The 55,790-nt window shown below is 66.0% G+C and carries 55 protein-coding genes; 25 read left to right on the plus strand and 30 right to left on the minus strand.

Annotation, left to right across the window (positions count from 1 at the left end; translation table 11 throughout):
- Positions 1–211: transposase (locus tag MUN85_RS07310; protein ID WP_250506081.1), on the plus strand; the 211-nt coding region annotated here is incomplete at its 5' end.
- 302 nt (positions 212–513) lie between these two features.
- Here MUN85_RS07310 and MUN85_RS07315 read toward each other — a convergent pair.
- The 3 genes from MUN85_RS07315 to MUN85_RS07325 all read right to left on the minus strand — a co-directional run bounded on the left by MUN85_RS07315 (position 514) and on the right by MUN85_RS07325 (position 2,941).
- On the minus strand, positions 514–1,371 hold the full coding sequence (locus MUN85_RS07315) for a trimeric intracellular cation channel family protein (protein ID WP_250506082.1): 858 nt from the start codon (positions 1,369–1,371) through the stop codon (positions 514–516).
- Positions 1,372–1,375: 4 nt separating this feature from the next.
- The gene (locus tag MUN85_RS07320) at positions 1,376–2,437 is read right to left on the minus strand and encodes a VIT1/CCC1 transporter family protein (protein ID WP_250506083.1); all 1,062 of its coding nucleotides are present in this window, start codon (positions 2,435–2,437) and stop codon (positions 1,376–1,378) included.
- Between the two features lie 177 nt (positions 2,438–2,614).
- Positions 2,615–2,941, minus strand: a complete 327-nt coding sequence (locus tag MUN85_RS07325) for a hypothetical protein (RefSeq protein WP_092566179.1) — start codon at positions 2,939–2,941, stop codon at positions 2,615–2,617.
- 127 nt (positions 2,942–3,068) lie between these two features.
- Here MUN85_RS07325 and MUN85_RS07330 point away from each other — a divergent pair, with 127 nt between their 5' ends.
- Positions 3,069–3,629: an LURP-one-related/scramblase family protein gene (locus tag MUN85_RS07330; RefSeq protein ID WP_250506084.1), complete on the plus strand. Its 561-nt coding sequence runs from the start codon at positions 3,069–3,071 to the stop codon at positions 3,627–3,629.
- Between the two features lie 39 nt (positions 3,630–3,668).
- Here the strand turns inward: MUN85_RS07330 and MUN85_RS07335 are convergent, their stop codons facing one another.
- From MUN85_RS07335 to MUN85_RS07350, 4 genes are all read right to left on the minus strand, one after another.
- Complete coding sequence (locus MUN85_RS07335; RefSeq protein WP_250506085.1) at positions 3,669–4,475, minus strand: HAD-IIB family hydrolase; 807 nt, start codon at positions 4,473–4,475, stop codon at positions 3,669–3,671.
- A gap of 66 nt (positions 4,476–4,541) precedes the next feature.
- Positions 4,542–5,663 carry a hypothetical protein gene (locus MUN85_RS07340; protein WP_250506086.1) on the minus strand — a complete coding sequence of 374 codons (1,122 nt, stop codon included), beginning with the start codon at positions 5,661–5,663 and terminating at the stop codon, positions 4,542–4,544.
- A 97-nt stretch (positions 5,664–5,760) separates the two neighbouring features.
- Positions 5,761–7,083 carry a GNAT family N-acetyltransferase gene (locus MUN85_RS07345; protein ID WP_250506087.1) on the minus strand — a complete coding sequence of 441 codons (1,323 nt, stop codon included), beginning with the start codon at positions 7,081–7,083 and terminating at the stop codon, positions 5,761–5,763.
- Between the two features lie 105 nt (positions 7,084–7,188).
- A complete protein-coding gene (locus MUN85_RS07350; protein WP_250506088.1) occupies positions 7,189–8,181 on the minus strand; it encodes a bile acid:sodium symporter family protein in 993 nt (330 codons plus the stop codon).
- A gap of 115 nt (positions 8,182–8,296) precedes the next feature.
- Between MUN85_RS07350 and hrpA the strand changes: the two genes are divergently transcribed.
- A complete protein-coding gene (hrpA, locus tag MUN85_RS07355; protein WP_250506089.1) occupies positions 8,297–12,445 on the plus strand; it encodes an ATP-dependent RNA helicase HrpA in 4,149 nt (1,382 codons plus the stop codon).
- 83 nt (positions 12,446–12,528) lie between these two features.
- Here the strand turns inward: hrpA and MUN85_RS07360 are convergent, their stop codons facing one another.
- Together MUN85_RS07360 and MUN85_RS07365 are read right to left on the minus strand one after the other, a co-directional pair.
- A complete protein-coding gene (locus MUN85_RS07360; RefSeq protein ID WP_250506090.1) occupies positions 12,529–12,816 on the minus strand; it encodes a hypothetical protein in 288 nt (95 codons plus the stop codon).
- A gap of 102 nt (positions 12,817–12,918) precedes the next feature.
- Positions 12,919–13,065, minus strand: a complete 147-nt coding sequence (locus MUN85_RS07365) for a hypothetical protein (protein ID WP_169829078.1) — start codon at positions 13,063–13,065, stop codon at positions 12,919–12,921.
- A gap of 131 nt (positions 13,066–13,196) precedes the next feature.
- On the opposite strand from MUN85_RS07365, the gene MUN85_RS07370 reads away from it, so the two are divergent.
- The 5 genes from MUN85_RS07370 to MUN85_RS07390 all read left to right on the plus strand — a co-directional run bounded on the left by MUN85_RS07370 (position 13,197) and on the right by MUN85_RS07390 (position 17,996).
- Positions 13,197–13,643 (plus strand): SprT-like domain-containing protein, encoded by a 447-nt coding sequence (locus MUN85_RS07370; protein ID WP_250506091.1) that lies wholly within the window; start codon positions 13,197–13,199, stop codon positions 13,641–13,643.
- Positions 13,644–13,704: 61 nt separating this feature from the next.
- Complete coding sequence (locus MUN85_RS07375; protein WP_250506092.1) at positions 13,705–14,625, plus strand: carbohydrate ABC transporter permease; 921 nt, start codon at positions 13,705–13,707, stop codon at positions 14,623–14,625.
- Positions 14,626–14,630: 5 nt separating this feature from the next.
- Positions 14,631–15,470 (plus strand): carbohydrate ABC transporter permease, encoded by an 840-nt coding sequence (locus MUN85_RS07380; protein ID WP_250506093.1) that lies wholly within the window; start codon positions 14,631–14,633, stop codon positions 15,468–15,470.
- Between the two features lie 95 nt (positions 15,471–15,565).
- On the plus strand, positions 15,566–16,915 hold the full coding sequence (locus tag MUN85_RS07385) for an ABC transporter substrate-binding protein (protein ID WP_250506094.1): 1,350 nt from the start codon (positions 15,566–15,568) through the stop codon (positions 16,913–16,915).
- Between the two features lie 85 nt (positions 16,916–17,000).
- On the plus strand, positions 17,001–17,996 hold the full coding sequence (locus MUN85_RS07390; RefSeq protein ID WP_250506095.1) for a GRP family sugar transporter: 996 nt from the start codon (positions 17,001–17,003) through the stop codon (positions 17,994–17,996).
- Positions 17,997–18,004: 8 nt separating this feature from the next.
- Here MUN85_RS07390 and MUN85_RS07395 read toward each other — a convergent pair whose 3' ends face one another.
- Complete coding sequence (locus MUN85_RS07395) at positions 18,005–18,340, minus strand: DUF6457 domain-containing protein (RefSeq protein WP_222842480.1); 336 nt, start codon at positions 18,338–18,340, stop codon at positions 18,005–18,007.
- A gap of 46 nt (positions 18,341–18,386) precedes the next feature.
- Here MUN85_RS07395 and MUN85_RS07400 point away from each other — a divergent pair, with 46 nt between their 5' ends.
- The 3 genes from MUN85_RS07400 to MUN85_RS07410 are packed head-to-tail and all read left to right on the plus strand — an operon-like array spanning position 18,387 to position 20,513.
- A complete protein-coding gene (locus MUN85_RS07400; protein ID WP_250506096.1) occupies positions 18,387–18,929 on the plus strand; it encodes a MogA/MoaB family molybdenum cofactor biosynthesis protein in 543 nt (180 codons plus the stop codon).
- Complete coding sequence (locus MUN85_RS07405; RefSeq protein WP_250506097.1) at positions 18,922–19,575, plus strand: TorD/DmsD family molecular chaperone; 654 nt, start codon at positions 18,922–18,924, stop codon at positions 19,573–19,575. The genes MUN85_RS07400 and MUN85_RS07405 overlap by 8 nt, the downstream gene beginning before the upstream one ends.
- On the plus strand, positions 19,572–20,513 hold the full coding sequence (locus tag MUN85_RS07410) for a 4Fe-4S dicluster domain-containing protein (protein WP_250506098.1): 942 nt from the start codon (positions 19,572–19,574) through the stop codon (positions 20,511–20,513). Before MUN85_RS07405 ends, MUN85_RS07410 begins: the two co-directional genes overlap by 4 nt.
- Positions 20,514–20,532: 19 nt before the next feature.
- Here the strand turns inward: MUN85_RS07410 and mobA are convergent, their stop codons facing one another.
- From mobA to MUN85_RS07430, 4 genes are read right to left on the minus strand one after another with little or no spacing between them, the layout of a single operon-like run.
- A complete protein-coding gene (gene mobA / locus MUN85_RS07415; protein ID WP_250506102.1) occupies positions 20,533–21,135 on the minus strand; it encodes a molybdenum cofactor guanylyltransferase in 603 nt (200 codons plus the stop codon).
- Positions 21,136–21,141: 6 nt separating this feature from the next.
- A complete protein-coding gene (gene moaC / locus MUN85_RS07420; RefSeq protein ID WP_250506107.1) occupies positions 21,142–21,621 on the minus strand; it encodes a cyclic pyranopterin monophosphate synthase MoaC in 480 nt (159 codons plus the stop codon).
- Positions 21,618–22,877 (minus strand): molybdopterin molybdotransferase MoeA, encoded by a 1,260-nt coding sequence (locus MUN85_RS07425; RefSeq protein ID WP_250506109.1) that lies wholly within the window; start codon positions 22,875–22,877, stop codon positions 21,618–21,620. The genes moaC and MUN85_RS07425 overlap by 4 nt, the downstream gene beginning before the upstream one ends.
- Positions 22,864–23,739 carry a HesA/MoeB/ThiF family protein gene (locus MUN85_RS07430; RefSeq protein ID WP_092565788.1) on the minus strand — a complete coding sequence of 292 codons (876 nt, stop codon included), beginning with the start codon at positions 23,737–23,739 and terminating at the stop codon, positions 22,864–22,866. Before MUN85_RS07430 ends, MUN85_RS07425 begins: the two co-directional genes overlap by 14 nt.
- Before the next feature lie 31 nt (positions 23,740–23,770).
- Here MUN85_RS07430 and MUN85_RS07435 point away from each other — a divergent pair, with 31 nt between their 5' ends.
- Genes MUN85_RS07435 through MUN85_RS07445 form a run of 3 tightly spaced genes read left to right on the plus strand, consistent with a single transcriptional unit; the run spans position 23,771 to position 25,809 of the window.
- Positions 23,771–24,196, plus strand: coding sequence for a molybdenum cofactor biosynthesis protein MoaE (locus MUN85_RS07435; protein WP_250506116.1), 426 nt, complete (start codon positions 23,771–23,773; stop codon positions 24,194–24,196).
- Between the two features lie 16 nt (positions 24,197–24,212).
- Positions 24,213–25,121, plus strand: coding sequence for a HipA domain-containing protein (locus MUN85_RS07440; protein WP_143027419.1), 909 nt, complete (start codon positions 24,213–24,215; stop codon positions 25,119–25,121).
- A complete protein-coding gene (locus MUN85_RS07445; protein ID WP_250506117.1) occupies positions 25,105–25,809 on the plus strand; it encodes an HIRAN domain-containing protein in 705 nt (234 codons plus the stop codon). The genes MUN85_RS07440 and MUN85_RS07445 overlap by 17 nt, the downstream gene beginning before the upstream one ends.
- On the opposite strand, the gene MUN85_RS07450 is transcribed toward MUN85_RS07445, so the two are convergent.
- Both MUN85_RS07450 and moaA read right to left on the minus strand, forming a co-directional pair.
- Entirely contained in the window at positions 25,806–26,057 is a 252-nt protein-coding gene (locus tag MUN85_RS07450; protein WP_092565780.1) for a MoaD/ThiS family protein, read from the minus strand. The two genes, MUN85_RS07445 and MUN85_RS07450, sit on opposite strands and share 4 nt — an antisense overlap.
- Before the next feature lie 9 nt (positions 26,058–26,066).
- Positions 26,067–27,155, minus strand: coding sequence for a GTP 3',8-cyclase MoaA (gene moaA, locus MUN85_RS07455; RefSeq protein WP_250506123.1), 1,089 nt, complete (start codon positions 27,153–27,155; stop codon positions 26,067–26,069).
- Positions 27,156–27,255: 100 nt separating this feature from the next.
- On the opposite strand from moaA, the gene MUN85_RS07460 reads away from it, so the two are divergent.
- The gene (locus tag MUN85_RS07460) at positions 27,256–28,128 is read left to right on the plus strand and encodes a cytochrome c biogenesis CcdA family protein (RefSeq protein WP_250506125.1); all 873 of its coding nucleotides are present in this window, start codon (positions 27,256–27,258) and stop codon (positions 28,126–28,128) included.
- Between the two features lie 10 nt (positions 28,129–28,138).
- Here the strand turns inward: MUN85_RS07460 and MUN85_RS07465 are convergent, their stop codons facing one another.
- Both MUN85_RS07465 and MUN85_RS07470 read right to left on the minus strand, forming a co-directional pair.
- On the minus strand, positions 28,139–28,375 hold the full coding sequence (locus MUN85_RS07465) for a hypothetical protein (protein ID WP_250506126.1): 237 nt from the start codon (positions 28,373–28,375) through the stop codon (positions 28,139–28,141).
- Positions 28,362–28,997, minus strand: a complete 636-nt coding sequence (locus MUN85_RS07470; protein ID WP_250506127.1) for a CYTH domain-containing protein — start codon at positions 28,995–28,997, stop codon at positions 28,362–28,364. Before MUN85_RS07470 ends, MUN85_RS07465 begins: the two co-directional genes overlap by 14 nt.
- A 71-nt stretch (positions 28,998–29,068) precedes the next feature.
- Here MUN85_RS07470 and ilvA point away from each other — a divergent pair, with 71 nt between their 5' ends.
- Together ilvA and MUN85_RS07480 are read left to right on the plus strand one after the other, a co-directional pair.
- Positions 29,069–30,334 (plus strand): threonine ammonia-lyase IlvA, encoded by a 1,266-nt coding sequence (gene ilvA, locus MUN85_RS07475; protein ID WP_250506128.1) that lies wholly within the window; start codon positions 29,069–29,071, stop codon positions 30,332–30,334.
- 30 nt (positions 30,335–30,364) lie between these two features.
- Positions 30,365–30,865: a GNAT family N-acetyltransferase gene (locus tag MUN85_RS07480; RefSeq protein ID WP_348647965.1), complete on the plus strand. Its 501-nt coding sequence runs from the start codon at positions 30,365–30,367 to the stop codon at positions 30,863–30,865.
- Here the strand turns inward: MUN85_RS07480 and MUN85_RS07485 are convergent.
- From MUN85_RS07485 to MUN85_RS07505, 5 genes are all read right to left on the minus strand, one after another.
- Entirely contained in the window at positions 30,862–34,308 is a 3,447-nt protein-coding gene (locus MUN85_RS07485; protein WP_250506130.1) for a DEAD/DEAH box helicase, read from the minus strand. The two genes, MUN85_RS07480 and MUN85_RS07485, sit on opposite strands and share 4 nt — an antisense overlap.
- Before the next feature lie 87 nt (positions 34,309–34,395).
- On the minus strand, positions 34,396–35,037 hold the full coding sequence (locus MUN85_RS07490) for a DUF4199 domain-containing protein (protein WP_250506131.1): 642 nt from the start codon (positions 35,035–35,037) through the stop codon (positions 34,396–34,398).
- A 3-nt stretch (positions 35,038–35,040) separates the two neighbouring features.
- Positions 35,041–35,364, minus strand: a complete 324-nt coding sequence (locus tag MUN85_RS07495) for a hypothetical protein (RefSeq protein WP_250506132.1) — start codon at positions 35,362–35,364, stop codon at positions 35,041–35,043.
- The gene (locus tag MUN85_RS07500; RefSeq protein ID WP_250506133.1) at positions 35,361–37,013 is read right to left on the minus strand and encodes a radical SAM protein; all 1,653 of its coding nucleotides are present in this window, start codon (positions 37,011–37,013) and stop codon (positions 35,361–35,363) included. The genes MUN85_RS07495 and MUN85_RS07500 overlap by 4 nt, the downstream gene beginning before the upstream one ends.
- Positions 37,014–37,022: 9 nt before the next feature.
- Positions 37,023–37,880, minus strand: coding sequence for a prolipoprotein diacylglyceryl transferase (locus MUN85_RS07505; protein WP_250506134.1), 858 nt, complete (start codon positions 37,878–37,880; stop codon positions 37,023–37,025).
- Between the two features lie 303 nt (positions 37,881–38,183).
- Here MUN85_RS07505 and MUN85_RS07510 point away from each other — a divergent pair, with 303 nt between their 5' ends.
- From MUN85_RS07510 to MUN85_RS07520, 3 genes are all read left to right on the plus strand, one after another.
- Entirely contained in the window at positions 38,184–40,907 is a 2,724-nt protein-coding gene (locus tag MUN85_RS07510; RefSeq protein ID WP_250506135.1) for a prealbumin-like fold domain-containing protein, read from the plus strand.
- Positions 40,908–41,011: 104 nt separating this feature from the next.
- Positions 41,012–41,338, plus strand: coding sequence for a hypothetical protein (locus MUN85_RS07515; protein ID WP_250506136.1), 327 nt, complete (start codon positions 41,012–41,014; stop codon positions 41,336–41,338).
- Positions 41,325–41,492, plus strand: a complete 168-nt coding sequence (locus MUN85_RS07520) for a hypothetical protein (protein ID WP_250506137.1) — start codon at positions 41,325–41,327, stop codon at positions 41,490–41,492. Before MUN85_RS07515 ends, MUN85_RS07520 begins: the two co-directional genes overlap by 14 nt.
- On the opposite strand, the gene MUN85_RS07525 is transcribed toward MUN85_RS07520, so the two are convergent.
- Positions 41,489–43,606: an alpha/beta hydrolase family protein gene (locus tag MUN85_RS07525; protein ID WP_250506138.1), complete on the minus strand. Its 2,118-nt coding sequence runs from the start codon at positions 43,604–43,606 to the stop codon at positions 41,489–41,491. The two genes, MUN85_RS07520 and MUN85_RS07525, sit on opposite strands and share 4 nt — an antisense overlap.
- 174 nt (positions 43,607–43,780) lie before the next feature.
- Between MUN85_RS07525 and MUN85_RS07530 the strand changes: the two genes are divergently transcribed.
- A complete protein-coding gene (locus tag MUN85_RS07530) occupies positions 43,781–44,560 on the plus strand; it encodes a polysaccharide deacetylase family protein (protein ID WP_250506139.1) in 780 nt (259 codons plus the stop codon).
- Here the strand turns inward: MUN85_RS07530 and MUN85_RS07535 are convergent.
- The 3 genes from MUN85_RS07535 to MUN85_RS07545 form a co-directional block, all read right to left on the minus strand.
- Positions 44,535–45,701, minus strand: a complete 1,167-nt coding sequence (locus MUN85_RS07535; RefSeq protein ID WP_250506140.1) for a Fic family protein — start codon at positions 45,699–45,701, stop codon at positions 44,535–44,537. The two genes, MUN85_RS07530 and MUN85_RS07535, sit on opposite strands and share 26 nt — an antisense overlap.
- A 274-nt stretch (positions 45,702–45,975) precedes the next feature.
- Entirely contained in the window at positions 45,976–46,644 is a 669-nt protein-coding gene (locus MUN85_RS07540) for a response regulator transcription factor (RefSeq protein WP_250506141.1), read from the minus strand.
- Positions 46,641–47,504 (minus strand): sensor histidine kinase, encoded by an 864-nt coding sequence (locus MUN85_RS07545; RefSeq protein ID WP_250506142.1) that lies wholly within the window; start codon positions 47,502–47,504, stop codon positions 46,641–46,643. Before MUN85_RS07545 ends, MUN85_RS07540 begins: the two co-directional genes overlap by 4 nt.
- 97 nt (positions 47,505–47,601) lie before the next feature.
- Between MUN85_RS07545 and MUN85_RS07550 the strand changes: the two genes are divergently transcribed.
- The 3 genes from MUN85_RS07550 to MUN85_RS07560 all read left to right on the plus strand — a co-directional run bounded on the left by MUN85_RS07550 (position 47,602) and on the right by MUN85_RS07560 (position 50,783).
- Complete coding sequence (locus tag MUN85_RS07550) at positions 47,602–48,294, plus strand: ABC transporter ATP-binding protein (RefSeq protein WP_250506143.1); 693 nt, start codon at positions 47,602–47,604, stop codon at positions 48,292–48,294.
- Positions 48,291–49,682, plus strand: coding sequence for an ABC transporter permease family protein (locus tag MUN85_RS07555; RefSeq protein ID WP_250506144.1), 1,392 nt, complete (start codon positions 48,291–48,293; stop codon positions 49,680–49,682). Before MUN85_RS07550 ends, MUN85_RS07555 begins: the two co-directional genes overlap by 4 nt.
- An 81-nt stretch (positions 49,683–49,763) precedes the next feature.
- Positions 49,764–50,783 (plus strand): glycosyltransferase family protein, encoded by a 1,020-nt coding sequence (locus tag MUN85_RS07560; RefSeq protein ID WP_250506145.1) that lies wholly within the window; start codon positions 49,764–49,766, stop codon positions 50,781–50,783.
- Between the two features lie 54 nt (positions 50,784–50,837).
- On the opposite strand, the gene MUN85_RS07565 is transcribed toward MUN85_RS07560, so the two are convergent.
- Positions 50,838–53,060, minus strand: a complete 2,223-nt coding sequence (locus MUN85_RS07565) for an NADP-dependent isocitrate dehydrogenase (RefSeq protein ID WP_250506146.1) — start codon at positions 53,058–53,060, stop codon at positions 50,838–50,840.
- 77 nt (positions 53,061–53,137) lie between these two features.
- The gene (locus tag MUN85_RS07570; RefSeq protein ID WP_250506147.1) at positions 53,138–53,731 is read right to left on the minus strand and encodes a helix-turn-helix domain-containing protein; all 594 of its coding nucleotides are present in this window, start codon (positions 53,729–53,731) and stop codon (positions 53,138–53,140) included.
- 90 nt (positions 53,732–53,821) lie between these two features.
- Between MUN85_RS07570 and MUN85_RS07575 the strand changes: the two genes are divergently transcribed.
- Positions 53,822–55,084 (plus strand): MFS transporter, encoded by a 1,263-nt coding sequence (locus tag MUN85_RS07575; protein ID WP_250506148.1) that lies wholly within the window; start codon positions 53,822–53,824, stop codon positions 55,082–55,084.
- On the opposite strand, the gene udk is transcribed toward MUN85_RS07575, so the two are convergent.
- On the minus strand, positions 55,081–55,692 hold the full coding sequence (gene udk, locus MUN85_RS07580) for a uridine kinase (protein WP_250506149.1): 612 nt from the start codon (positions 55,690–55,692) through the stop codon (positions 55,081–55,083). The two genes, MUN85_RS07575 and udk, sit on opposite strands and share 4 nt — an antisense overlap.
- Between the last annotated feature and the right edge of the window lie 98 nt (positions 55,693–55,790).

Here is a 55,790-nt window from a genome sequence, read left to right on the forward strand (position 1 = left end):
GATCGAGTCGATCAACGCGAGATACCGCAGGGCGGTCCGGGCTCGCGGGCACTTCCCGAACGAGGCCGCGGCGATCAAGTGCCTGTATCTGGTGACGCGTTCGCTTGACCCCAGCGGCGGAGGCCGGGCACGCTGGGTGATGAGGTGGAAGCCTGCGCTGAACGCGTTCGCGATCACCTTCGCCGGACGGTTCGAGAGAACCACCCACTAATGAAAACCGCCGGACCCCACACACCGTTCATCGGACAGACCCCAGGCGCGCGTACGCGGGTGCAGGGTACTCGCGTGGGTGCGCATGAGCGTGCGGGAGTACACGCGCGGGGGCGCGTGAGTGTGCGCAGGTGACCGTGAGCGCGCGTGGGTACGTGTGCGGGTGCGCGGGTGGGTGCCAGGTGGGCAGGTCTACGGCAGCAACCTTGAGTAAGTGTGTGGGGGCGCGGGTGAGCGAATGATTATCGGCTGGAGCGATGATCCGCCGCGATTATCCGCTGGAGCGCTTATTGGTTAGAGCGATTAGCGCTCGTCGTCGTGCGACTCGTGGCGCTCGGCCTCAGGTCCCCCGCCCTCGCGTCGCTCATAGCGGTCATGTTCGGGGCGCTCATCGCGTCGGCGCCTGCTACCCGCGCCAGGTTCGCCACGGCGGAAACGATTGGCGCTGTTCTTGCCGCGTCGAACCCGCGTCGGTGAGACCAGGCGTCGGAAATCTGAGGAGGACAGCGTGATGGTCCAGTCGTTGTGCTCGGGTAGCTTCCAGCGCCGCCAGCGGGCCAAGACGCACAGTGTGAAGCCCACGATCATCGCGATGAGCATCGCGAGGTTGACGGTGAAGAACGGCTCGAGCGCGACCATCGTGCCGGCGCCGGCAATGGCGGCCGTCGCATACAGCGTCGTGCCGCCAAAGATCGCGGGGATCTTGCCGACGGCGATGTCGCGGATCATGCCGCCGCCGACCGCCGTCGTCGTGCCCAAAATGATGGCGGCGAGCCAGCCGAGGCCCACGCCGAGGGTCTTTGCGGCACCGGTCGCGGCCCAGCAGCCAAGGACGAGGGCGTCGGCGAGGATGAAGCCGCGGTTCCACCATTTGCGGTCGAATTTGGCGACGAATGCGACGGCTGCGCCCGCGAGGGCGGTCAGCGGGTAGGTCGGGTCGGTGAGGAAGACCGGTGGGCCGGCTTGCAGCATGATGTCGCGCAGCATGCCACCGCCGAGGGCGCTCATGACGGCGAGGAAGGCGAAGCCGACGGCGTCGAATTGTTTGCGGCGGGCGATCAGGCCGCCGAGGATGCCGTTGACGAAGACGCCCGTGAGGTCGAGGGCGCGGAAGAGATCGGGCAGCCCGATGCCGATGCCGCCGGCCAGGTCGATGTCCACGGCGCTAGCTCATGCTCGTGCCGAAGAGGCGGCCCAGGACGATCGTGGCGGCGGCCGCTCCGTAGCCGATAGCGAGCTGGCGGAGCGCGCGCTTGAGCGGGGAGGAGCCGGACAGCACGCCGACGACGCCGCCGGTGACCATGAGAACGATGCCGACGAGGACGGCGGCCAGTGCCATGGCCGGCACGCCGGATAGGCCAAAGAGCCACGGCAGGATGGGGATGATCGCGCCTGAGGCGAAGAACAGGAAGGAGCTGCCGGCGGCCATCCAGGGCGAGCCGACGCCATCAAGGGATGGGGCCTCGGAGGCTTCTAGCGCCGCGGAGTGGGTGGCGAGGACGTCGCTGGCACGGGCCGCGGCGGCCTCGGCGTCCATGCCGCGGGCACGGTAGACGAGCGCGAGTTCGTTGGCGTCGACGTCGAGCGCGGCGACCGCGTCGGCGGAGCGCGGATCCGGGGCCGAGGCGGACAGCAGCTCGACCTGCGATTTCACGGAGACGTATTCGCCGGCGGCCATCGATAGGGCGCCCGCGAGCAGGCCCGCGACGCCGGTGAGCAGGACGGTGGAATCGGCAACGCCGGCCGCGCCAATGCCGAGGACGAGCGCGAGGTTGGAGACTAGTCCGTCGTTCGCGCCGAAGACGGCCGCCCTGAAGGAGCCAGACATCGCCGCGCGACCGCGGGCCGCGAGCGCCCGGATGACCTCGGAGTGGATGCGCTCGTCGGCGGCCATTTGGTCGGTGGCGTCGACGTCGGCCTCGTAGGTGGAGCGTTCCTCGCTGCGCTGCACGAGGGCGAGGACGAAGACGAAGCCGAAGACGCGCGCCAAAAACCCGAGGATTGCTACCTGCAGCGGCATCCGCGTCGGCCCGGCATGCTCGCCGAGGAGGTTTTCCCAGTGGGCCTCGTGGCGGCGTTCGGCGTCGGCGAGTTCGGTGAGGATTTGGCGTTCGGCGCCGGTGGCGCGCGCTGCCAGGTTGCGGTAGATCCGGGCTTCGGCGCGTTCCTCGGCGAGGGCGCGGCGCCACCGGCGGATCTGACCGGGTGAGGGGGCTAGCGTTGTCACGCCCTTAAGGGTAGTCGCGTGTGCGAACAAGCGGCAGGTGTGGTCGGCGTGAGGGCGGGCACGCAAAAGCCCGACCGAGCGGGTGCGGGAGCTCGGTCGGGCGGGAAGCCGCGCTGGTTGGGTGGTGTGTTGGTGCGCGGCTGCGTCGGCGAACCGACGCGATTGGTCTGCGAGTCGTTACTTGACGTCGGGGCCGGGCTCGGCCGGATCCATCGGCTTGTCGCCGCCGGAAACGTAATGATCGAGCTTGGCTTCGCTACCGCTGGACTTGGCCGAGTGGATCTTGTCCTTGACGAGGTCCGCGACCTTGTCGGTCAGGTTGGAGGCCTGGTTACGTGCGGCGGAGCCGACGGTGTCTTCCACCTTCGACACGCCCGTCTGCACGGCGTCGGACTGCCAGAGGTCCTGGCTCATCGACTTCAGCTTCTCGTACTGATCGCGGCCGGCGCGGCTGCCGAGAATGAACCCGACAATACCGCCGAGAATGAAGGACTTCTTGCCCATGTCTGACTCCTTTGGTCGGCGTATCTAGTTGAAATCCTACGGCGAGTCCGACCGGAGTGCACGCCGGGCGTGAAGATCCGCCACCGGGTGGAGGCGCGGCGCTTGGCCAGGCGCTTAGCTTGGCGGTATGGGAATTCTTGCCGAAGATCAGATCGTGATGCGCCAGGTGCGCACGTTCATCGACGACGACTACACGATTACGACGCCCGACGGCCGCGATGTTGGCCAGGTCGCGACACTCGGCGGGCTCGGTACCCGCTTCCTGCTCGGTAACCGGAGCCTGCAAGCCACCGACATGGACGGCACGCTCGTCGTGCGCGCCGATGACCCCGTCGGGATCGGACGTGACCGTTTCACACTCACGACGCCCGCCGGTCACCTCGCCGACATCCTGAAGAAGATCCGCTTCATGACGCGCAATCTGGCGATCACGCTCGCCGATGGTCGGGAACTCATGTGCCGCGGGTCCGTGTTCGACTTCGACTTTTCCATCACCGATGCGGCGGGCGGCGTAACCTATGCGAGTGTGAGCCGGAACCTTGGCAATGTCGCTTCGTTCCTGCTCGCTAAGGAGAATTTCCTCGTGAGTTTCGATCCGGCCGCGGATCGCGACGTGCGCGCTGCGGTGATTGGCACGCTGCTCGCGGTCGACATGATCCGTAAGAAGGAGCGGCGCGCCGCTAGTTAGTGGGTGCCACTTGGTGGGTGCAGCTTGGTGGCTGCGGCGTCAGTCGAACCAGGAAAGGATCGTGCGGCCGACGGCGTCGTCGCCGTTGGTGCCGATGCGGCGGGCGTCGACGTCGTCGAGATCCGGATGCGCATTGCCCATGACGTGCGCGTGTCCCGCCCACTGGAGCATCGCGCGATCGTTGGGCATGTCGCCGAAGGCCGCGACGTCTGCCGCGCCGATGCCGAGTGAGGTGGCGAATCGCTCAAGCGCGTGTGCCTTGGTCACGCCGGGAGCGGAGAGTTCGAGCAGCCCGTAGTCGTCGCTCATGGAAAACGTGACGGTGAGGCGATCGCCGACGGCTGGGCGGGCGCGGCGCGCCATCTCGATCGCGCCCATATCTGTGTGGCGCGCCAGGAGCTTGATGAACGGCTCGCCGGCGATGAGGTGGTCGAGCTGCCCCGCGAACATTCGCCCGCGCAGTGAGGCGGGCGCTTCGGTGGCAAAGCCCTCTTCGTAGCCGAAGGCGAAATGCTGCTGGACGGCGAATTTCACGCCGGGCAGAACCTCCCGCAGATCGCTCGCCACGCTGTGCGCGACGTCGGCTTCCAGCGGATAATCTTCGATAATCTCGCGTGTTTTGGCGTGAATGAGCACGGCTCCATTGGCGGCGATGACGCGGTCATCGGCGTCCTGCACGTCGTCGATAACACCGAGCCAGGTCGGCGGGCGGCCCGTGGCAAAGACGACCGGAATGCCCTCCGCGTGAGCGCGCGCGACGGCGGCGCGGTTGGTCTCGCTGATAGAAGTATCGGGCGACAAGAAGGTGCCGTCGAGGTCGGTGGCGATCAGTCGTGGCAGGCTCATATGGCCTCATCATAGGCCGCGGGCGGCGCGGTGGCGCCTCATGCAGCAAGCGGAGCGAGCCGGGGGCTAACGGGTGAGGGTGACGACCAGGCCCCGGTGGTTGGAGCGCGGAATGTTGAAGTAGGCGATGTGCTCGGGCTTCCAGGCGCCCTGTGCGGGCGCGGGTCCGAGCAGCACGTGGCTGCGGGAGGCGCCAAGCCAGCCGGGCGCGCCCGCCGGCCAGGTACCGAATCCGCCGTAGCCGAGCTCGGTTGCGACGTCGGTGCAGCCGGAGCGGGCGAGCGGGCCCGCGTTCATGGAGGCGCGCAGGTCGCCAGCGATGACGAGGTTGTCGTGCTCGCAGGCCCCGGCCAGGCCCGAGATGTCGAGCTGGTAGGGGCGCATGTCGGCGCGGTCGCGCGGTGCAACGGCCGCCGCGTAGATCGTCGTGTCTGCACCGTCGGTCAGGACGAGCGAGCCGCCCTGCGTAATCCGGGTGCGGTTCGTTGCTGTATCGAGGGAGCGAACGGGGGCGGGGGCGAGCGTCGTCGTATCGGCGCTCGTGAGGACCACCAGCGAGGCGGTCGACTCATTGACGGTGAAGGTTCCGGCCTCGCGCGCTGCGAGGCGGTCCGCGAGCGCCTGGCCGTAGCCTGGGCCGGCTTCGGCGATGACGATGACGTCGGGCTGCGCGCGCACGAGATCGCGCACGAGGGCGTCGTGTACCTCGGTGTCATCGGCGACGTTGAGCTGCGCGATCGTGAGCTCGCTGAGCGGGCCCGCGGGGGCCTTCTCCTCCTCGGGGGCGGCATCGCCGTCGGGCGGCGTCGTGGGTTGCGGCGAGACCTCCTCGGCGGCGACGCGGGGCGGGGAGGCGAGTCCGGCATCGAAGCCCCGGTACAGGTGCACCCCGCCAGCGAGGAGACAGGCGAGGCCCGCGACGAGGGCTGCGGCCGTGCCGCCGGCCCGGAGCCGCCAGATGCCGCCGAACAGGAATACCAGGCCGACGAGCGCGAGTCCGCCGCCGAGCAGCACGGGGAAGTCGATGACCTGGGCGTAGGGAAACGCCGTCGACGTTCCGGTCTCAGCCAGCGGCGGCGTCAGTGCGTCGGGCGCGATCGTGGTGAGCGCGCCGTAGGCGATCGCAGCGCCGAAGAGCCATGCGATGACCGCGAGGACAGTTCTGAGGGGAGACCGGCGTTCGGGCATGTGATTAGCGTAACGAACTCGGGCGCAGCTGGCGGCTCACTCGACGTCGGTCGGCCTCAGCGTCACTGGGGCCCGGAGCCGCTAGGCCTCAGATCCTCTAGTCCTCGCGGGCCGCGTTCGCTCGCTTCGGATGCCAGGCGTCGTCGTAGTAAAAACTCCGCCAGCAGGCCTCGGCGCCAACAACCTCGAAGCCCAGCTGCTCGTTGATCGCCCACATGTGCGCGTTCTCGTCTGCGTTCCACGTGATGATCCGAGTGGCAGGCGGACGACGCACGTCCGCCTTGCCGGCTTCGGCGAGGCGCTCGTCGTTGGCGGAAAGCACGCGCAGCAGGTTCTCGGCTTTGATGGCAAGACCGAGGCGGCGCCCGCGATGGTCGCGGCTCACCCACGTATCTTCCTGCGACGGTCCGGCTGACGTGTCGCGCCAGTAGATCGTCGTATAGGCAACGGGGCGGCCGGTGCCGCGCTCGCAAGCGACCGTACGGTGGATGCGGACCCCGCGGTTCTCGATCTGCTCATCCTGCTCGCGCACCTTCTGAGCCGTAAACGGGGTCGGCTCATCGCCCTCGCCGTGCGGGATGTCAGCGGTGAATTCGGTGTACATCTGGGCAGCGTCCGAGAGCATGTCGGCAGGGTATCCGCCCGCGAAGTACAGCAGTTCATAGTCCTGCTCGTAGTCCGGGGCGGCGATGGCGGCCAGTTCGTGCGCGCGGGCGCGCACCCGCGCGAGGGTCTCGGGGTCGGCCAGGTTCTCGAGCGCGGAAAACCGCTCGATCATCTCCAGGCCGAAACCTGACTTCAGCACGAACGGGCTGGCATCGGCGCTCGCATCGATCGCACCTGTGCCGACGTGGGGTCGCAACACTCCCAGATTCTCGCCCTCGCCGCCCGCGTCCGGAGTCGCCATCGGCGTCGCGAAGGTCCACGCCTCGATCTCGGTGCGCCCGGCCGCCAGGGCCTCATCGCGCCCGAACGCCACCAGCGCGCTACCAAGGCCCGCTCCCCGAAAGGCCGGGTCGATATAGACATCGAGCCACGCCTTGTGCAGATTGCTATCCAGCTGCCATTCCACGCTGCAGCGCCCGAGGATGCGCGCTGGGTCCAGCTCGTCGAAGACTGCCGCATCCTCGCGCGCGATGGTGATCGGACCACAGCTCGCGAGATCATGCACCGAACTCACCGTGGGTGGCGCAACGAGGAGATAGATCGCCTCGTGGGACGTGGAGCTCAGGTGGGCGTGATTCGCGTGGAACGACGCGGCATCGGCAGACATGAGGTCCGCGTTACCGAAGGCTTCGATCACCGAGGCGCGTTGCAACTCGTAGTATCGCTGCCACGCGGGCGAGACGGCGCTCTCGGCGCTGATGGCCTCGCCCTGCGGCACGCGCACGGCTAGAAGCTGAGTTCGTGGTGCAGTCATATGGCCAGGCTAGGACCGGCCAGTCGGCGCTGTCGTCTTTTTTTTGCCGACGCGCAGCCGTGCGATGCCTGCGGGTCGTGGGTGGGTCAGCGCGCAGTGGTCGGGTCAGCGCGTTACCGGTTCGGCTTCGTCCGCGATGGGCCGGCGCCGGAAGAACGCCGCGAGCAGCGCACCGGACAGGTTGTGCCAGACGGAGAAAATCGCGGCCGGCAGTGCGGCAAGCGGGGAGACGAAGGTCGCGGCGAGGGTCGCGGCCAGCCCGGAGTTCTGCATCCCGACCTCCACGGCCGTCGCACGGCAGGCCGCCTCGCGCTGCCCCGTCACCTTGGCCAGCCCGTATCCGAGGCCGTAACCGATGGCGTTATGAATAACGACGGCGAGCATGATGATCGCGGCGGCCGAGGCGATCTTGTCAGCCGAGCCCGCAACAACGGCCATGACGACGCCGGTAATGCCCGCCACCGACAGCCACGGCAGCGCCGGCAGCACCTTCGCCACGAGGCCCGGCAGCAGGAAGCGCAGCAGCAGGCCCGCGAGCACGGGAATGAGCACGACCTTGACGATCGACAGTGCCATCGCGCCCCCGTCGACGTCCATCCGCTGGCCGGCGAGCCACAGCGCAAGCAGCGGGGTGAGAATCGGGGCGAGCAGCGTCGAGATCGACGTCATCGTCACCGACAGTGCGACGTCGCCCTTGGCGAGGTAGGTCACGACGTTGGAGGAGGTCCCACCGGGCGCGCAGCCGACGAGGATAACGCCGACGGCGAGTTCGGGCGGCAGGCCGAGCACCGTCGCGACCCCCCATCCCGCCAGCGGCATGATGACGTATTGCGCGATGACGCCGATGAGGATCGGTAGCGGGCGCTTGGCGACGAGCAGGAAGTCCGGTGGCGTGAGCGTCAGGCCCATCGCGAACATGATGACGCCCAGCATGATCGTGACCCACGGCCCGAGGGTCGGCGCGATGGAGCCGGGCGCGAGGTAGGCGATGACGGCGCCGGCGATCACGAGGATCGGGAAGACCGTCACGGCGATGGTGGCGTTGCGTTCGTTGGCGTCGGTCCGAGCCGACGTGCGAGGGGAGGTGTCGGTGCTCATGGCTGGAGTCTTGCCCCGACAATCGCGCGGCGCCGCGCGCTTCCGCAGTGTGAGACCTCGATAACGATTGAGTGCCGACGCAATTGAATTTGACCCGCGTGGCACACTTGGAGCCATGCCGAAGACCCCGCCCGACAACCGTGCCCGCACGCCGTCGCGGCGTGGTTCTAGGCGCACCCCCGCCCGCTCGCAGCGCTCCGGGCCGCGGGCATTTACGGCGGGGGAGCTTGCGGCGCGGCGCGCGTCGGTGCCCGCGATCAGCTATCCGGCCGAGCTGCCCGTCTCGGCGCGGCGTGAGGATATTGCCGCGGCGATCCGTGATCACCAGGTCGTCATCGTCGCGGGCGAGACCGGTTCCGGCAAGACGACGCAGCTGCCGAAAATCTGCCTCGAGCTCGGGCGCGGCATCACCGGGCTCATCGGCCACACCCAGCCGCGTCGCATCGCCGCGCGCTCCGTCGCCGAACGCATCGCAAGCGAGCTCGGCGTCGAACTCGGCACCACCGTCGGCTACCAGGTGCGCTTCACCGAGCAGGTTTCCCCCGAGACGCTGCTCAAACTCATGACCGACGGCATCATGCTCGCCGAGATCCAGTCCGATCCGGACCTGCGCCGCTACGACACGATCATCATCGACGAGGCCCACGAACGCAGCCTCAACATCGACTTCCTGCTCGGCTACCTCACGCGCCTGCTGCCGCGCCGCCCGGATTTGAAGGTCATTATTACCTCGGCGACGATCGACTCCGAGCGCTTCGCCGAGCATTTTGCGGCCGCTGACGGCACGCCCGCGCCGATCATCGAGGTCTCGGGGCGCACCTATCCCGTCGAGATCCGCTACCGTCCGCTGGTGCGGGAGACGGAGGAGAGCGTCGATCAGGTGACGGGAATCTGCGAGGCCGCCACCGAGCTCATGGCGGAGGGGCCGGGCGATATCCTCGTCTTCCTCGCGGGTGAGGCCGACATTCGCGACGCCGACGCCGCTCTGCGCGATCTGCTGAAGGATCGTTACCTGCCCGCGGGCCAGGGGTCGCTGCGCGGCCGACGTCCCGACGCGGTCGAGGTGCTGCCGCTGTTTGCGCGGCTGTCCAGCGCCGAGCAGCATCGCATTTTCGCACCGCACGATACCCGCCGGATCGTGCTCGCGACGAACGTCGCGGAAACCTCGCTCACCGTGCCGGGTATCCGCTACGTCATCGATCCGGGTAACGCGCGTATCTCGCGATTTTCCACCCGCACCAAGGTGCAGCGCCTGCCGATCGAGCCCGTGAGCCAGGCCAGCGCCAACCAGCGTTCGGGCCGGTGCGGGCGCGTCGCCGATGGCATCGCGATCCGACTGTATTCCGAGGAGGACTTCGATTCGCGCGAGGAGTTCACCGAGCCCGAGATCCTGCGCACCTCGCTCGCCTCCGTCATCTTGCAGATGGCCTCCCTAGGCCTGGGCCGCGTCGCCGATTTCCCGTTCGTCGATCCCCCCGAGGCCAAGGCCGTGCGCGACGGCGTCCAACTTCTTACCGAGATCGGGGCGCTCGCCGATGGGCCGCCCGGCTCGCCCGCGCGCCTGACCGCGATCGGCAAGCAGCTCGCCCGGCTGCCGATCGACCCGCGCCTGGGGCGCATGGTGCTGCAAGCAAAGAAACTCGGCTGCGCCTCCGAGATCGTCGTCATCGTCGCGGCGCTGTCCTGCCAGGATGTGCGCGAGCGCCCGGCCGACAAGCGCGACGCCGCCGATCCGCTGCACGCGCGCTTTACCGATCCCACCTCGGACTTCCTCGCCTACTTAAACCTCTGGCGCTACCTGCGCACCCAGCAGCAGCTGCTGTCCTCCTCCGCCTTCCGGCGGCTGTGCCGCGCCGAGTTCCTCAACTACCTGCGCTTTCGCGAATGGCAGGATGTTGTCCGCCAGCTCCAGCAGCTCGCCCGCCCGCTCGGCCTGACGCTGCACCAGCTCGCGCTGCCCCGCTCGCGCGACATCATCGACGCAGGGGGCGACGTCGCCGCCGCGGCCGCCCACGTCACGGCGGCCAACCACACCGCCGGGGCCGATGAGATCCACCGCTCGCTGCTGACCGGGCTGCTGTCCAACGTCGGGACGTACAGCGAGCAAAAGCGCGATTATCTCGGCGCGCGCGGCACCCAGTTCACGATCTGGCCGGGCTCGGGCCTGGCGCGCAAACGCTACGACTGGGTGATGGCCGCCGAACTCGTGGAGACGAGCCGGCTGTTTGCCCGCACCGTGGCAAAAATCGAGGAAACGTGGATCGAGGACGCGGGCGAGCACCTCATCAAACGCCAATTCTCCGAGCCGTTCTGGTCGGCCAAGCGCGGCGCGGCCATGGTGCACGAGAAAGTCACGCTCTACGGGCTGGCCGTCGTTGCCGATCGCGTCGTCCCGCTCTCGCGCGTCGGGACGGCCGCCTCGCGTGAGATTGCGCGCGAAATGTTCATCCGCAAGGCGCTCGTTGAAGGCGAATGGCGCACCTTCCACCGCTTCGTCAAACATAACGACGACGCCCTCGCCGCCGCCCGTAAGCTCGCCGAGCGCACGCGCCGCCTCGATCTGCTCGCCGATGAGGAGGCCCGCGAGCAGTTCTTCGACGAGCGCATCCCGAGCGATATCGTCTCCTCGCGGCATTTCGATTCGTGGTTCAAGCGCGCCCGCCGTAAGGACCCGGACCTCCTGAACTACACCGAGGAACTGCTGCTGCCCCACGCCGATGAGATCGACGAGGCAGACTTCCCGACGGAGGTCACGCAGGGCGATATCACGCTGCCGCTCAGCTACGAATTCCGCCCGGGCAGCCGGGTCGACGGCATCACCGTCACGATCCCGGCGGCCGTGCTGGGCCAGCTGAAGCCGAACCCATTCACCTGGGTCGTGCCGGGCTACTGGGACGAACTCGTCGTCGCCGCGATCCGCGCGCTGCCCAAGCCGATCCGCAAACACCTCGTGCCCGCGCCCGAAACCGCTCGCCGGCTGCGCGCCTGGCTCCCGGAATTCGCTGCCGTCGCGAGCGGCACCACGCCCGAGGGCGAGGACACCCCGAGCTTCTTCGAGGTGTTCGCCGAGCTCGCCGCGCGTGATGCCGGCATCGAGGTCACCCCCGAGGATGTCGACGCCGAACGGCTGCCGAGCCACCTGCGCGTGGTCTTCCGCGTCATCTCCGAGCGCGGTGCCGTGCTGGAGGAGGGCACGAACCTTGTGAACCTGCAGCGCCGCCTCGCCCCGGCCTCGCGCGACGCGGTCGCCTCCGCCGTGCGAGCCGCCTTCGCCGAGCAGCCTGCCGCGCAGGCCCCCGCGGCATCTAACGCAAGCGCCGCACCAGCCACCCCCGGCCAGTGCGCCATCGACGAGCTCGTTGGCCTCACGCAGTGGCCGGCGGACTACCCCACGCTGCCCGCACACGTGGAGACGACCACGGCCCACGGGATGCGAGTGCGCGGCTATCCCGCCCTCGTCGCGGCCGGGCCAATCAAGGGCGAAGCGCCCTACAGCGCGAACCTGCGCATCCTCGCTGACGCGGGCGAGCAGGCGGCCCGCCACGCCGCGGGCATCGCGCGCCTCGTCGCCCTGAACTCGGCGCTGCCGCTCGGGCGCGTCACCTCCCGCTGGACAGGCGCCGAGGCCCTCGCCCTGGCCGCCTCCCCCTACGCCAGCACGGAGGCGCTCGTCGCCGACGCCCAGCTAGCCGCCGCCAGCCACCTCATCGAAACCGCCCCGGACGGCGTGCCCCGCTCCCCCATGACGCGCTCGGACTACGAGGCCCTCCTCGCCCACGTCAAGGCGCGTATCGAGGATGAGCTCTACCGCGTGCTCGGCGGCGTCGTCGAGGTGCTCAACGCTCAGCGCGATGTGCTGGCAGCCGTCAAAGCAGCGAACTCGCTCGCGCTACTGCACACCGTCCAGGACGTGCGCGAGCAGGTTGCCGATCTCGTCTACCCCGGCTTCATTTCCGCCACGGGCGCCGATCGCATCCGTGACATCGCCCGCTACCTCAACGGCGCCGCCGCGCGCCTTAAGCGAGCCGAGTCCAACGTCCACGGCGATCAGGCCGCTGCCTGGCAAGTCACCCAAATCGTCGACGAGTACGACGAAGCTGTGCGCACCGCCGAAGGCCTGCCAATCGATCTGCAGCGCGAACGCACCCTGAGCGAAGTCCGCTGGATGATCGAAGAGCTGCGGATTTCACTTTTCGCCCAACAACTCGGCACCCGCGGCAAAGTCAGCGCCCAGCGCATCAGAAAAAAGCTCGCAGCGCTCTAAGCGCCTTCGGCCGGAGCAGCCTGCATTGCTGCCGGCCTCGTTGCCGCCAGAGTGCCTCCGAATTCCGCTAGCTAATCGCAGAACTACGAATCTCGCTGATCACCCGACGGCCACACATGGGGTTTCAGCGCCCTAATGACGAGAGACGCGGCGATCAGAACGACACCATTAACGGTGGTGAGAACGGGGCCAAGGATCGAATAGATCGACGACAAAGCCGAGGCCCCCATGGGATTATTCCCCTGAGCGTAGGCTGCGAGCATGCTGTCGACGTTGGCACCAAAAACACTGAGCAACCATCCCAACACAATGATGGCAATCCCAGTGATACGTAAAGCGACTTCGATGCGATCAGTACGTGCAGTATCCATGCACCCATCTTTCCAGGGGGGGGAGCGATTTACCACTGGAGGCCCCGACGATGATCGTCGAGGCCTCCAGGGGACAGGGGTTTGAGAGTGCTGCGGGGGCAGCTACCAAACTCTGCGGGTGGAGCCGCCAATCGGCACCAGGTTCAGGATCAGTCCCACCACCAGGAGGATGAGGCCGATCGTGACGAGGATAGACATGCCCTTCAGGAGCAGGCCGAGGATGAGAAGGATAAGACCAAGGGTGACCATATCGATTCCTTTCTTGAGTACTTCCAATCATCAGACACCATGCGCCGCGCCGCACGTCGAAAGATGACATGAGTACGACAGCGCTGTGGATAACCTGCAGGGCTAGGGCGTCGAGGGGTTAGCGTAGCGGCGTGGACCTGAATGAACTTCGCGACTTTGCCCTCACCCTCATGCGCGAGCATGACTTGCAGGGCTGGACCTTCAGCTACGACCGCGCCACCCGGCGAGCCGGGCTGTGCAATTACACGCACCACAAGATCACGGTCTCGCGCCACCTCATGCGGCTGTATTCGGAGGCCGAAGCGAAGGACACGGTCATTCACGAGGTCGCACACGCGATCGCGGGACCCTTGGCCGGCCACGGCCCAATCTGGAAACACGTGGCGCGCTCGCTCGGCGGCAGCGCCTCGGTCAGCGTGGGTCGGGACGCACCGCGCGTCCCGCCGAAGTACCGCGGCGTGTGCGCATGCGGGCGCGAATTCCACCGGATGCGGCTGCCGCGCGAGGGGCTGTTGTGCAAGGCCTGCGCGCTGGCAGGAATGCCTGGTGAGATCATGTGGTTTAAGCGCGCGGGCTAGCGTCGTGCCGTGTGCAGCGTCTCACTATCGGCGGTATTGTGTGGACAGCTAAGGAGTGTCCATGAGTTCAGCTGCGATCGAGGCGAAAGACCGGCCCGGCTATCGCAAGGCCCGGCGTCGTGAAACCGCGTCGGCCTATGCCCTGCTGATCCCGTCATTTATCGGGGTCGGCATTTTTCTCGTCGTGCCCGTCATCCTCATCATCATCCTGTCGCTGTTCAATTGGAACCTCATCTCCCCTCCGGTTTTTGTAGGGCTCGATCACTACGCGTCCCTGTTTTCTGACACCAAGCTCATCAACTCGATCTGGGTGACGCTCACCTTCGTGTTGATGTCGATTCCTACCTCGATCATCCTGGGGCTGCTGCTGGCCGTCGCGATCAACCGTAAGCTGCCGGGCACCGGCTGGTTGCGCGTGATTTTCGTGCTGCCGTGGGTATGTGCCCCGCTGGCGCTCGGCGTCGTGTGGCGATGGATTTTCGATCCGAGCACAGGGGCGCTCAATACGATCCTGGGCCGCCGCATCGAATGGATGAGTAATCCCGACCTCGCGCTGCCCGCGGTGGCGTTCGTATCCGTGTGGTCCACCGTCGGCTATATCTCGCTGTTCTTCCTCGCGGGATTGCAGCAGATCCCGAGCGGCGTCTACGAGGCCGCGAAGCTCGATGGGGCGGGCCCGGCCCGCACGCTGTGGTCGATCACGCTGCCGCTGCTCATGCCGACGACGTTCTTCGTCACCATCACCTCCGTCATTTCCTCCTTCCAGGTCTTCGACCTCGTCTACGGGCTCACGGGCTCGGCGACGGGCTACCCGTCGGGCTCGACCGACGTGATTGCGGCGCGCATCTATCAGGACGCGTTCGTCTCGAACAATATTGGGCACGCCTCGGCGATGGCATTTTGCCTCTTCGTCGTCCTCGTCATCGTCACCCTCATTCAGCAGCGCTGGTTCTCCGGCCGGATCACCTACGACATGACGTGATCGCGATGCATTCCAAATCCCGCGCGACGTGGCTCGCGAACCTGCTGACCTACCTCATGCTCATCGGCTCCGCGCTCATGGTCATTGGCCCGTTCGTTCTGTCCGTCATGACGGCGGTCAAGACGCCGCGGCAGTTCGCCACCCAGCCACCGCTGACTCCCCCCGATCCGATCACCTTTGAGAATTTCACGCAGCTGTTTTCCGGCTCGCACAACTTCGTCGTACCGATCGCGGTCACTGCCCAGGTCGTCGCCGTCATGGTCATCGGGCAGATGTTTTCCTCGATCCTCGCGGCCTATGCGTTCGCGACGCTGAAATTCCCCGGCCGCGATGCGCTGTTTTGGGTCTATCTGGCAACGCTCATGGTGCCCGCCGTCGTCACCATCATTCCGCTGTACGTCATGGTGACGCAGGCCGGCATGAAGAACACGTTCTGGGGCCTCGTCGTGCCCTTCATGTTCGGCTCGCCGTATGCGATCTTCTTGCTGCGGGAGAATTTCCGCTCGATGCCGACCGAGATTATGGACGCGGCCCGCATCGATGGCGCCGGAATCCTGCGCCGGCTATGGCACATCATGCTGCCGATGAACAAGCCGATCCTTGCCACGCTGCTCCTCATTACCGTCGTCAGCCACTGGAATAACTTCATGTGGCCCAAGGTCATCGCACCCAAGCGCGAATGGAATGTCCTGACGGTCGCGACGGCGAGCCTGCAGACCCAGTACTCATCGAACTGGACGCTCGTCATGGCCGCGACGACGGTGGCACTCGCCCCGCTCATCATCCTTTTCCTTATCTTCCAGCGGCATATCACGCGCTCGATCGGCCTTTCCGGGCTGCGCTAGCGCAATTGTTGTCAAACCGTTGCCGTTCCGAGGCGCATTTATGGCGCATTGTGGGAGAAGATCGAATAAGGACTGTCCCGACGGAAGGTTGATAGATGCGTACCTCTCGAGTTTTTGCGGCAAGTATCGCCGCCTTGGCACTAGGGATCACGGCGTGCTCGCCGGGATCGGGTGGTTCTGGCGGCTCGACCGCATCCAGCACCGAGAAGGAAGGCTCCACCGGCGCCACGACCGTCACCTTCCGGCTGTGGGACGAGAACGCCGCGAAGGCCTATAAGGAATCCTTCGACGCCTTCACCTCGCACAACCCCGATATCAAGGTCAACGTTGAGGTCGTGCCGTGGGGCCAGTACTGGGAGCAGTTGCCGCTCGACATCCAGTCCGGCGACATGGCCGATATCTTCTGGACGAACTCTTCGAGCTTTGGGCTGCTCGCCGATAACGGCAACCTGCTCGACATCGGCGAGGTCGTCGGCAATGATCACGACGCGTGGATCGAATCGACGGCGACGCTCTACGAGCGCGACGGCAAGCTGTGGGGCGTGCCCCAGATCTGGGACTCCATCGCGCTGTTCTACAACAAGTCGCTCGTCGAGGAAGCCGGCGTCGATCCGGCGAACCTCACCTGGGCGCCCGATGGCGGCGAGGGCGACACGCTGCTCGATGCCGCGAAGAAGCTGACGAAGGACGGCGCTGGCAAGCATGCCGGCGAGGACGGCTTCAACGCCGATTCGCGCGTCCAGTTCGGCTTCAACTCGCAGGCCGACCTGCAGGCGATCTACCGCAACTTCCTTGGTGAGGCCGGCGCGCAGTTCCAGGTGGAAGACGGCGATGACTTCGCCTTCGATTCCCCCCAGGGCGTGGCGGCTTTCCAGTACCTCGTGGACCTCGTCAACAAGCACCACGTGGCACCGAGCGCGGCGGACACCAACCAGAACGGTGACCTGGCTCGCGACCTGTTCGTCCAGGGCAAGCTCGCACTCTTCCAGTCCGGGCCCTACTCGCTGCCGGCGATCAGCGAGAACGCCGACTTCGAATGGGGCATTGCTCCGATGGTCGCTGGCCCCGAGGGCCGCAAGTCTGTCGTGCACTCCGTGGCGGCGCTTGGCAATGCGGCGACGAAGAACAAGGACGCGACCGTCAAGGTGCTGAAGTGGCTGGCCTCCAAGGATGGCCAGCTCGCGCTCGCTTCCTCCGGCGCGGCCATTCCGGCCGTCGTCGATGCGCAGAGCGAGTACGAGAACTTCTGGAAGGAAAAGAACGTCGACATCTCTGAGTTCCAGAAGGCCGCCGAGGGCGACACGCTGCCGGCGCCCGTCGGGGCGAAGGTCAATGCCGGAATGACGGCGTTTGGCGACACGATCAAGGAGATGTTCCTCGGCACGATTCCCGTTGCCGATGCGCTGAAGAAGGCGCAGGAGGAAGGCAACGCGGCGATGAAGTAGCGCTCCGCGCGACCGCTTCCGGCGGCGCTGGCCCGGCCACTGGCGCGGGGTTCGCGCCGCCGTTGTTGCTCCCTACAATGGGGGCGTGACATTCGTCCTCGCGCTACTTCCTTCCCTGATCTGGGGCATTACGAATCTGCTGACGCCGTGGGTTGGCGGCAATCTGCGCCAACAGCTCATGGGGATGTCGACGGGGGCGCTCGCCCTATCGGCCGTCGTCTTCGCCGTGCTTCGGCCCGAGATCTCGCTGCCGGATGCGGCGCTCGCCTATGCCTCGGGCCTGCTGATTTCGGCCGGGCTGTACTACATCCTGTGGGCGTTCAAAGCGATCGGGGTCTCGCGGGCATTGCCGCTGACGACGGGGATCCAGCTCGTGGGCCTCGCGCTGTTTGGCGTCATTGGCTATGGCGAATGGGCGACCACCCTCGCGAAGGTCTTTGGCGGCCTTGCGCTCATCGTCATCACGGCGGGTACGGCCGCGATCAGTTGGGAAGACCGCCGCAGCGAGCGCGTGGGGGACGCCGCCGACTACCCCGTCATCCCGCTGCGCTACGGCCTGCCGGCAGTGCTGCTCGCGAGCGCCTGCTTCATTACGTATCCGGCGATGCTGCGGGTCGGCGAGGTGTCGGGCTTTGGGACAATCGCGCCGCAGGCGCTCGGAATGTTCACGGGCTGCGCCCTTTTCACCGCGGCGCGGGTGGGCGATGCACCAGTTCGGCTGCTGCTGCCCGGATCGCGCTTCGCGCACGCGGTGGCGCTCGGTGGGGATCACCTATATCCGCTCGGCGCACGCCCCCGACCCTGGCGCACCGACCTGGCGAGCCGAAAGTTCGCCGCCTTTGTGGGGCTCGGGGCGCTGTGGCTTTCGGCTGTCGCCCAGCTCGTGTGGAACAACGAAAACATCGGCGTCGCGACGGCCTTCCCGCTCTCCCAGCTCGGCGTCGTGATCTCCACCCTTGGCGCCCTGTACTGGCTGAAGGAGCCGAAGACCGGCCGCGAGCGCCGCGCGATCTTCGCCGGCGCGATCGCGCTCGGGATTGGGGCCGTGCTCATCGGCGTCGCGAAGGGCTTCGACCTCTAGCGCGGGGCTCAGGCGTCATGCTCCTGGGCGGAGACGAGTGCGGTCACGGCGTCGATGTCGTCGCGGATGAGCGCGGCGAGTGCCAGGTTCGGATCGGCGGCGCCACCCTCTCCTGTCGCGTCAGCTTCCGCGCGGCCGTAGCGGATCCCGGCATCGAGGCCGACGAGCAGGGCCGTCATGGGGGCACCCGGGCGCGAGGGTCCGTGGGCGACGATGCGAATGAGATCGAGCATCTGCGGCGTGACGTGGTCAAGGACGGCGCGGTCCAGGTCGAGGGTCGTGCACACGTCGTCGAGCCACGCGTGCATGACGGCCATCTTTTCTTCTTCGCTCATTTTCGCCATGCGCCCACAATATCGCCGTTTTGGCGATCCAGCGTAGTGTGGCGGTATGACCGAAACGCACGTGCCAGAGAAGTTGAAAGCGCCCGTTCTTGGCGCCGTCATCACCGTCTCCGACCGCTGTTCGCGCGGTGAAGCCGAGGACCGCTCCGGCCCGCTCGCTCTCGCCCGCCTCGCCGAGTTTGGCGTCGAGGTGGCGCATCCCGTCGTCGTTCCCGACGACATTGACTACATCCGCTCCGCGCTGCAAGAGGCGCTGGATGCGGGAGCCCGCGTCATCGTCACGACGGGTGGCACGGGTATCACGCCGCGCGATAACACCCCAGAGGCGACCGAGCCCTTCATTGCGCTGAGCCTCGATGGCCTCGCCCAACAGATCCGGCTCGCGGGGTTAGCCGCGACGCCGCTCGCGACGCTTTCCCGCGGGTTCGTCGGCGTGAGCGCACGCGGGGATCGCGGCGCGCTCATCGTGAACGCGCCCGGCTCCACCGGCGGCGTGGAAGACGCACTGGCGATTATCGGCCCGCTCATTGGCCACATTCTGGGGCAGCTTTCGGGTCGCACGCACGAGGTGGAGAGCGCCAATGAGTGAGGCATCGAAACGGGACTTCGAGGCGATCGATGCCGCCGATATTACCGACCGCGCCATCGCGTGGACGGTCATCTCCGCAGCGTTTGCCACCACCTTGAACCAGCAGACGCTCAGCGCCCTGCGCGATCCCCATCAGCTCGCCGAATGGCCGCTGAAAGGCCCGCACTTCGAGGCCGCCTGCCACGAGCTCGGGATGAGCGCGGCGCTCGCCGCCACGGACGAAACCGAATCCGAGCTGCGCCTCGCCCACCAACACATGATGAGCGGACCGGGCCCGGTCGACCCGTCGCCGTGGGAGTCGGTCCATCGCTCGCGCGAGGGGCTCGTCTTCGACGAGGAGACGAGTCAGGTACGGGCCGCCTACCGCGAGTTCGGCCTGCAATCCAAGCTGCTCATGAAGGTTCCCGAGGACCACGTCGCGATCGAAGCGGAATTCCTCGCCTACCTCCTGTCCGAGGCGCTCGATCGCATCGATCGCGGTGAGAGTGCGCAGCGCTTCTTGGCGGCTTACGACGCCTTTTTGACAGAGCACGCCGGCCAGTGGCTCCCGCGATATTTCACGCGGTTTAGCGAGACCGCCACGACGCACTACCACCGCGGCATCGCTGGCCTCGGAGCGCAGACGATCGCCGCCGCCGCACTATGAGCGGGCCGTTGGCCTCGCTGGCGCGCTGGGCGGGCGAACTCGCCGAGATCACGCACGTCTGGTTCGTCGACGAATCGGCGCTGCAGACACCGCCAACGCGCGCGGAGCAGCCGCGTGCTGACGTGATCGTCGTGGCAATTCCCGGCGGGCCGGATGAGATCGATGAGCGCACCTGGCTCGAACTACTGGCGACGCCGCACCTTCGGATCGTCCTCACCCACGACGTCGAGCTCCCTTCGCTCATCGCTGAGATTTGCTCGGCGTGGGAGCCCGCAACGGCGCCGCAGGTTGTTGCGCCCGATGAGCCTGGGCGTTCGCTGCGTTCGCGGCTGCGCTCGCGCGGGAGCGTTGAGGTGCTCGATGCACGCGCGATGCCGCGCTCGCGGCGTTCTCTGCTGCGAGTCGCAGCCACCGATGAGACCCCGCACGCCCGCAGCACGGCCGAGCTCGTGGAGCAGATCTGGCAGCTGCGGAGCCGCGAGGGGGATGTGCCCTCCCCCGCGCTGGACCTGGCCGCCACCGGCTGCATCGCCTGCGGCACCTGCGTGAAGGCCTGCCCGACCCAGGTCCTCGCTCTTCAACCTCCGCGGGCGCCCGCGCACCCGCGCGCGCACGAGGAAGCTGCTCGCCTCGACCTCACCTACGACGCGCGCGGCTGCATCGGTTGCGGCACGTGTATCTCGCTGTGCCCCGTCGCAGCGCTCTCAAGCACCGGCACCCTCGCGTGGAATGCGATCTTTACTCGCGAGCACCACGCCACTTCCGAGGAGGGCTCGGAGAGCGAGGTCAAGGTCCTCGAAGAATTGACGCTGAGCCGGTGTGCTCGCTGCGGCGCCACGTTTGCCGGCGCCGGTGAATTCTGCCCGGCCTGCCAGGCCCGCATGAATAACCCCTTTGGGTGCTCGCTGCCGCCCGCCTCCTGGCTCGATCGCGGTTAGGCCCGATCTATTCACAGGGCTAATTGGGGCGCAGGTCCTCGGGGGTGTCGATATCGCGCGTGAGCTCGGCGGGTAGGTCGACGACGGCGATATCCAGCGCGGAAATAAACTTCCATACCGGTGCACCCGCAAGCTCGCTCGGCTCCCACTCCTCGATGCGGCGCCACAGCGCCGCGATGCGGTAGACGCCGAGGAGGTACTGCTCGCGCCCGGCGGTATCGCGCCCGATCGCGCAGTCGTGCCTGCTCGGCTCACTCGTGAGTGCGGAGCGGAGGATAGGCAGCGCTCGACCGGCGGCCGGCGCGTCGCACGTCAGGATCGCGACGAGGTCATCATCCAGCGTCGCGGGCACCGCCGTCGCGAGCTGAGCGAGTCCCGCAGCAATGCCCGCGACCGGCCCACCAAAGGGCGGCTCCTCCAGGGTGCGCGCGACGCCGTCCGGCACCGCGACGGTCTCGGGCGCGACGACGACGATTCGGCCGGTGACGGCCTCGCCGAGCGAGTCGAGGACGTGGTCGAGTAGGCGTCGCCCGCGGTAGTTGACGTCGGGTTTGGACACGCCCCCGAGCCGGCGGGCAGTGCCGCCGCCGAGAATGATGGCGTGCAGCCGCGCCCTAGACACTGGCGATCACTCGCTTTCGCCGGGGCGCACCCAATCGCCCGAGCGACCGCCGGATTTGCGCGTCACGCGGCAGTTGGTGATCGCGGCGGAGCGGTCAACGCCCTTGACCATGTCGACGATCGCGAGCGCCGCCACCGTCACTGCCGTGAGAGCCTCCATCTCCACGCCCGTGCGGTCGGCCGTGCGCACCGTCGCGGTCACGAGGACGCGATCCTCGGCGAGTTCGACGCCGACCTCGCAGCCGTGCACCCCAATCGTGTGGGCGAGCGGCAGCAGCTCGGGCACCCGCTTGGCGGCAGCGATCCCGGCGATCCGGGCGACGGCGAGGACGTCGCCCTTGGGCACGCGCCCCTCGCGCAACGCAGCTAGCACCTCGGGCGAGGCGGTCACCTCTCCCACGGCGCTCGCTTCGCGAACCGTCGGCTGCTTGGCGGTGACGTCGACCATGTAGGCCGCGCCCACGTCGTTCAGATGCGTGAATTTCATAGCTCGATGACCTCCAACACGTCCCACGGCCCGACGTCGTCCGTCTCCTCCGGCACGATCGCCAGCGCGTTGGCCTTGTGCAGCGAGGCGACGAGGTGCGAGCCGGAGCCGAGGCGATGCGTGGGGATGATCGTTGGAAGGTCGCCGGGGCGCTCGGCCTCACTGAGCCGCACGGGCGCGAGCTGGCGCCGGCCGGGCGGGGACTTCCAGCCGAGGCTCGTCGTTGCCATCCGCCGCGGATGAATCGCGACGGCGTCCGCCATCGGCTGGCCCGCGAGCAGCGCGAGGACGGGACGGGCGAACATGTGGAAGGAGACGAACACCGAGACGGGGTTGCCGGGCAGGCACAGCATCGGCACGCTGCGGCCGCCCTCGGCCTCGATGAGGCCGTGCCCCTGCGGCTTGCCGGGCTGCATCGCAACCTTGGAGAACGTGATTCCCGCGCCGGAGGTGGCTTCCTTCACGACGTCATAGGCGCCGGCCGAGACGCCGCCCGTCGTGATGACGAGGTCCGCGCCCGCCGCGGCCTGGCGCAGCGCCGCGAGGAGTTCGGCCGGGGTGTCCCCGGTGCGGGCGACCTCGGCAATCTCGCAGTCCGCTTCGCGCAGCAGGCCCTGTACGAGCGTCGTGTTCGAGTCCGGGATGTGCCCGGGCGCCGGCTCCTCGCCAGGTTCGGCGAGTTCCTCGCCCGTCGCGAGGACGGCCACGCGCGGCCGCCGGTAGACCTCGAGTTCGCCGTATCCGACGGAGACGAGTGAGGACAGCGCGGCCGCCGAGAGCTTTGTCCCGGCCGCAACGATCTGGGCGCCGAGCGCCACGTCGTCGCCCGCGTTGCGCACGTGGCGGCGGGCGGCAACGGGCTCGTAGACCTCGATCTCGGCCGGCAGCTCGTGCGGGCCGGCGGGAATGTTTGTAAGTTCGACGGGTACGACGGCGTCCGCCCCATCGGGCAGCATCGCGCCCGTCATGATGCGCTGCGCCGTGCCGGGCGTGACCCGCTCGCGCGGCGCCGCGCCCGCGGGAATGTCGGCGGTTACGGCCAGGCGCACCGGCTGGTCCGCGCTCGCCTGTGCGACGTCGGCGGCGATGACGGCGAAACCGTCCATCGCGGAGTTAGTAAACGGCGGCACCGCGAGCTTCGCGGCGCAATCGTGCGCGAGCACGAGCCCGTGGCACTGCGCGATCGGCAACGTCACTGTGGCCAGCGGCCGCGCCCCCGCCAGCACCTGGCTGAGGTGGTCCTCAATCGTGATCATGTCGGCCTTCTCCTAGATCGTCATCGGGCATCGCGGGCTGGTCGTCCGCCAAAATCTGTGCGGCCCGCGCCCGCTCCGCGCTCTCGCGGCGCACCGCGGCCACGTACTCCACCGTATTCCACCTCGCGGCGGCGACGTCGGCGATGAGGATTCGGCCGAGCAGCGGCTCGCCGAAGCCCGCGATGAGCTTGATCGCCTCGGTTGCCATGGCGCTGCCGGCCTGGCCGCACGCGGCCCCCAGCACGCCGACCTCGGCCGAGGACGGCGTCGAGCCCGCGGGCGGCGCCGCCGGATACAGGTCGCGCAGGCTACAGGCGGGAACGCCCGCGGGCGGCGCGGACCAAAACGCCCCCACCTGGAACGTCGTCGCCACAATGGTGCCCCACACGAGTGGCACCCCCGCCGCCGCGCACGCATCGGCCACCAAAAACTTGGTGTCGAAGGTATCGGAGCATTCCAGCACGAGGTCGTGGTCCGCCACCTCAGCCGCCACATCGGCCGCGGTGACAAATCCTCGCTCGCGCACCTCAACGTCGGCGTTGAGCCCGCGAATCCGCGCGGCCGCCGACGCCGTCTTGGCCGTCCCTACCCCCGCGCGCGAGTGCACGATTTGGCGCTGCAGGTTCGTTGCCTCCACGGCGTCCGCGTCGGCGATCGTGATGTGCCCGATGCCCGCCGCCGCGAGGTAGAGCAGCACCGGCGAGCCGAGCCCACCCGCCCCGACGACGAGCACGCGCGCCGCGAGCAGCCGCTCCTGGCCCTCCTCCCCCAGCCCCGGCACGAGCCGCGTGCGCAGGTATCGCTCGCTCTGATCGCGCGTGAGGGGGACGCGCGGGCGTTTCAGCGGTACGGTGATGTTCATTCGTTCCCTTCAACTCCCGGAGCTCCATCGTATGTCCGCTCGCGTCGTTTCCGCTGTCGTGACCGAGTCGGCGATCGACGTCGCCGCGCTCGAAGCCGCCACCACCCGCCCCGCAGCCGGCGCCATCGTCACCTTCCGCGGCGCCGTTCGAAATCACGACGATGGCCGCGCGGTCGACGCCATCGAGTATTCCGCCCACCCGAGCGCTAGTCAGATCATCCGCGACGTCGCCTGCGATATGTCCGACGCCTTTGACGTCCACGCGCTTTCCGTCGTCCACCGCATCGGCGCGCTCACCGTCGGCGATGACGCGCTCGTCGCGGTCGTTGCCGCATCTCACCGCAAGGAAGCCTTCGCCTGCCTCACTGCTCTCGTCGACGAGGTCAAGGCGCGCCTGCCGATATGGAAACTCCAGAAGTTCTCCGACGGCACCGACGAGTGGTCGAACTGCCCCTAGGTACCCGCGATTCACGATGTCCATCTTCAAATGTCCAGTTTGTGACGGAGCATCGTGGGCCCCCATCATCGTAGACTCCCCCGAGGATGCCACCGAAGAGTCCCTCGGTTCAAAGGAAAAGTTCTGGCTAGAGAACAAACAGCTGCTCTTTAAATTCGCCAGAGACGATCCCCCTGGCGACGTACGTGGTGAAGATTGGGCTGAGTGTGTCGTTCACGCAGTTGCACGCGCCCTAGCGATTCCGTCTGCATGTGTTGCCCTCGGCCGGTGCCGCAATCAGCGGGGCGTTGTGGTCAAAACGGTGCTTGGGCCGGCCGAAACTCTGAAGCACGGCAACGAGATCATGGAAGAGTTCCTTAAAGACTTCGATGCGAACCTTGAGCGCGCTAACCCGCAGTACACCGTTGACAACGTCGCCGCAGCGCTTCACTCCTACGATGCGAGCCCGACCTTACCCGAATGGAACGCTCTAGATCAGTTCATGGCTTACCTAGTTCTCGATGCGCTCGTCGCAGGAACCGACAGACATCTTCAAAACTGGGGCATCATTGTGCGTACGGAGGGTACACCGACGATGGCGCCGACCTTCGACCATGGAAATGCCCTGGGTTTCTCGGAGCCTCCTCACCGGATTGCGCAGCTGCTCTCAGATTCGAGAGTGGCTTCCTCCTGGGTTAAAAAGGGCGGAAATCGCTACTTCAATGGGAAGCCCCGCCTCGTTGATCTTGCGAGGGAAGCGTACTTTCACGCTTCTGGCCTTGCCCAAGACGCGATCGTCGATCGGTTAAAAGCCATGGACTTGCACTCCATCGCAAACACGATGTCCGGGGTCCCTGCCGATGTAATGTCAGATGAACAGCGTATGTTTGCCAGAGTCGTGTTGGAGCTGAACCAGAGGAGGTTGTTGGATGCACTCAGCACCTAGGATTGATGAGCGGCCAGAAGTCTCCACCGAAGCGACCTCACTGCGGCTCATTTGGAAACATCCAGAAACCCGTCGCTACCACGAGATCGGCAAGTTCAGTGCCCTCGTTGATGGAAGCTACGTGTTCGAATACAACAAGGACGTCGCCGAGGTACCCGATTTTACTGAATTCGGTCCATTTCCAAATCGTGAACAGCCGTATGTTTCCAAACGTTTGCCGGCGTTTTTTGCGAACCGAGTGATGTCCCAGCGGCGTCCTTCCTTCGATGAATACATCGGATGGCTTGGATTGAACAAGGATGCCGCCCCAGTCGAGATACTCGCGCGCACCGGAGGCGGTCGCGCGACCGACACTTTCCATCTCGTCGAAGATTACGACCGCTCAGCCGACATGGTCGAGTTCCGGTTTTTTGTCTCAGGTATCCGCCACCGCTCCTCACTTGAGATCTCATCTCTTAATGTCGGCGCTCCCCTTGAGATTCAAGAAGAGCCCGACAACGTCGTCAATCCCCGAGCGCTCCTGCTGACCTCTGATGGCAGTGCCTTGGGGTGGATTCCTGATTGGCTAGTTAACGATGTCCACGAGCTGCGCGACAGCGGAGAGGTGAAAATCTCCGTCGATCGCATCAACGAAGACGCCCCTGCCCGCCTCCAGTTGATGTGCAAACTTAAGTGGACTCGCCGCTAGCCGCCCGCGAACGGCGGCAGCACATCGATCGCCTGAGCCGTGCCAACAAGGACCGCGCGATCGGTCGTCACGACGCCGTCGACGACGAAGGACGAGACCGCTAATACCTTGGCGAGCCGGTCATTTCCCAATCCGAGGCGCGCGGCGAGATCGGCGAGCGATTCGCCCTCGGTCACGGCGATGACGGCCTCGTGGGTGCCGGCGGCTTGCGCCGCGCCCGCGAAATAGCGGATACGCAGGTCCCTCATGTACTCCTCCTAGCCGCCAATGGCGGACATGGTGCGGCCCGGCTGGATGAAGCGCGGGTCGTCGATATCGTGGCCGGCCTTCTTGCCTGCCATCGCGCCCGCCCAAATCTCGGCGAGCTCAAGGTCGGTTGCGCCCTCGCGCATCGGCGTGCGCAGGTCGGTTTCGGTGCGCGAGAACAAGCAGGTGCGCATCTGGCCGTCGGCGGTGAGCCGGGTGCGGTCGCACGCACCGCAAAACGGCTGCGAGACCGAGGCGATGACGCCGACGGTGCCCGCAGGATGGTCCGCGCCCGCCGCGACCTGCCAGACCGCTGCCGGCGCGCTGCCCTGCGGCGCGGGCTCTTGGGACAGCTCGAAGCGCTGCGATAGCCGCCGCAGAATCTCGGCGGCGTCGACCATCTGCGTGCGATCCCACGTGTGCGGCGGACCGAGCGGCATCTGCTCGATGAAGCGCAGGTGATAGCCGTTGACGAGGCAAAAGTGCAGCAGCGGTGCCGCGTCGTCCTCGTTCACACCGCGCATCAAGACGGTGTTGACCTTGATCGGGGTGAGCCCCGCGGCCCGCGCCCCCTTAAGGCCCTTGATCACGTCGTGGAAGCGGTCGCGGCGTGCGAGCTTGGCGTAGCGCTGCGGATCGAGCGTATCGAGCGAAACATTGGCGCGCGTCAGCCCCGCGGCCTTCAGCGACGCCGCCCGCTTATCGAGCCCCAGCCCGTTGGTCGTGATCGATAGCTCGGGCGCCCTACCGTGGCGGGTCGTCAGCACCGCCGCCCGCTCGATGATCGTCTCCAGGCCGCGCCGCAGCAGCGGCTCGCCGCCGGTAAATCGCACCTCGTCGATGCCGAGAATCTCGACGGCGATGCGGATGAGCCGTGAGACTTCCGCATCGGTGAGCGTCACATCGGTCGGCAACCAGTCCAGCCCCTCGGCCGGCATGCAGTACGTGCACCGCAGGTTGCACCGGTCCGTCAGCGAGACGCGCAAATCGCGCGCGATCCGGCCGTAGGCATCGCGCAGGATGGGACGGCCGTCCGCGCCGCGCGGCACAGCAGTGGTCGCCGCGGCTCCGGCCGATTTTTCCCGACGAGTTCTGGACATATCGTCCACCCTATGACGAGCGAGGCGAGTTGGCGAAAAGGCATCACTGTCAGCTAACGCACGTCGACGCAGAAAAACTCGCGCGGTATCGTGGCCCGCGATGACTGATATTGGACTCGCCGGTGCCATCGTTGGCGGCATCGCTACGCTGCTCAGCCCCTGCGCCGCCATGTTGCTGCCCGGATTCTTCGCCTACGCCTTTGCCTCGCGCACCAACCTGCTGGCAAAGACGGGCGTGTTCTATCTGGGCCTACTCACGACCCTCGTACCGCTCGGCGCCGTCGCCGGGGGCCTCGGCCGTCTCCTCGTGACCTACCGCCACTTACTCATCATCGGCAGCGCCGTCCTCGTCATCGCGCTCGGAATCCTCATGGCGCTCGGCGTCACCTTCCGCCTGCCCGGCGCCGCCATGGCCGACCGCGCCGGCACGTCCGAGTCCGCCCGCGCCGACCGCAATCCCGCCGGCTGGATCGCCGTCTACGTCATGGGCGCGACCTACGGCGTGGCCGGCGGCTGCTCCGGGCCGATTCTCGGCTCCGTGCTAGCCCTCGCGGGCCTTGGCGGATCGGCCGCCTACGGCGCCCTCGTGCTCGCCGTCTACGCCCTCGGCATGCTCGTGCCGCTCGTCATCCTCGCCGCCCTGTGGGACCGCTTCAAGATCGGTGAACGCGGCTGGCTGCGCCCCCGCCCCCTTCACCTCGGCCCCATCAAGACGACTATCGCCTCCTTCGTCGGCGGGCTACTGTTCATCGCGATCGGCGTCCTGCTGCTGGTAACGAACGGCACCCAGAACCTCGGCGGCCTGCTCTCGCCCGATCAGCAGGTCGGCATCGAATCCTCCGTCACCAACGCGACGCGCGGCATTCCCGACGTCTTCGTCCTGCTCGGCATTGCGATCCTGCTCGTGATTGGCGCGCTCATCTGGGCGGTCAAACGCGAGAAGTCGCGCGCGTCATCCGAGCACGTCGGATAAGTTATTCGCCCTATCCGCGGCGGCGGCGCTCGTCGTCAATACGGTCCATCTCCGGCGGGACGCTTGCACGTCGTTCCATCACCTTGATCGCGATGAACAGCGCCACCCACGCGATGCCCGCGACGGCGGCCCACCAAAACAGGCCCTTGTACCAAAAGGAGGCTACGGCAAGCACGAGGAAGGCGACGGCCGTCGCGAGCTGGGCAACAGCAATCGAGACGAGCGCCGGATTGCTATCGGGATTCATGTTGGTTGTCTCCAAAGCTCGTGGCGAACGTACCGCCGGTTCGCGCAAGTTCCTCGTGAAAAGCATAGGCCCAGGCGCGGTAGGGGTTGACTGAGAGCCGGTCGTTGGAAAAGCGCGCGTCCTCGGTGAGCTCATGCGTGCAAAAACTCGGGATGACGAGATCGACGACGGGGCCGCCACGCTCGACCTCGGCAATGATGAGCGGCGCGTTCGCGCCCGTGAACTGGTCGATCACCCAGCCGTCCTCCCCGAGCCAGGCGCTGTAGCGCAGTTTGGCGACTTTCGCGCCGCCGCGGCGCACCATTTCCAGGCCGACGCTGACGTCGAGTTCCCGCTCCGCCTCATAGCGGGTGCCGCCGACGTAGGGGCCCTTGGCCGTCAGGCCGCAGAAGTCGACGTCGTCCGCAATCATCTCGAGCACGGCATCGGCACCGTCGGCGGGCGTCGGCAGCCGGGAGGGGTTGGTGGCCTGGGCACGCACGCGCACGGCGTAGCCGTCGGAGGCCAAGAGATAGGACTGCACCATGACGCTCGGGCGCTGGGAGGAGGTGATGGCTTCGGGAAGCTCGGCGACAAAGAACCGTCGTTCGAACTCAAAATCGCCGAAGTTTTCGTGGTCCATCCCACTAGCGTAGCCGTCCCAATGGCGGAACGGGCTGCTCGCGCGCGGGCGCGAGTGTCACAATAGCGCTCATGCATGCCGATCTTTCGCCCGCTGCCATCTCCGCTGCTGCCGAGCGGCTCGGCACGACGATTCGGCGCACCCCGCTGGAGATGTCGCTGCGGCTCTCGGGCGATCTGCACACGCCCGTCTACCTCAAGCGCGAAGACCTACAGATGGGCCGCTCCTATAAAGTGCGCGGCGCCTACACGCTGATCTCCTCGCTCAACGATGCGGACCGCGCCCACGGGGTGGCGTGCGCATCGGCGGGCAATCACGCGCAGGGCGTGGCGTTCGCGTGCCGGCAGCTACGCATCAAGGGCCACGTCTTCCTTCCGACGACGACGCCGCGCCAAAAGCGCGATCGTATCCAGGACATTGGCGGGCCGTGGGTGGAGCAGGTCATCACGGGAGTGACGTTCGACCAGTCCTCGGAGGCCGCGCAGCGGTACGCCGCTGAGTCCGGCGCGATCTACGTGCCGCCCTTTGACGATCCGGGAACGATCGCTGGCCAGGGCACCGTCGCGAAGGAACTGCTGGAGCAGGCGGGCGAGAAGGTCGGAACGATCATCGTGCCGATCGGCGGCGGCGGCCTGATTTCCGGCATCGCGCTGTGGGCAAAACACGTCGACCCCTCGATTCGCGTCATCGGGGTCGAGCCCGCCGGCGCCGCCTCCATGCAGGCAGCGCTGCGCTCTGGCGGGCCCGTCGCGCTCGAGCAGGTCGACCCGTTCGTCGACGGCACCGCGGTGGGCAAGGTCGGCCAGTACACCTTCGAGGTCGTGCGTGAGCTCGTCGACGACATCGTCTCCGTGCCCGCGGGCGCCGTCTGCACCGAAATGCTCGACCTGTACCAAACCGAGGGCATCATCGCCGAGCCCGCCGGCGCGCTCGCCTCGGCCGCGGCGCGGCGCTACATCCCGGGACTCGGGCGTACCTCCAAGGCAACCGACGCGATCGTCTGCATCGTCTCCGGCGGCAATAACGACGTCTCCCGCTATGCCGACGTCCTGGAGCGTTCGCTCATCCACGAGGGCGTGCGCCACTACTTCCTCGTCACCTTCCCCCAGCAGCCCGGCGCCCTGCGGCATTTCCTCGACGATACGCTCGGCCCCGACGATGACATCGTGCTGTTTGAATACACGAAGAAGACGAATCGTGAGACGGGGCCCGCGCTCGTCGGCATCGATCTCGCCGGACCCGAGGCGCTACCCGCATTACTCGACCGAATGGCGGCCTCTCCCCTTGCGATTGAGAAGATCTCACCCGACTCGCCGGTTTTCGGTTTCGTCCTGTAGTAGCGTGCCCTTGTGAGATCTGAGTTACAGGTGCGCCCGATGACCGTTGCGGACGCGGCGGCCGTCGCCCGCATTCACGTCGCGTCCTGGCAGCATGCCTACCGAGGTCTCATCCCCTCCCGAGTGCTCGATTCGCTCTCCATCGCGGACCGCACCGCCAAGTTCACCCGCAGCATCCGCAAGGGCGGCCCGGTGCGCTATTTCGTCGCCGAAGACGGCGGCACCATCATTGGGTTTGCGGCCGTCGGGCCATGCCGCGACGAGGATTCCTCAACGGACGACTCGGAGCTCGCGGCGCTCTACGTCCACCCGCTGCACCTGCGGGCCGGCGCGGGCCGCGTGCTGCTGGCCAAGGCGAAGGAGGCCGCCAAACAGATGGGCTGCAAGCGCATGATCCTGTGGGTGCTGAAGGACAATGCGAGCGCGCGGGCGTTCTACAAGCGCTGCGGGATGAAGCAGGAAGCGACCCGGGGGACCCAGACCATCGCAGGCACCGACTACGTCAAGATGAAGTACTCCGCGCGGCTCTAATCGGCGAGGAGACCGCGGACGTCCTCGGGGGTGAGGCTGCCGGCGCCGAAGTCCGAGCCGTCGCCGATCACGTCGTCAAAGAGGCGGCGCTTGCGCTCCTGTAGGGCGAGGACTTTTTCCTCGATCGTGTCCGCCGCGACGAGGCGGTAGACGTTGACCGGGCGGGTTTGGCCGATGCGGTGGGTGCGGTCGACGGCCTGTTCTTCCACGGCGGGGTTCCACCAGGGGTCCATGAGGAAGACGTAATCGGCCTCGGTGAGGTTGAGCCCGAAGCCACCGGCCTTCAGCGAGATGAGGAAGACGGGAATGTCGCCGGTGCGGAAGCGCTCGATGACGTCGGCGCGGCGCCGGGTGGCGCCGTCGAGGTAGCAGTACTCGATTCCGGCGGCCTCGAGTTCCTGGCGGACGAGCGCGAGGTAGGTCGTGAATTGGGAGAAGACGAGCGCGCGGTGGCCCTCGGCGGAGATTTCTAGCAGGTTGCGAATCAGGGTGGCGGTTTTGGCCGATGCTGCCGAGGGGTGCTCGCTCGTGGCGAGGGCCGGTGGGCGCTGCGGGCCGCCGTCCTCGGGCTCGGCGTCGCGGGGGCCGAGGCGCACGTCGAGGGCGAGGCGACGCAAAATGGTGAGCGAACGCAAGATGGCGACGCGGTTCTTGTCCGCGTCTTCGAGCAGGCCGAGGACGCGCTGACGTTCGATCTGCAGCTGCTCGTCGTAGCGGCGGCGGTGCGCGCTCGTGAGTTCGATGGCGAGGATCTGGTCCTGCTTCTCGGGTAGTTCGGAGGCGACGTCGCGCTTCGTGCGGCGCAGCAGGAAGGGCGCGATGAGGCGGCGCAGCTGCGCGCGGCGATCGCTTGGGTCGGGCTCCGTGGCGGCGGCGGAGCTCGCTTCGGCGGCGGCGGTTGCGTCGGCGTTTTCGATTGGTTTTTTAAAGCGGCGCTGAAACTGCTTGAGCGTGCCGAGCAGGCCGGGCGCGGTGAGCGCAAACATCGCCCACAGATCGGTGAGCGAGTTTTCTAGCGGCGTGCCGGTGACGGCGATGACGACGTCGGAGGGGATATCGCGCAGCGCGCGGAACGTCTTCGAGCTCGGGTTTTTGACGAACTGGGCTTCGTCGATGATGAGTGCGGAAAAGCCCAGCGCGGCGAGCTCGTCGGCATCGATGCGGGCGATCGCGTAGCTCGTGACGAGGATATCGGCGCCGGCCGCGAGATCGGCGAGGTCGTGGCCCGCGGCGGCGGCCGAGCGCGTGATCGGCACGACGGAGAGGTCCGGCGTGAAGCGCGCGGCCTGTTCAACCCAGCCGCCGACGACGGAGGTGGGGGCGACGACGAGGGCGGGGCGCGGCAGGCGCCGGTCGGCCTTGGCGATCGCGATCGTGGTGAGGAGTTGGAGCGTTTTGCCGAGGCCCATGTCATCGGCGAGGACGCCGCCGAGGCCGGAGGTCCACAGGTGGTTCGCCCAGGCGACGCCGCGCTGCTGGTAGTCCCGCAGCTCGGCGTTAACGGTTGCGGGAACGGCGGCGGCCTCGGGGGCGTCGCCCAAGGCGAGGGCGGTCAGCGAGCGGAGGCGATCGACCCAGTCGCGGGTCTTGGCGTCGCCGATATCGCCGATCGCGTCCAGGGCTTCGGCCGCCGCCACGTCGTAGCTGGAGACGGAAAGCTCGCCGCGGCCGGTTTCGGTGCGAGTGTGCAGCGAACGGGCGGATTCGATGAGCGTGCGCAGTGGGTCGAGGCTCGGGTGGGCGAGGTCGATCCAGCGGCCGGAGGCGAGGTGGAGCTTTTCCGCGCCGGCCGCGAGCGCCGAGAACAGCGCTTCGAAGGGGACGCGCTCGCCGGCGACGGTGACGTCCACGTCCAGATCGAGCCAGCCGGAGGCGCCAGTGGGTGCGGCGGCGCCAGCGGTCGGAGCGGGTGCGGTGGCGGCGCTGATGGCGACGTGCGGGGTAGAGGCCTGCTCGTCGGGCACGGCGATCGCGATCTCGCCGAGGTCGATATCGCGCTGGTCGCCCAGCCAAGCGAGGAGCTCACCGGCGGCGAGGCGGACGTCGTCGACGCCAACAATGCGCCGGTGCCAGGTGCCGTCCTCGGTGCGGTCCTCGGCGGTGGGCAGGAGGCGGCCGAGGGCGGCGGGTGCGGCCGCGCGCAGGGCGCGCAGGAGGTGGCCGCCGAGCTCGGCGGTGACGTCGTCATCGCGGAAAAAGGCAGAAAGTGGCGCCGCGGGGGCGTCGATATCAAGCTCGCGTGCGCTGTGATCGACGAGGGCGAAGGTGAGCGCGACGGTGGGTCGCGCGCCCGCGATTGACTGGGCGGAGGCCGCAAGGCGGGGACGCGTTGCTTCCGGCAGCGCGGCGGAATCATCGGAGGAGACGACGTCGACGTGCAGCGCCAGGCGCGGCAGTTCCCGCGCGAAGAACGCCGTCTTGCCGGCGAGCGGAATGCGGCGGCGGCCGGCGGCGGCGAGGCGAGTGACGTCCTCGATGCTCGGGCGCGGCAGCCTCACGAGTTTGGCGCCGCCCTGGCCGACGACGAGGGCACCGTGCATCGGCGAGCCAAGCGGCAGCAGTCTGCCGGCCGGGGGTGGCAGGCTCGCGGCGCCCGTCGGCGGCTGCAACAGGACGCTGACGTCGAGGCCGTCCTCGCGCTCTCGAATGTCGACGGCGGGCGCGTAGGCGTCATCGAGCAGGGCGATGGTCTTCGTGCCGAGGCCGAAACCGGGCACGAAGACGACGCCCGCGTCCCGCGCGGCTGCGAGCGCCGGCCAGATGCGTGGCCCGAGGGTATCGAGTTGGACGCGGCGCGAGCCGTAGGCGTAGACCTGCCGGCGCGCGAGGAGGAAGACCTGGTAGAGGTCGAAGATCGCGTCCGATTGGTCCGTCGTCGCCCACCGCACGCCCGCCGGATCGGTGAACGCCTCCCAGCTATTGCCGGAGGCGATCCACTTGTTTTCGCCCGTGCGGCGCACCGGTCGGACCTCGACGTGGTCATCGGGCGTGAGGGAGAATTCCAGGCCCACCCGGGAGGACGGTGCATCCGCCGGCCGAGCGCTTACCGGCTCGGGTTCGCGCGCGGGCTCAGTCGCGCGCGAGGAGCCCTGCTGTGTGTCGGAGGACTGCGCCGCGGCCGGCGAGTCGTCCTCGGCCGCCGCGATAATCGCCGCCAGGGCGTGGACGCATGGCTCGTCGGCGCGGTTGGCGCCATCGCAACTGCAGTGTGAGGAGAGCGTCTGGCCGTCGTAGCTGACGCGAATGTTCTCCACCCCGCGGCTGGTCAGCGGACGGATCGTCGCGATGATCGTTTCGCCTTGCTCCGAGACGACGAGCATCCGCACGCGGTCCTCGGTTGCCAGGACGCGCGCACGCTCGAGCAGGTCCTCGTCGGCGATCAGATGATAGGAATCGGCCGCGAAGTCACGTGCCCAGCTGGCGCGGGCGGCCCCGATTCTCATCCCTTAAGGATAAGCCGACGAGGATCGACCTTGCGTTCCTCATCTCAGGTGGGGGCGTCGGAAATCTCACGTGTGTCGCAGGCGCCCTCATCCCCCGCTAACGCTGAAACCTGCGATGAACGCGATACACACGCCCGCAAGAATGATCGGCGACAGGGCGAAGACGATAAGCCAGCCGAGTGCGAAGCGCCGCCAGCCATTGACGAACAATAACGCGATCGGGGGCGCGAGGACGGCCAAGAAGAAGGTGAGAGACCCGGGGTTCTGACCGGAAAAGAACACGTAGACCATGAGGGTGGTCCAGATCAAACCGGCGAGGATTCCCCAGCCGGGGCCATGGCTGACGCGCTGGAGGAAGGTGCGCTTTTCAGGTTCGCCGTACGGCCGGTTCGGATCGTAGCCGGGTGCGACGCCGGTGTGCTGGAAGGGGTTAGTGCCGCCGGGGACCGGGGCGCCCGGCACGGCCGGCTGGTCGGGCCGATTCGGCTGGTTAGGCGGGGTCGGCTGATTGGGTGAATATGGCTGGTTCGAGGTCTCCTCCGGCACAATCGGCGAGAACGGTTCACCCGGTTGCTTCGAACCCAAGGGGTCGCCAGTCCCCGGGCGGTAGCGGTCATCGCTGCTGGCGCCTTGCCCGCCCTGCGGGGTTGGGCTGCCGAACTGGGAGAAGTCAGGCTGGCGGTGTTGCTCGTCGTCGCCAGAGGGGCTGCGCCACGGGTTATCAGTCATGATCTAGCTCCGAAATAAGTCGAGCAGGGTGGTGTCGGTGAAGAAAAGCACGATGCCGACGATGGCAGCGATGGCGAGGGCGGCCAGGTAGCCGATGACGAGGCGGGTGTCTCGCAGGTAGCACTTGGAGCGCAGTAGGCCCGCGCGGCGGGCACGGATATAGGCGGCAAGACCGAAGGCGGCGAAGACGAGCAGGGCGAAGGGGCCCGCGAGCCAACCGAGCAGCGCGACCGTGGCGTAGATGCATAGCCGTAGCGGGTCGAAGGGTTCGTCCTTGCGCATCGCGGCGATTTCTTCGTGCCACGGCGGGGTGGTGTTCGCTGTCATGAATCCTCCCGGAACCTCGGGGCGCCGAGCGCGACGGGCACGCGCTCGCTGGACGCCGCCGTCGCGCGCGCGTTCGTCGCCGTGGAGAGCCGTGAATCGGAGAGCGGGCCCCACGCCTGGACGGCGCAAAACGGCGCGCATTGGTGGGCGTCGGCCGGAGATTTGGTACCGACGTGGACGCAACACTGGGTGAGGCGTTCTTCGAGCATCGTGGAGATGTCCATGAAGGGTTTGACGGTAATGCGCACGACGCGGTCGGTGAGCAGGGCGCGCATGCGTTCGCGGCCGCCGGGCAGGCGTCCCGCGGCGAGGGTGGCCAGGGTAGAGATGCCGAGGTCGCACGCGGTGCAAACATCGCGCCACGCGCTCGTGAGGTTGGGGTGCGTCAGGGAGTTTTGCTCGGAGAGCAGATCGAGCAGCGAGTTTTTCACCGTTTCGCGCAGTTGCTTCGGGATCTCGGCGTCGGCGATGCGGTTGGCGAGGAGTTCGGGCTCGAGATCGAGCCAGGCTTTGAGCTGATCGTGGCCCATGATCTCGGTGAGGGAGCGCCACACGCCGGCATCGTCTTTCAGGAGGTAGCCGACCGATGCGCAGTGGGGGTGGGAGCACGGCAGCGCGGTCAGATCGCGCCAGGTCACCCGACCCCCGGTTTGTGGGCCGAGGCGGGCGAGCACGCCGGTGTGGGTGAGGCGGTTCATCGGATCGATGCCCGCCGAACGGCCCGAACCGAAAACGGGTTGGATCGCCACTCCCCCGATGTAGGGGGTATCGAGGGCGCGATTGACGACGTGTCCGATCTCGTCGTCATTGATGCCGAGCGCTGCCGTCATCGTGAGGGTCACGAAGATGCCGGCGCCGGTGAGGCGCTCGATTGCTCGGTCCTTCATCGCGCGCAGATCGCCGCCGCGGTGATGGCGGGAGGCGTGTTCGGACTCGCCGTCGTATTGCAGGTAGACCTCGACGCGCTCGCGGTGACGCGCAAGCAGATCCAGGAGTTCGTCGTCGCGCGAGAGTGTCAACCCGTTGGTGTTGACCATGATGCGCGTGATCGGTCGCGCGGTGACTTCCTCGAGGAGCTCGGCAAGCTCCGGGTAGAGCGTGGGTTCGCCGCCGGAGAGCATGAGGACATCGAGGTGGCCGCGCTCGCGCGAGAGCCGGGTGTCGATGTTGGCGAGGACTTCGGCGAGCGGCGCGACGGCCGCGAGCTGCGGTGAGGAGGAGGCGAAGCACGTCGGACATTTGAGGTTGCAGTGATCGGTGATGTCCTGCAGGAGGATGCACGTGTGCTGCGAGTGGACCTCAGGCAAACCGTAGGCGAAGGCCTCCGGAACGGGCCGAAAGTTGCCGGGCTCGTCGGGCATGTGGATCTTGGTCGGTGCGGTCCACTCTTCTAGATACGACAGGATCTCGGGATTCTCGTCATACATTGTGCGGATCCAGCCATGGCGGCGGCAGGCTCGCTCCAGCCAGACGGTATCGTCGCGCACCGAAAGCCAGCCCGAGAGTCGCTCGACATCGGCCAGGGGCCGGCTGGGATCCTCGTCGTGGCAGGTGGGGCAAAAGGAGTTGACGTAGCGATGGATGCGGTCGCCGCGCAGCGGCATCCCGGTCCCCTCCTGCTTCTGCCCACCAAAGGTGTTGCGCGTCATACCTGGAGCCTACCGGAGCGCTCGCGCCGGGTCGTCTACGGTGCTGCCGCGGCGCAGCGAGTCGTAGCGGCCGTGGCGGTAGCCATACCCAATACGCGCGAAGATCAGCGGAATCGTCGCAGCCAGGACCAGTTGGGGCCGGGTGAGGCCAGCGAAGACGACCTCATTGCCGCGGACGAATTCGACGCCGAATCGGAAGAGCGCATAGGCCGCGATATATAGGACGAACATTTCGCCCGGGGCGTTCAGGCGCTTACGCAGGTACCACCACAACACGGCGAACGCGGCGGCGTGGAAGAGGATTTCGTAGACGAAGGAGGGGTGCAGTGCCACGCCGGCCGGCGCTCCCAGGCGGCTAGCGGTCTCGGGGTCGAGGGTTAGTCCAATCCCGCATACGCCGTTGGTAGCGTGACAGGTGGCACCCAGCGCGCATGCCGGGCACGGCGTTCCGGGGTTCTCTGTCAACAGGCAGGCGATGCGACCGACGGCCATGCCGGCAGCGACGGCCGGGGCGTACAGGTCGCCGGTGCGTTCGCGATAGCCGGTCAGGCGTTTGGCGATGTGTACGCCGAGCCATGCTCCGAACAGCCCGCCAATGATGGAGCGGTTTCCGTAAGCCCACTGCTCGGCGAGGGTCGCGTTCTCTCGCAGGTCGGTACTTTGCAGCCAGGTCCCAAGGCGCATAAAGATCCCGGCTCCGAGCAGCGCTCCGAGCACGGTATAGAGGACGGCATCGGAGGTCTGGCCCCGACGTCTGGCCTCCCACCAAAAGACGATTCCAGCGACGAGGACGCCAACGCCGACGAAAAAGGCGTGGGTGTCGATCGGCAGCGTGATGCCGAACAAGTCGCCGAGAGTGGGGAACATGGTTTGAGTCTGCCATGGCGTGATCTCGAAAGTTGAAACACGACACAGGCACGTCACTTGTCAAGCCACGCGCGCCCGAGACCGCCGAAGAGCAAAAAACGCGCAAATCCGCCATAAGGGCCGCACACTAGCTCGATGTTTGCATACAAACTTGAGTTCACGGAAATTGTTACCTCTCACGGGTGACCAAAATCCCGAAATGGTGACACAATTAATATGTCCTGCAATGTCGCACGGACGGTGCGGCTGACTGAAACCAGCCGCAAGCTGTGCGATGCACACACGTAATTCGGGTGGAATAACATGCGTTTCAGGCGATTTTGGGGAGCGCGAACGCGCTCGCCAAACCCTGAGCCGAAGCGGAAGGGTCTGGCAATTGCCACGACCGCCGCGCTCGTCTTGGGGTTGAACTTCTCCCTGTCGGCCGGAGTGCTGGCAGATGATGAGACGGCGGATAACGCCGATCCCGTCGTGGCAACTGAGGTAGTCGGGGAAGCTACCACAGAGGCCGTGGCGGACGAAGCAACCGAGGAAACCCCCGCTCCTGAGGTGGAAGCACCGAAGGAAGCGACTCCGGCTCCAGCCCCTGAAGAATCCGACAAGGACGCCGTCGAAACTGGCACGGCTCCAACCGAAGCGGAAGCTTCGACGCCCGAGGCCCCCGCGACCGAACCCGAAGCCGAAGAGGCCGAAGAGACGGTCGAGGTCCTGGCCGACGCGCAGTGTCAGGTCGTCGAACACAACCAGTGGGCGAACCTTGCTGGTGCGTGGCAAAACGGCAACCTGAACGGCAACAACTCGGCATACGCCGAGGGCGATTGGGTGCCGCGCCGCGCAATTGTCGATATCCAGACCCCGGGCGAGCCCGCGACGGTGGTCGTCCAGATCGACAAGATTGTCAACGGCAAGTATGCCTTCGACGCCCTTCGCGTGGACTCCGGGGCGACGATTATCGGCATTCAGGATAACGGCGCCACGATCAACTACACCCTGCAGTTCGCTGCCGATACTGCCGGGCCACACACGATTCTGTTCTCTACCCACGTTGCTAGCGAGCTCGACTACGGACCCGGCATGGGGGCGGGCAGCATCAACGGCTCGCCCTACCACACGCGGATCATTGAGCTGTCGTGCGGCAACGTGGGCCAGCAGGACCGTTCGATGAAGTCCGACGCGGTCAAGGCCGGCAACATCACCATCGTGAAGAAGGCCGATCCGGCGGATGGGACGAAGTTCAACTTCACTCTCACCTCGCCCTACGCCTCCACCTCGGACATCCACCTGGCCGATGGCGAGTCGGTGACCTACCGGGTCGGCGTTGGCACGGCAGCGGTCACGGAGAACGTTCCGGCTGGCTGGGAGCTGTACGACGTGAGCTGTGTCGGCGGCGCCGGCGCAACCTACAGCGGCAGCACCGCCACGGTGCCGGTTGCTGACGGCGATAACTGGGTCTGCACCTTCACCAACATGCTTCCGAAGTACGAGGACCTCGTCGTCACCAAGACGGCAACGGCTTCCTACATCGCGAAGTTCAACTGGGGCATCGAAAAGATGGCCGAGCCCGCAAGCGCGATCGTCATGCCCGGCGGTAGCGCCCTGATCGCCTACACCGTCAAGGTCAGCGAGCTGGGCATCGACTACTCGGCGGCGCAGGTCACCGGCCAGATTTCGATCGAGAACCTTAATGGTGTTGCGATCGAGATCGTCGATGTCACCGATGTCGTCGATAACGGCGGCACCTGTACACTCACCGCACCAACCTCGGTGCCAGCACTGTCGACGGTGAGCGTGAACTACACGTGCACCTACCCCGATGGCGAGATCCCGGCCGATGGCACGAACACCGCGACAGTGTCCTACAAGCCGCTGTACGGCATGTCGGACTCCCCGGCGGTTGCCACCGCACCGGTGCTCTTCACCGAGGCGACGGTCAGCGAGATCGACAAGACTGTCACGATCAAGGACAACAAGTTCACCTTCGATCCGGAATGGACGCTGACCTACGGCGATGCGGACAACGTCTACGAAAAGACCTACGAGGTCAACGTGCCCGCACCGGAAGGCGCGGAGGACGGCCGCTGCTACAAGGTCGTCAACGTCGCATCCGTGTGGGGTGACCTGCCGGATAATCCGATCGTCGAGGACGATGCGACAGTCGAAATTTGCGTCGAGGCTGACCTGACCGGCATCAAGTCGCTCAGCCCCAGCCTGACTCGCACCTACGACTGGGACATCGAAAAGACCCTCGTTGAGGACTCCGTTGTCATTGACCCGGAAACGGGCAAGGGCACCGCGGACTACTCGATCGTCGTGACGCCCGGCGAGTTCACCGACTCCGACTTCGCCCTGACCGGCTGGATTCGCGTGACCAACCCGAACGACTGGACGGTCGACTACAAGGTGTCTGACACCTTCGTTGGTGCCGATGGCGAAACCTACACCTGCACCATCGAAGGAGAACCCTTCCAAGAGGGCTCCCTCGGCAAGGGCGGTTTCACCGAGTTCGAGTACTCCTGTGATCTGCCCGCAGACTTCGTAGGCGCCGCAGGCGACAAGAACACCGTCACCGTCGAGTGGGGCGATGGCAAGTCCACCACCTCCGAGTTCGCGGTTGACTGGTGGGAAGACCTCAACACCGACATCACCGAAGTGCACAAGGAGATCGTCGTCAAGGATTACTTCAATGGTGCAGACGACGGTGTAATCGTTCACCCCGACGCCACCCTGCAGTGGCGCGACGGTGAGCCCTACACCTTCACCTACACCGGCGAATTCCAGATCGATCCGGGCACGTGCGAGGTCGTGACCAACTACGTCGAGATTGGCGGAACCGACTGGAACGACATGACCGAAAACGAGTGGTGTCTCGCCGCTCCGGAAAAGCCCGGCAAGCCGCCGGTCAAGCCGACTCCGAAGCCCGAGATGCCCGTGACCGGTGAGGATTCCGGACTTTTGGCGATGCTCGCTCTCATGAGCATCCTTGGCGGAGCCGTAGGTATTGCGGCCACCCGTAAACGGCACGCATAGCGTGTAGGCGATGCCGGTAGCCTCCCTATAACCGCCGGCAACGATGGCCCCGGGTCTGACTGAGCCCGGGGCCATCGGCATGCCCGCGGCCCTAGAGTTGGACCATGCACCCCTCAGTAAGCTCCCCGCCGGCGCGCGATGAACGCCTCGAGAACTACGAGGCCAAAGCCGACATCGCCCTCAGTTTCGCGGCCGTGGCATTCCTCGTGTGCTACGCGACGCCGATCCTCAAGCCCGTTCTCGCGCCCAGTACCGCGCAGGCGCTCCAGTTCGCCAGCCACGTCATCTGGGTGTTCTTCGCAATCGACTTCGTGCTGCGCGGCTACGTTGCTCGAGCGCACCTGCGCTACGTGCGAACCCACCTGCTCGACCTCGCCATCGTCGTGCGCCTGTTCTTCCAACCCCTGCGGCTCCTGCGTGAAGATCGATGACCAGGGCGAGGAGCGCAAGAAGCGCGAGAGCCGCGCTCACGGTGAGACGTTGAGCGAGGTTCGCGCGCTGCGGGCCGAGATCGCCGAGCTGCGCGAGCTCGTCGCGGCGGGCGCCGCCCCCGGCCCGGGGGCCGAGGGCGAGCGCGGGCGTTAGCCGAGTTCGCGGGGGCGAACGAAGCCCTTGCCGCGGACGTGGTCGTCGACGAAGGCGAGGACCGTCTCGTACCAGATGCGCGAGTTTTGCGGTTTGAGGATCCAGTGGTTCTCGTCGGGGTAGTACAAGAACTTGTGTCCGGTGGCCTTCGAATCGCGCAGGAGGGCGTGCCATAGGGCGTGGCCCTGGGAGATGGGGACGCGGTAGTCCTTATCGCCGTGGATCACGAGCATGGGGACTTCGATATTGGCGACGTGCTCGTGCGGGGAGTATGCGGCGCTCTGACTCTCGTGCATCCACTCGTGCCAGACACCGTTGTCGGTGGTGCGGCCCATGATGTCGATATCCCACAGGGAGGCGTGGGTGACGATACAGCGGAAGCGGTCGCCCGTGTGCCCGGCCATCCAGTTGGCCATGTAGCCGCCGTAGGAGCCGCCGAGCAGCGCCGTGTGCTCGCCGTCGATATCGTCGCGGGCGATGGTGGCGTCGATGAGGGCGAGGATGTCGGTGTAGGGGGCGTCGCCGATCGCGTCGTTGCCGCGGTCGATCATGTGCTGGCCGTAGCCAGTGGAGATTGCCGGATCCGGGAGCAGGACCGCGTAGCCCTTGGCGACGAACGGGCCCGGATTCCAGCGCCAGGTCCAATCGTTCCAGGAGCCCCAGGGGCCGCCGTGCGCGAACACGAGTAGGGGTGCGCCACCGCTTGGGATCTCCTCGGGCAGGGCAAGCCAGGCCCTCACCTCGGTGCCGTCTTCTGCCGTGGCGGTGACCTCGGTGAGCTGTCCAACGGGCTCGACGATCGGAATGACCGGGGCGAGCTCGCTGACTTCGCCCGTCGCGACGTCGATCCGCACGGGGACGGCAGGCTTAGAGATTGAGGAGCGCAGGGCGAGGATCGTTGCGGCATCGAGCACCTGGGCGCTGGAGAAGGACTCGTCGCCGTCGGTCAGCAGTGTGACCTCGTCCGCATCGCCGTTGGAGACGTCGACGAGATAAAGGCTGACTCGGCCGCGGCGATCGGCCTGCATGATGAGGGCTTCGTCGTCGAGCCAGGATATCGAGCCCGGCCAGTCATCGAAGTCCGGCATGAGGCGCCGGCGTTCGCCCGATTCCAGGTCCACAAGTTCGGCCCAGTCGCGAAGCGGCTTGCCATCTCGATTCCCCGTCGTGACGGAGAGGACCGCGCGGCGACCGTCGGGGCTGATATCGCCCGCGTAAAACTCGAGGAGATCGTCGCTGTCCTCGCCGTCGCTCTCCTCGCGCAAGGCGGGGGCGATGGCGAGCGGGGTGGCGTCCTTGCCCGGCACGAGGTGGTAGACCGAGGAGCGGGAGTCGGTTCCGGCGTGGGGGCGGTTGATGGTGAGCAGGAGCGAGGAGCCGTCATCGGCGACGGAGATTGCCTGGAGCTTGCCGTCGGGAATGGGAAGTTCGCTCAGCTCGATCTGCTCAGTACCGTCGAAGTCCGGAACGTCAGCGACGTACAGGCGCGGGTAGGCCGGGCCGAGATCGTGGTCCCAGTAGCGCACCGGGAAGTCCTCGTGGAGGATCGCGCTGATGGCACCGTCCTTGCGTTCCTTGAGGATCTCGCGGTTCGTTTCCTCGTCGGTGGCGTTGGTGAGCGTTTGCGCGGTGATGTACAGCTTGCCGCCGGCCGCGATCACAGAATTGACGCCGCCCGGGCGCCGCAGGATGACGCGGGCCTCGCCGCGTGGGGGCAGCATCCACAGCGCGACGTCGAGATCGTCGTCGTTGTCTTCATCGGGACGCTGGGAGGAGAAGTACAGTTCGCCGCGTTCGCCGATCCCTACGAGCGCTTCGCCCTTCTTGGAGCGCGTAAGGGTGAGTGCGGGCCCGCCTTCGGGGTCGAGTTCGACGAGGCGCGTGGTGTAGGCATCGCCCTTCTTGTTCAGCTCGGTGACGGCGGCGATCGCGCGGGCGTCGCGTTCGTCATCGGCTTTTCGGGTCACAAGGGAGGTAAAGCGCGGTGCGGCGACGAAGTCCCTGAGATCGTCGAAGATCTTTCCGTCGGTGCGCGGGGTGGTGGGGGCGCTGTCTTCCTCAGCGGATTTCTCGTCGGTGGCGGCGTTGGCAGCGGTGTCATCCAGATGGGTCATGCCTCCCATCGTAGGGGGCAGGTGCGACGGGCGTACGATCTATTTATGGCGGGCAGATGGGCATTCGTGACTCGGCGAGGTTTTGTTCTCGCGGCAGGGGCAAGCGCACTCGCAGCGTGCACCCCGTCGGGGCCGCGCACATCTGGGACTTCATCCCCGTCGAGTACCGGCTCGGTGAGCTCCTCCCCCACCACGACGACGTCCGCTTCCCCCTCGCCCTCGACTGCTCCTGCTACGGTGGCGCCCTCGGCGCAGCTACCGAACGATGACGACATCAGCGCGAAGTTCGCGGGCGTCACGCCGCGGGCCTGGGGCATGGAAATGCCCGGAATCGTCTCGCGGATCGAAACCGATGCGCTCGCTCTGACGCTCGATGCGTGTGGCGGGGCTCGCGGATCCGGCTACGATGCGGCACTTATCGACCTGCTGCGTCGCCACCAGGTGCCCGCCACGCTGTTCCTCAACCATCGCTGGGTGACGAAGAATCTGGCTCTATCGCGCGAGCTCGCTTCCGATCCGTTGTTCGAGATCGCCAATCACGGCACGAAGCACTGCCCACTATCGGTCACTGGCCGGGCAGCCTACGGCATTGCCGGTACGGCCTCGCCCGTCGAGGCATGGCGCGAGGTGCGCGATAATCACGATTTCTTACACAGCGAGCTTGGTGTGACGCCACGGTTCTTCCGATCTGGCACAGCCCACTATGACGATGTGGGCGTTGAGATAGTGAAGCTCGCGGGCGAGCAGGTTGCGGGATTCTCCGTCAATGGTGATCAGGGGGCAAGGGCCTCACGAGTCAGCGTGCGCACCGCCCTTGCGCAGGCGCGTGCGGGCGACATCATTTTGGCGCACATGAATCAGCCGACCGGTCAGACCGCCCGCGGGCTCGCTGACGCCCTTCCCGGCATCCTCGATGGCGGCACGCGCTTCACGACGCTGGGTGCCGCCCTTTAGGCGGGGGTGAAGCGACAGCATCATACTGGCTCGAAGCCAAGTTGAGTTCTCCGTGGTTGATCAACTCGAAGAGTTCCTTGCAGTAGTAGGCGACAACCTTTCCCTTGTGCTTGTGAGCAGTGAGGATTCCCGCGTGAACTAGTTCGGTGAGTGCTCGCCTGGCGCCCGCTTCGGTCATGTTGCCAAGAGCTTCAACCACCATTTGAGGCGTGAGAGCAGGCATTGACACCAGAATCTCGTCATAGATTCTGCGCGGCCCGGCATCGGAGCGAACCTCGCGTTTCCTGCCCTGGCGTGACTTGAATGCGGAAAACTCTTCGTGCCACCGACTCTTGAGATCACTGACCTGGCGAGCGAGATCGGTGACGATTTCAATCGCCGCTTCAGACGCATCGAGGAATGTTGTGAGCCACGCGTCGACGGCGGCAGTGTGATCGGGACTGCCCGCTTCGGCCTCGAGCCGAAACCGCATGAGTCCAGAAATGTACTCATGAGATCGAGCAGCAAGTGCTGCAGATATCGGCAGAATGATCCCTTGTGTCGGCAGCCGTCGCTTCAACACGGCGTGGATGAGCGCCCGGCCAGTTCGTCCGTTGCCATCTGCAAAGGGATGCAGCGTCTCGAATTGTGCATGAACAAGCGCCGCTTGGATGAGAGGACTGTGTAACCCGCCGGATGCGTACGCCACGAGATCTTCAAGCAGGTCCGGCAGCATCTTAGGCGGAGGCGGGACAAATTCGGCACCAATGGGCGTACCAGAGTGGCCCCCCACCCAGTTCTGGCGAACGCGCACCCCTCGAAGATCTGGGGACACGAGAAGCGCTTGGACACGTTCGAGATCCTCAACTCGCCAGGGATGCGTCTCGACCAAGTGATCGACACCTTCATTGACGGCCCTGATATTCGACAGCACTAGTGACGCGTTTGTCTCGCCCCACGGAGGCTCTGACGGCAAGAGCTCACTCCCCTGCAAAGCAGCATCCACTTCGGCGAGTGCGAGCTGCTTCATCGAGACCTGCAATCCTTCGATTGCGGACGACGCTACGGCTTCACGACGCGCCAAGAATCTCGTTAAGACATCGAGACCCCGCAGATTCTGGCCGATATTAATCGACGAAATACGGCGTTCGATCGTTGTCACTCGAAGCTGAGTTTCCTGCGGAACGACCAGCGGAACGTCTATGAGCTTCGATGGGACATATGCCCGGTAGCGCCCGGGTTGGCGCGCTCTCGAGCTGTAGGCGCCGAGATTCGCTGGCCAGTGCTGTTCGACGAAGTACCCCACGACATCCCTCCCCTCGATCACACCAGGATAGAAGTTATCCTATGCAGCTGCGGCCGGTTTTGCATGGATAACTCTTATCCTGAGGAGTTCGGCGCCGAGATGACAAGGATAAGAGTTATCCTGCAGCGCCTCAGTGCATGAGGCCATCGTTTTGTGCGGTGAGGTAGGCAAGGACTGCGCGCACCCGGCGGTTATCTTCGCCGACCGGTAGACCGAGCTTCACGAAGACAGCTGCGACGTACTTGGCGACGGCGCCACCCGAGAGGAAGAGCTTGGCGGCGATTTGGGTATTCGACAGCCCTTCGGCCATGAGGGCAAGGACCTCACGCTCACGGTCGGTGAGCGAGTCCAGTGGCCCCGAGCGCGCAGCTGCGAGTTGGGCCGCGACTTCCGGGTCGATGACGACTCCCCCGGCCGCGACGACGTCGAGGGAGCGAAGGAAGTCCGCCACGCGGGCGACGCGGTCCTTCAGCAGGTATCCGAACCCGGCACCGCCGTGCGCGAGGAGCTTCGCGGCATAGGCGGGCGCGACGTACTGCGAGACAATCATGATGGCAAGGTCCGGATACCGCTCCCGCAGAGTGATGGCGGCATCGAGTCCGTCGGTCGCCATCCCGGGCGGCATGCGCACGTCGGTGACGACGACGTCCACGCCGTTGCCTGCGCGCGCCTCGGTAACGGCTGTGATGAGGCCCGGGGCGTCCTCGGCATCCGCGACGACTTCATGGCCCTGGCGTTCGATGAGACCCCGCAGGCCCTCGCGCAGTAGGGCGGAATCATCAGCGAGCACGATCTTCATGCGTCCTCCTCGGGCGTCGTGGGCGTGGCGACGGCGGATTCGCCGCGGTTGAGAAGCAGCGGCATGGCGGCGATGAGTTGTGTCGGGCCGCCGGCAGGCGAGGACAGCTCGAGGGTGCCGCCGAAAGCCGCGAGACGCTCGCGCATGCCGGACAGTCCGTGGCCGGGGCGAATGACGGCGCCGCCGGGTCCGTCGTCGGTCACCGAGATGCGTAGGGTGTCGTCGCAGGCGAGCAGGACGGTCACCGCTGAGCCCGGCGCATATTTGGCGGCGTTCGTCAGAGCTTCGGAGACGAAGAAGTACCCGGCGGCGACGACGCCCTGGGGCAGCGCCGGCAGCGGATGGGGGCAGCGGACCTGCACGCCGGGCACGCGCGCGGCGAGGTCGCGCACCGACGCTTCCAACCCCAGGTCCGTCAGCACCTTGGGGTGGATGCCGTGCACGGTCTGGCGCAGCGCCCGCAGGGCGCGATCGATGTCATCCTGGGCGGCGCCCAGGAGCTGGCCCGCGGGTGAGTCTGGCGCCACATCGAGGCTCGCTTCCCCGAGTTTCATGCTGGCGGCGACGATGTACTGTTGCGCCCCGTCGTGCAAATCGCGTTCGATCCGCCGCCGCTCGATCTCAAAGGCGGAGACGATCTCGCGTCGCGAGCGCGTGAGCTCGGCCAGCATGTCCGGATAGTCCGCCACATCGGGCGGGGCTTCGGTGACGCGGCGAGGCCACAGCGCAGCCGAAAGGATGAGGGCGACGACGATGACCAGAAGTGCGGGAATGACGTTACCCGTCGCAAAAAGCCCGAGGACGATGACTGCGACAAGGCCATACGCGCCCCACAGCACGAGGCGGGAGGGTGCGGTCATGACTCCATCGTAGGTGCTGGGCAGGGTGGAGCTAGGTCCACCCAGTTGTGGCGCTAGCAGGATTCCGCCAGCGGGCGTGAGAAGCTGAAATTGAATCATGAACGAAACACTGACTGCGACAAACCTCGTCAAGACCTACGGCCAGGTCCACGCCCTTGCCGGCGTCTCGCTCGCCATCAATGCGGGCGAGACCGTGGCAATCATGGGCCCCTCGGGCTCGGGTAAGTCCACGCTCTTGCACTGCCTGTCGGGGATCTTGAAGCCCGACGGCGGCGACGTGCGCCTCGGCGACGCGGATATTACGGCGATGTCAGATGCGCAGCGCTCCAAGCTGCGGCGATCCCGCTTCGGCTTCGTCTTCCAGGACGGCCAGCTCGTCGCGGAACTCTCCGCAGCCGAGAACGTTGCCTTCCCGCTGCTCCTGGCCGGCTGGTCTCGCAGCAAGGCGCTGGCCGAGGCAAACCAGTGGCTCTCGCGGCTCGGGCTCGCGGAGATGGGCGGGCGCAAACCGGGCGAGATGTCCGGTGGCCAGGCCCAGCGCGTCGCGATCGCGCGGGCGCTCGTGCACAAGCCGGCCGTCGTCTTCGCCGATGAGCCGACGGGCGCGCTTGACCAGGCCACCGGGCACGAGGTCATGCAGATCCTCACGACGGTCACCAAGATGTCGGGCGCCTCGCTCATTGTCGTCACGCACGACACGAAGGTGGCGGGCTGGTGTTCACGCCTCATCGAGATTCGCGACGCGCTGATCCACGCCGATTCCGCGACGAACCAGGCAGGTGTCCGATGATTGGGCTCTCCTCTCGCCTCGCGCTATCCCGCCTGAGCGATAACCGCTCGGGCCTGGACGCGCTCGCCGTCCTCGCGTTCGCCGTCACCAGCTGGCTCGCGCTCACCGTCGCCGGCGGCACGTCGATGTTCGTGGCGCGCGCGGCCAACCCGCCAGAGCCGTTCGTGGAGGCCGCCGGCAAGGTCGATTTCCCGCAATCAACGGCTAATCTCGCGTCGATGTATCCCTCGCTCGCGGCGATCGCGTGCGCAATCCTTGTCATTCCGATCCTCACCCTGGGTGGTGCCGCGGCGAGGCTCGGGGCCTCCGGACGAGCGCGCCGGCTTGCGGCGCTCCGCCTCATCGGCATGACGGGTGGGGAGGTCATCCTCATGAGCGTCATCGAATCACTCGTGCTGGCCGCAATCGGGATTGCGATTGGCGCTGGCCTCTGGCTCGCGACGCTTCCCGCGTGGTCCGCCGTCAGTTTCCTCGGAGAGCCGCTGCGCGCTTCAGAGATGTTGATGCCGACGTGGGTGGCGCTCGCTGTCATCGGGACGATCCTGCTCCTCGTGGCCCTGTCGACCATCATCGGCTTGCAGCGCGTGCGGATCTCGCCGCTCGGGGTGGCTCGTCGGGAATCGACCCGCGCACTGACGTGGTGGCGGGTTTCGATCCTCGTTGGTGCGATCGCGGCATTCCTTTTCGTTGCTCGTTCCTTCAACCTCCGTAGCTCCGATATCGCAGGGTTCGTCATAATCGGCGGCGTCTTGGCTGGGGCCGTGTTCGCCGTGAACCTCGTCGGACCGTTCATCATCCAGCTCGTGGCGCGGCCGCTTGCCCGGACCTCGAATCCGAGCCGCCTTGTTGCGATGCGTCGCCTCGCCGCGGACCCGAAGGGTGCCTGGCGCAACGTGTCGGCGGTATCGCTGCTCGGCGTTATTGCGGCGTTCATGCTGGCGGTGCCCGGGGACTTCGAGGAGATGCCCGAGATCTTTGCGATCCAGTTCGCCGACATCCGCACCGGCGCGATCATCACGCTCACGATCGGGCTCATCCTCGCGGCGACGTCCACACTCATCAACCAGGCGTCCGCCACGGTCGATCGTGGCGAACAAACGATCGCACTCACCCGCATGGGAACGCCGCGCTCGGTCTTTACTAAGGCTCGAATCGCTCAGGTCGTTGTGCCAATGGTGACGACGCTGGCGATTTCAATTCCGCTGGGGCTCCTCCTCGCGATGCCGTTCATGACTCAAATGTCGGCATCAGCTGGGGCTCCGCTGAAGGCGACCGCGTCAATCGGCGCGATCGTCGGAGCGGGCATCGCTATGTCGATTGCCGCAGCTCTTGCGTGCTCGCCGATCGAATCGCGCATTCTTGCGGCGGATTACCGCCCGAACGACTAACACAGTCGCCCAACACGTGGGGCCGATCGCATCACGCGGTCGGCCCCACGTGTTGGCCAGGGAACCGGTTAACCTCATGGTGTGAGGAGCACGTACGCATTCTTGAGTGACATCAGCAAAGGCCCCTACGGTACGGACATTCTTGCCGACCTCGACATCACCGCTCGCGGCATTTCGACTCCCACGAGCCGGGCCGTCATCAAAGCCAGGAACGTCGTCCACCACCGCAGCGGAATCGACTTTTATCCCGCGATCGCCGCGGCCAAGGCTCTTCGACGCAGCGATATCGTCGTCGGCCTGTTGGAACACGCAACGCAGGCAGCGGCAATACTCAAAGGCCGCTCGCTACCTCCCTACCGTTCACGTCCCCTCGTCATGATCTCGTGTTGGCTGGCGCACTGGCTCCAAACAAAGCCCACGAACGAAGCTCGAAAGCTCGTCCGCCGCTTCCGCTCCGTGGATCTCATTTTGACCCTCAGCCGTAACCAGATTCCTATCCTCGAAGACGCCGGGTTCTCGCCGGAGCAACTCGGGTCGATTCCTTTTGGCTGCGAGCCCCGAAACTTCCTCCATGAGGCCGACGCGCCCCGAGATATTCCAGTTCTTGCCGCAGGCTTCGACCATGGGCGGGACTATCGCACATTCTTCGACGGGGTGCGTCACCTGGACGTGCCCATCACGCTGTTGTGCCAGGAGGCGAATATCCGGGACCTCGACATTCCTTCCAACGTCGAGGTGAAAGGAGTCGTGCCCTATGACGAGTATCGAAACCTGATCCGGCGGGCGCGCGTCGTTGCGGTTCCTACGAAAGAGCTCGCATACCCGACCGGACAATCGGTGGCGCTCGACGCCGGAGCCGCTGGCGCCGCACTCATCGTGACGGGGACGACCGCGATGCGAGAGTACTTCTCGGAAGAGAACGCGACCCTCGTTGACGTGGCGGACAGCGCCGGGTGGCGCGCCGCGGTATCGGAGTTAGTTTCGGACGAGGAGCGGCGGCAACGACAAGCCCGCACCACCCACGATCACGTTCTTGGCTCGTTCACCAATCACCACATGTGGCGCAGTTTCCAGGAGCAAATCGCGGCACACGGCCTGTAAAGCCTTCGGCCCGGCCACCACTGGTGGCCGGGCCGAAGCACTGGAGACCTGGCGCTACTTGACGAGCGCGTCGATGATCTCGTTCAGCGTCGTCGACGGACGCATGACCGAGCTGGTCTTGTCTTCATCGGGGCGGTAGTACCCGCCGATATCCACGCCGTTGCCCTGGACCTCAATGAGCTCGGCATCGATCTTTTCCGCGTTGTCCGCGAGCTTGCCCGCGACATCGGTGAAGAGCTCGGCGAGTTCGGCATCGTCGGTCTGCTCGGCGAGGGCCTTCGCCCAGTAGGTCGCGAGCCACATGTGCGAGCCACGGTTATCGATCTGTCCGAGTCGGCGAGCCGGGGACTTGCCCTCGTTCAGCACACCCTCGGTTGCAACATCGAGCGCATCAGCAAGCACTTCCGCGCGCGGGTTATCGGCGAACCGGGCGAGATGACGCAAGGACTCGGCCAGCGCCAAGAATTCACCGAGCGAATCCCAGCGCAGGTAGTTTTCCTCGACGAGCTGCTGGACGTGCTTGGGGGCAGATCCACCGGCTCCCGTTTCGAACAGGCCGCCGCCGTTCATCAGCGGAACGACGGAGAGCATCTTGGCGCTCGTGCCGAGTTCGAGAATCGGGAAGAGATCGGTGTTGTAGTCACGCAGGACGTTACCCGTAACCGAGATGGTGTCCTTTCCTTCGCGGATGCGCGCGATCGAAGCCTTCGTCGCTTCGACCGGGTTCATGATCGAGATCGACAGGCCACCGGTCTCGTGCTCAGGTAGGTAGGAGTTCACCTTCTCGATGAGGTTCGCATCGTGCGCGCGGTCCTCATCGAGCCAGAAGATCGCCGGCGTATCGGAAAGGCGAGCGCGCGTGACGGCAAGCTTGACCCAGTCGCGAATCGGGGCGTCCTTCGTCTGGCAGGCGCGCCAGATATCGCCGGCCTCCACCTCGTGGGAGATGAGAACATCGCCCGCGGAGTTCACGACCTCGACAGTGCCGTCGGCCGGGATCTCGAAGGTCTTATCGTGGCTGCCATATTCCTCGGCCTTTTGTGCCATGAGGCCAACGTTGGGAACCGAGCCCATCGTCGTCGGATCAAAGGCGCCGTGTGCCTGGCAGTCCTCGATTACCGCCTGGTAGACACCGGCGTAGGAAGAATCCGGGATCACGGCGATCGTGTCGTCTTCTTCGCCGTCCGGCCCCCACATGTGGCCGGAGGTACGGATCATCGCCGGCATGGAGGCATCGACGATGACGTCGGAGGGTACGTGAAGGTTGGTGATGCCCTTATCGGAGTTCACCATGGCAAGGCGCGGCCCGTCCTGCAGGGCTTTGTCGAAAGCGGCCTTGATTTCTACGGCGTTGTCGACCTTGCCGGATTCCAGGCCCGCGAAGATGGCTCCGAGGCCGTCGTTCGGGGAGAGTCCAGCAGCAGCCAGCTGGTCGCCGTAGGTATCAAAGACATCGGCAAAGTAGGCCTTGACGACGTGGCCGAAGATGATCGGGTCGGAGACCTTCATCATCGTGGCCTTCAGGTGCACGGAAAACAGGACGTCGAGATCCTTGGCGCGCTTGACTTGCTCGGCGAGAAACTCATCGAGCTTCTTCGCCGACATGAACGTGCCGTCAACGACTTCGCCTTCCAGGACCTTAAGATTGTCCTTCAACACGATCGTCTCGCCGTCAGAGCTCTTGAGCTGAATCGTCAGGGTGTCGTCAGCGGGAATGATGACGGACTTCTCGTTTGAGGCGAAGTCATCGACGCCCATCGTCGCGACTTCAGTCTTGGAATCCGAGCTCCATGCCCCCATCCGGTGGGGGTGCTTGCGAGCGAAGTTCTTCACCGCGATAGGAGCGCGGCGATCGGAGTTCCCCTCACGCAAAACGGGGTTGACCGCGCTGCCCTTGACCGCATCGTAGCGAGCACGGGCATCCTTATCCTCGTCAGTTTCCGGATTATCCGGGTAGTCCGGCAGGTCGAATCCCTGGGACTGCAATTCGGCAATAGCGGCCTTGAGCTGCGGGATCGACGCAGAAATGTTGGGAAGCTTGATGATGTTGGCTTCCGGCTTCTTCGCCAGATCGCCGAGCTCGGCAAGCGCGTCAGCCACCTTCTGGTCATCCGGGAGCTTGTCAGCGAAGGCGGCCAGAATACGGCCCGACAGCGAAATGTCACGCGTTTCGATGTCGACGCCAGCGGTCTTCGCAAAGGCTTCGATGATGGGGAGCAGCGAGTGCGTCGCGAGCATCGGAGCTTCGTCGGTATAGGTGTAAATGATTGTCGCCATGAGTCCTCTTCACTCGGGTTACAGCCTTAGGTTATCGAAGGAGGGACGTCAGGCCCCGCCAGTTGACCGGAGGACGGTCAGCCCTTCGCGTCTTTCCCCTCCTCGTCGAGCAAGGGGAAGAATTCGAGACGAAGGAATGAACGCGAATACTCGCCGGATTCGCTAGCAGCGTCCCTGTTGGCATCACTCGCCTGCCGGGCTCGCTCAAAAATGTCCTCTAAGTCATCGTGCAGTTGTTTTTCCTGCTCATCGGTTAGATATAGGAAGTACTGCCCAACATTGATTCGATCGGCATGATCGCCAGCGCGAGCCATCGCTCGCTTGCGATAGCGAGCCACCAAAGCGGCTTCCCCTTGAAGGAGCTGGGATACCGCAGCAACGAGCGGAGCGGCCTCGTCGTCATCCCTGTCGAGGTGAACAAACAAACCCTCATCACGCGCGACATACCGAGTCTCGCGCGAATCGCGGCCGGGCTCGGGTGCAACCTTACGCACCAGGCCGCGGCGCTCCAATTCGGACAGGTGATAAGAAACCGAGTTGACCGGCTTTTCGACAAGAGCGGCCAAGTCCGAGACCCGTTGCGGCTCCTGCCGCAACTGCAGCCCAATGAAAAGGTCATACCGAACAGGGTTGAGCAGACACTTGATCACATCGGCATCGCGAGTCTCCATACGACCATGGTAAAAGCATCGTACCCTTTATTCCACAAACATTGCGCAAGAAATCTTGCATATCTCATTTTTCCCTTCTACTCTGAGGTCATGACCAACCACGACATGCCACCAAAGGGCGGTCACAGCCTGTGGCGTAACCGTGATTACCTCCTATGGTTTATCGGCGATTTCATCGCCGATGCGGGCTCCGCCATTCGTGCTTTCGCGATGCCCCTCATCACCCTCGCCGTCACCGGATCCCTCACTCAAGCAGGGGTCATCGGATTCGTCTCATCGGCGGCGAGTGTGGGGCTCATGGTTCCCGGTGGGCTGCTGGCGGATCGGATGGACCGCAAAAATCTGCTGCTGCTCGGGCATGTTGTGGGATTGGTGACGTGGGGAGCTGGGGCCATCCTCTATCTAACCGACCTGCTCACCTTTGGCTCGCTCCTCGTCCTCGCTCTCGTTGCGGGAGCCCGCTCGGGGATCTTTGGCGCGGTCTCAAACACGGTGATCAAACAGCTCGTGCGCAAGGAGCAACTACCGTCCGCCATGGCGGCGAACCAGGGACGCGAGGCCGTGCTGTCCCTGGCCTCCGGCCCGCTGGGCGGTTTTCTTCTCGCGTTGTCGACCGTTGCTCCCTTCATCGCGGAAACGATCGGCCACGCGATGGCATGGGTGACGACCCGCCTCATCCGAACGGACCTCACGCCGCGCTCCCCCGATGCCGAACCAACGACGTGGCGCGCCCAGGTCAGGGAGGGCGTCGCGTGGCTCAAAGCCCACTCGACGGTGCAACGGTTTATCGCCATTGCTGCCCTGCTCAATATTGGGATCAATGGCGTGTTCTCAACGCTCGTCCTATCACTGCGCAACCGCGGCGTCGGTCCCGAAACGATTGGTTTCGTGAGTGCGGCCCTCGGCGTGGGGATGCTGCTGGGGTCGTTCGCGGCACCCAGCATCACCGCACGCATGCGCGTCGGAACGATTTTTGTCGTCGGGATCGGGTGGACCGTTGCTTTCAATGCACTCCTCGCCATCACCTCATCGATACCGGTCATTATTGCGGCAGCGTGCCTCGGAGCTATCGCGCTCGGCCCGGTGAACTCAGCGCTCGGCGGCTACTTCATGGCGATGATCCCCAACTCGAAAATGGGGGCGATCACCTCGGTCATGGGGATGGTCACCATGGGACTCATGCCCTTCGCTCCCCTCCTCGCCGGCCTCGGGCTCGACCACTGGGGGCACGTGCCGACGATGATCGTCATGATTTCGCTGTTTGTTACCGGCTGGCTGATGTCCGTTTTTACCCCATCGATCCGCTCGATTGGGCGCCCCGACGAGTGGGAGACCGGCGCGCAGAACCCCTAGGCGAGTTGGCGATCGATCCGGTGGATAAGCATGTCGAGGGCGACGAGGTTATGGCCGCCCTCGGGGATGATGAGATCCGCGCGCCCCTTGGAGGGCTCCACATAGAGCTCGTGCATCGGCTTCACCGTCGTGAGGTACTGCTTCTCGACTGATTCCAGGGTGCGGCCGCGCTCGACGACGTCGCGCTTGATGCGGCGCAGGATGCGCACGTCGGCATCGGTATCGACGTAGAGCTTGATGTCGATGAGGTCGCAGATTTCGGGTTCGGCGAAGATGAGGATGCCCTCGACGATGAGGACGGGGGCCGGCTCGATGCGCTGAGTTTCTTCCGAGCGGTTATGGATGGTGTAGTCATAGACCGGGCAGTCGATGGGGTTTCCGGCGATGAGGTGCTTCATCTGCTCGACCATGAGGGCGTTATCGAAGGCCTCGGGAGAGTCGTAGTTGAGCTTGGAACGCTCCGCGTAGGTCAACTCATCGTGACGCTTGTAGTAATTGTCGTGAAAGATGACGCTCGTCTTTCCTGGGAAGCGCTCGATCAGCGCCCGCGTCAGCGTCGTTTTTCCGCTACCGGTTCCACCCGCGACTCCGACTACCAGTGTCGACACGTTAGCCCTTCCGCCAAGAATTGGTCTCACCCAAATTTACCCCCTTGTCACTCCTTCAGGGGCCTGGTCGCGGGTGTGAGGGAGCCCTACACTGACGC

It is taken from the genome of Bowdeniella massiliensis (assembly GCF_023634005.1).
GTDB classification, from domain to species: Bacteria; Actinomycetota; Actinomycetes; order Actinomycetales; family Actinomycetaceae; genus Bowdeniella; species Bowdeniella massiliensis.

Coding starts and splice junctions, on each gene's coding strand:
- MUN85_RS07325 (WP_092566179.1), bottom strand. CDS start 2,941: ATGGGCAAGAAGTCCTTCATTCTCGGCGGTATTGTCGGGTTCATTCTC.
- MUN85_RS07330 (WP_250506084.1), top strand. CDS start 3,069: ATGGGAATTCTTGCCGAAGATCAGATCGTGATGCGCCAGGTGCGCACG.
- MUN85_RS07335 (WP_250506085.1), bottom strand. CDS start 4,475: ATGAGCCTGCCACGACTGATCGCCACCGACCTCGACGGCACCTTCTTG.
- MUN85_RS07340 (WP_250506086.1), bottom strand. CDS start 5,663: ATGCCCGAACGCCGGTCTCCCCTCAGAACTGTCCTCGCGGTCATCGCA.
- MUN85_RS07345 (WP_250506087.1), bottom strand. CDS start 7,083: ATGACTGCACCACGAACTCAGCTTCTAGCCGTGCGCGTGCCGCAGGGC.
- MUN85_RS07350 (WP_250506088.1), bottom strand. CDS start 8,181: ATGAGCACCGACACCTCCCCTCGCACGTCGGCTCGGACCGACGCCAAC.
- hrpA (WP_250506089.1), top strand. CDS start 8,297: ATGCCGAAGACCCCGCCCGACAACCGTGCCCGCACGCCGTCGCGGCGT.
- MUN85_RS07360 (WP_250506090.1), bottom strand. CDS start 12,816: ATGGATACTGCACGTACTGATCGCATCGAAGTCGCTTTACGTATCACT.
- MUN85_RS07365 (WP_169829078.1), bottom strand. CDS start 13,065: ATGGTCACCCTTGGTCTTATCCTTCTCATCCTCGGCCTGCTCCTGAAG.
- MUN85_RS07375 (WP_250506092.1), top strand. CDS start 13,705: ATGAGTTCAGCTGCGATCGAGGCGAAAGACCGGCCCGGCTATCGCAAG.
- MUN85_RS07380 (WP_250506093.1), top strand. CDS start 14,631: ATGCATTCCAAATCCCGCGCGACGTGGCTCGCGAACCTGCTGACCTAC.
- MUN85_RS07385 (WP_250506094.1), top strand. CDS start 15,566: ATGCGTACCTCTCGAGTTTTTGCGGCAAGTATCGCCGCCTTGGCACTA.
- MUN85_RS07395 (WP_222842480.1), bottom strand. CDS start 18,340: ATGGCGAAAATGAGCGAAGAAGAAAAGATGGCCGTCATGCACGCGTGG.
- MUN85_RS07400 (WP_250506096.1), top strand. CDS start 18,387: ATGACCGAAACGCACGTGCCAGAGAAGTTGAAAGCGCCCGTTCTTGGC.
- MUN85_RS07405 (WP_250506097.1), top strand. CDS start 18,922: ATGAGTGAGGCATCGAAACGGGACTTCGAGGCGATCGATGCCGCCGAT.
- MUN85_RS07410 (WP_250506098.1), top strand. CDS start 19,572: ATGAGCGGGCCGTTGGCCTCGCTGGCGCGCTGGGCGGGCGAACTCGCC.
- moaC (WP_250506107.1), bottom strand. CDS start 21,621: ATGAAATTCACGCATCTGAACGACGTGGGCGCGGCCTACATGGTCGAC.
- MUN85_RS07425 (WP_250506109.1), bottom strand. CDS start 22,877: ATGATCACGATTGAGGACCACCTCAGCCAGGTGCTGGCGGGGGCGCGG.
- MUN85_RS07430 (WP_092565788.1), bottom strand. CDS start 23,739: ATGAACATCACCGTACCGCTGAAACGCCCGCGCGTCCCCCTCACGCGC.
- MUN85_RS07435 (WP_250506116.1), top strand. CDS start 23,771: ATGTCCGCTCGCGTCGTTTCCGCTGTCGTGACCGAGTCGGCGATCGAC.
- MUN85_RS07440 (WP_143027419.1), top strand. CDS start 24,213: ATGTCCATCTTCAAATGTCCAGTTTGTGACGGAGCATCGTGGGCCCCC.
- MUN85_RS07445 (WP_250506117.1), top strand. CDS start 25,105: ATGCACTCAGCACCTAGGATTGATGAGCGGCCAGAAGTCTCCACCGAA.
- MUN85_RS07450 (WP_092565780.1), bottom strand. CDS start 26,057: ATGAGGGACCTGCGTATCCGCTATTTCGCGGGCGCGGCGCAAGCCGCC.
- moaA (WP_250506123.1), bottom strand. CDS start 27,155: ATGTCCAGAACTCGTCGGGAAAAATCGGCCGGAGCCGCGGCGACCACT.
- MUN85_RS07460 (WP_250506125.1), top strand. CDS start 27,256: ATGACTGATATTGGACTCGCCGGTGCCATCGTTGGCGGCATCGCTACG.
- MUN85_RS07465 (WP_250506126.1), bottom strand. CDS start 28,375: ATGAATCCCGATAGCAATCCGGCGCTCGTCTCGATTGCTGTTGCCCAG.
- MUN85_RS07470 (WP_250506127.1), bottom strand. CDS start 28,997: ATGGACCACGAAAACTTCGGCGATTTTGAGTTCGAACGACGGTTCTTT.
- ilvA (WP_250506128.1), top strand. CDS start 29,069: ATGCATGCCGATCTTTCGCCCGCTGCCATCTCCGCTGCTGCCGAGCGG.
- MUN85_RS07485 (WP_250506130.1), bottom strand. CDS start 34,308: ATGAGAATCGGGGCCGCCCGCGCCAGCTGGGCACGTGACTTCGCGGCC.
- MUN85_RS07490 (WP_250506131.1), bottom strand. CDS start 35,037: ATGACTGATAACCCGTGGCGCAGCCCCTCTGGCGACGACGAGCAACAC.
- MUN85_RS07495 (WP_250506132.1), bottom strand. CDS start 35,364: ATGACAGCGAACACCACCCCGCCGTGGCACGAAGAAATCGCCGCGATG.
- MUN85_RS07500 (WP_250506133.1), bottom strand. CDS start 37,013: ATGACGCGCAACACCTTTGGTGGGCAGAAGCAGGAGGGGACCGGGATG.
- MUN85_RS07505 (WP_250506134.1), bottom strand. CDS start 37,880: ATGTTCCCCACTCTCGGCGACTTGTTCGGCATCACGCTGCCGATCGAC.
- MUN85_RS07510 (WP_250506135.1), top strand. CDS start 38,184: ATGCGTTTCAGGCGATTTTGGGGAGCGCGAACGCGCTCGCCAAACCCT.
- MUN85_RS07515 (WP_250506136.1), top strand. CDS start 41,012: ATGCACCCCTCAGTAAGCTCCCCGCCGGCGCGCGATGAACGCCTCGAG.
- MUN85_RS07525 (WP_250506138.1), bottom strand. CDS start 43,606: ATGACCCATCTGGATGACACCGCTGCCAACGCCGCCACCGACGAGAAA.
- MUN85_RS07540 (WP_250506141.1), bottom strand. CDS start 46,644: ATGAAGATCGTGCTCGCTGATGATTCCGCCCTACTGCGCGAGGGCCTG.
- MUN85_RS07545 (WP_250506142.1), bottom strand. CDS start 47,504: ATGACCGCACCCTCCCGCCTCGTGCTGTGGGGCGCGTATGGCCTTGTC.
- MUN85_RS07550 (WP_250506143.1), top strand. CDS start 47,602: ATGAACGAAACACTGACTGCGACAAACCTCGTCAAGACCTACGGCCAG.
- MUN85_RS07555 (WP_250506144.1), top strand. CDS start 48,291: ATGATTGGGCTCTCCTCTCGCCTCGCGCTATCCCGCCTGAGCGATAAC.
- MUN85_RS07565 (WP_250506146.1), bottom strand. CDS start 53,060: ATGGCGACAATCATTTACACCTATACCGACGAAGCTCCGATGCTCGCG.
- MUN85_RS07570 (WP_250506147.1), bottom strand. CDS start 53,731: ATGGAGACTCGCGATGCCGATGTGATCAAGTGTCTGCTCAACCCTGTT.
- MUN85_RS07575 (WP_250506148.1), top strand. CDS start 53,822: ATGACCAACCACGACATGCCACCAAAGGGCGGTCACAGCCTGTGGCGT.